Origin of the sequence: Nocardia sp. NBC_01730, from assembly GCF_035920445.1 — a bacterium.
GTDB lineage: Bacteria > Actinomycetota > Actinomycetes > Mycobacteriales > Mycobacteriaceae > Nocardia.
Genome location: NZ_CP109162.1, coordinates 3,850,103 through 3,907,773, shown reverse-complemented (window position 1 = coordinate 3,907,773; position 57,671 = coordinate 3,850,103). Strand labels below are relative to the sequence as shown.

General features: G+C 65.9%; 20 protein-coding genes (1 of these 20 cut by a window edge). 12 read left to right on the top strand and 8 right to left on the bottom strand.

The window, feature by feature from the left end:
* Both OHB12_RS15580 and OHB12_RS15570 read left to right on the top strand, forming a co-directional pair.
* A protein-coding gene (locus tag OHB12_RS15580) for a non-ribosomal peptide synthase/polyketide synthase (protein ID WP_327120174.1) crosses the window boundary here: on the top strand, positions 1-35,569 show its 3' portion. The gene continues 7,853 nt to the left of window position 1, outside the view; 35,569 of the gene's 43,422 nt are visible here — the last part of the coding sequence; the start codon falls outside the window, past its left edge; the stop codon is at positions 35,567-35,569.
* Between the two features lie 368 nt (positions 35,570-35,937).
* A complete protein-coding gene (locus tag OHB12_RS15570; RefSeq protein WP_327120172.1) occupies positions 35,938-36,390 on the top strand; it encodes a hypothetical protein in 453 nt (150 codons plus the stop codon).
* Between the two features lie 7 nt (positions 36,391-36,397).
* Here OHB12_RS15570 and ilvD read toward each other — a convergent pair whose 3' ends face one another.
* Together ilvD and OHB12_RS15560 are read right to left on the bottom strand one after the other, a co-directional pair.
* A complete protein-coding gene (gene ilvD, locus OHB12_RS15565) occupies positions 36,398-38,239 on the bottom strand; it encodes a dihydroxy-acid dehydratase (protein WP_327120170.1) in 1,842 nt (613 codons plus the stop codon).
* A 434-nt stretch (positions 38,240-38,673) separates the two neighbouring features.
* The gene (locus tag OHB12_RS15560; protein ID WP_327120168.1) at positions 38,674-39,297 is read right to left on the bottom strand and encodes a PH domain-containing protein; all 624 of its coding nucleotides are present in this window, start codon (positions 39,295-39,297) and stop codon (positions 38,674-38,676) included.
* Positions 39,298-39,702: 405 nt separating this feature from the next.
* On the opposite strand from OHB12_RS15560, the gene OHB12_RS15555 reads away from it, so the two are divergent.
* The 5 genes from OHB12_RS15555 to OHB12_RS15535 all read left to right on the top strand — a co-directional run bounded on the left by OHB12_RS15555 (position 39,703) and on the right by OHB12_RS15535 (position 44,188).
* Positions 39,703-41,622 (top strand): acetolactate synthase large subunit, encoded by a 1,920-nt coding sequence (locus OHB12_RS15555; protein WP_327120166.1) that lies wholly within the window; start codon positions 39,703-39,705, stop codon positions 41,620-41,622.
* A gap of 8 nt (positions 41,623-41,630) precedes the next feature.
* Positions 41,631-42,134, top strand: a complete 504-nt coding sequence (ilvN, locus tag OHB12_RS15550) for an acetolactate synthase small subunit (protein WP_327120164.1) — start codon at positions 41,631-41,633, stop codon at positions 42,132-42,134.
* Positions 42,135-42,297: 163 nt separating this feature from the next.
* On the top strand, positions 42,298-43,299 hold the full coding sequence (gene ilvC, locus OHB12_RS15545; protein WP_327121147.1) for a ketol-acid reductoisomerase: 1,002 nt from the start codon (positions 42,298-42,300) through the stop codon (positions 43,297-43,299).
* 98 nt (positions 43,300-43,397) lie between these two features.
* On the top strand, positions 43,398-43,604 hold the full coding sequence (locus OHB12_RS15540) for a hypothetical protein (protein ID WP_327120163.1): 207 nt from the start codon (positions 43,398-43,400) through the stop codon (positions 43,602-43,604).
* On the top strand, positions 43,601-44,188 hold the full coding sequence (locus OHB12_RS15535; protein WP_327120162.1) for a nucleotidyl transferase AbiEii/AbiGii toxin family protein: 588 nt from the start codon (positions 43,601-43,603) through the stop codon (positions 44,186-44,188). Before OHB12_RS15540 ends, OHB12_RS15535 begins: the two co-directional genes overlap by 4 nt.
* Before the next feature lie 43 nt (positions 44,189-44,231).
* On the opposite strand, the gene OHB12_RS15530 is transcribed toward OHB12_RS15535, so the two are convergent.
* Positions 44,232-44,597 (bottom strand): hypothetical protein, encoded by a 366-nt coding sequence (locus OHB12_RS15530; RefSeq protein WP_327120160.1) that lies wholly within the window; start codon positions 44,595-44,597, stop codon positions 44,232-44,234.
* A 332-nt stretch (positions 44,598-44,929) separates the two neighbouring features.
* Between OHB12_RS15530 and OHB12_RS15525 the strand changes: the two genes are divergently transcribed.
* The 5 genes from OHB12_RS15525 to OHB12_RS15505 all read left to right on the top strand — a co-directional run bounded on the left by OHB12_RS15525 (position 44,930) and on the right by OHB12_RS15505 (position 50,039).
* Positions 44,930-45,289: a hypothetical protein gene (locus tag OHB12_RS15525; RefSeq protein WP_327120158.1), complete on the top strand. Its 360-nt coding sequence runs from the start codon at positions 44,930-44,932 to the stop codon at positions 45,287-45,289.
* Positions 45,267-45,803: a DUF6879 family protein gene (locus OHB12_RS15520; protein WP_327120156.1), complete on the top strand. Its 537-nt coding sequence runs from the start codon at positions 45,267-45,269 to the stop codon at positions 45,801-45,803. Before OHB12_RS15525 ends, OHB12_RS15520 begins: the two co-directional genes overlap by 23 nt.
* Complete coding sequence (locus tag OHB12_RS15515) at positions 45,800-46,648, top strand: helix-turn-helix domain-containing protein (protein WP_327120154.1); 849 nt, start codon at positions 45,800-45,802, stop codon at positions 46,646-46,648. The genes OHB12_RS15520 and OHB12_RS15515 overlap by 4 nt, the downstream gene beginning before the upstream one ends.
* Before the next feature lie 649 nt (positions 46,649-47,297).
* Positions 47,298-48,347 (top strand): acyl-CoA thioesterase, encoded by a 1,050-nt coding sequence (locus OHB12_RS15510; protein WP_327120152.1) that lies wholly within the window; start codon positions 47,298-47,300, stop codon positions 48,345-48,347.
* A 547-nt stretch (positions 48,348-48,894) separates the two neighbouring features.
* A protein-coding gene (locus OHB12_RS15505; RefSeq protein ID WP_327109662.1) for an IS3 family transposase occupies positions 48,895-50,039 on the top strand; the annotation gives its coding sequence in 2 pieces (ribosomal slippage) (positions 48,895-49,171 and positions 49,171-50,039; 1,146 coding nt in all).
* 311 nt (positions 50,040-50,350) lie between these two features.
* Here OHB12_RS15505 and OHB12_RS15500 read toward each other — a convergent pair.
* The 5 genes from OHB12_RS15500 to OHB12_RS15480 all read right to left on the bottom strand — a co-directional run bounded on the left by OHB12_RS15500 (position 50,351) and on the right by OHB12_RS15480 (position 57,648).
* Positions 50,351-51,181 carry a DUF6339 family protein gene (locus OHB12_RS15500; RefSeq protein ID WP_327120150.1) on the bottom strand — a complete coding sequence of 277 codons (831 nt, stop codon included), beginning with the start codon at positions 51,179-51,181 and terminating at the stop codon, positions 50,351-50,353.
* Positions 51,178-52,011 carry a hypothetical protein gene (locus OHB12_RS15495; protein WP_327120148.1) on the bottom strand — a complete coding sequence of 278 codons (834 nt, stop codon included), beginning with the start codon at positions 52,009-52,011 and terminating at the stop codon, positions 51,178-51,180. The genes OHB12_RS15500 and OHB12_RS15495 overlap by 4 nt, the downstream gene beginning before the upstream one ends.
* Positions 52,012-52,073: 62 nt before the next feature.
* Positions 52,074-53,906, bottom strand: coding sequence for a hypothetical protein (locus tag OHB12_RS15490; protein ID WP_327120146.1), 1,833 nt, complete (start codon positions 53,904-53,906; stop codon positions 52,074-52,076).
* A 161-nt stretch (positions 53,907-54,067) separates the two neighbouring features.
* Entirely contained in the window at positions 54,068-55,084 is a 1,017-nt protein-coding gene (locus OHB12_RS15485) for a PD-(D/E)XK motif protein (protein WP_327120144.1), read from the bottom strand.
* Positions 55,084-57,648, bottom strand: coding sequence for a Z1 domain-containing protein (locus tag OHB12_RS15480; protein WP_327120142.1), 2,565 nt, complete (start codon positions 57,646-57,648; stop codon positions 55,084-55,086). Before OHB12_RS15480 ends, OHB12_RS15485 begins: the two co-directional genes overlap by 1 nt.
* Between the last annotated feature and the right edge of the window lie 23 nt (positions 57,649-57,671).

The window sequence follows — 57,671 nt, the reverse complement described above, 5'->3', positions numbered from 1 at the left end:
CACCGACACCAGGGTTGGGGCCGACACCGACACCGACACCAGGGTTGGGGCCGACACCGACACCAGGGCCGACGCCAGGGCCGACGCCGACGCCGATGCCGATGCCGATGCCGATGATGCCGGGGTTGGGGCGGGGGTTGTTGGGGCGGGGGTTGTTGGTGCGGGGGTTGGGTGGGGGTTTGTGGTGGGGCCGGTGGGGTCGGTGTCGGTGGCGGGGTTGATTCGGCGGGTGCCGGTGGCGGGGGTGGTGGGTGATGGGTTTTCGGGGGTGGTGGCTGCGGAGTTGGATGCTGCGGTGGGTCGGTTGGATCCGGTGGCGGGGGTGGTGTTGCAGGTGGTGTGGTTCGACCCTGGTGTGGGTTCGGGTGTGGGTGGCCGGTTGTTGGTGGTGGCGCATCATGTGGTGATCGATGGGGTGTCGTGGCGGATTCTGGTGGCGGATCTGGCGGCGGCGTGGGCTCGGATCCAGACCGGTCGCGATCCCGAGGTGACCGTGTCGGGGACCTCGATGCGCCGGTGGGCGTATGGGTTGGTCGAGGCCGCGCACACGGTGGAGCGGGTCGGGGAACTGGATCTGTGGCAGGGCATGCTGAGCGGGCCTGATCCGGTGCTGGGAACGCGGGGGCTGGACCCGGTCCGCGATACCGCTACGAGCATCGACACGGTCGTGGTGGACGTGCCGGTAGAGGTGAGCGAGACCTTGCTGACGACAGTGCCGGAAAAGTTCCACGGCAGTGTCGATGACGGGTTGCTGACCGCGTTGGCGATCGCGGTGATCCGGTGGCGACACGATCGGGGTATCGAGACCGGGCAGGTCCTGGTCGGTGTCGAGGGCCACGGCCGGGTAGAACAGGCCGTCCCCGGAGCGGACCTGTCGGGCACGGTGGGCTGGTTCACCACCCTGTTCCCGCTACGCATAGACCTGTCCGAGATCGAGATGGATGAGATACCGGCCGCAGGCCCGGCCGCAGCCGCGGCACTCAAAACAGTCAAAGAACAACTACGCGCGGTCCCCGACCACGGGATCGGTTACGGGTTACTGCGTTACCTCAACACCGACACCCGGCCGGTACTGAACTCGCTACCGACCCCACAGATCGGTTTCAACTACCTGGGCCGGTTGACCACCACCACCACCACCGCCGCCACCACCACCGCCACCACCACCGCCACCGCCACCGCCGCCACCGCCACCGCCACCACCACCGCCGCCGCCGCTACTACTGGTTCGGGGGGGATGCCGGGGTGGGTTCCGGTCGGTGATGCGGGTGTGGGTGTTACCGGTCGTCGGGAGTTGTCGCCGGTGGTGGCGGTCGATATCAATGCCGCGGTCATCGATACCCCGGCGGGGCCGGTACTGCGGGCGGGGTTCTGCTTCCCGTCCGGGGTCCTGACCACCGGCGAGGTCAGCGAGCTGGCAGGGGGGTGGGTTACGGCGTTGACCGCGTTGAGTGTGCACGCGAGCGGACCGGGTGCTGGTGGGCACACACCGTCGGATCTGGAATTGGTGTGTGTGGACCAGTCGGGGATCGAGGCGCTCGAACAGCGGTTCCCGGGGTTGGTCGAGGTGTGGCCGTTGGCGCCGCTGCAGGCGGGGTTGCTGTTTCATGCGTTGCTGGCCGAGGAATCGGTGGATGCGTATCTGGTGCAGTTGGTGCTGGAGTTGGGTGGGGTGGTGTCGCTGCCACGGTTACGGGCCGCGGCGGAGGGTTTGTTGGCGCGGCACCCGAACCTGCGGGCGGGGTTCGTTCCCGACACCGAGGGCAGGTTCGTGCAGGTCGTGCCCGACCGGGTCGAGGTGGCGGTGCGTGTGGTCGATTTGACCGGTATCGCCGAAACCGGTCGCGAGGCCGCACTCGAGGAACTCTTGACAATCGACTCGGTCACTTCTTTCGACATGGCCGACCCGCCACTGCTACGGCTGATGCTGGTCACGGTCCGGGCGGGTGAGTATCGGCTGGTGTGGACCAATCATCATGTCCTGCTCGACGGCTGGTCCACACCGCTGCTGATCCGGGAACTGTTACTGCTCTACGCCACCGGCGGGGACGCCACGGCCCTGCCGCGGGTACACCCGTATCGGGAGTATCTGGCGTGGCTGGGTGCCCGCGACAGTGCACAGTCACAGGCGGTGTGGATGGCGGCCCTGGCCGGGGTGACCGAACCGACCCTGCTCGCCCCGGCCGGGCGGGGCCGGCTGTTGTCGCGGTTCCCCTGCGAGACACGAGTGGACCTGAGCGTGGCGCAGACCAGGACACTCACCGCCACCGCCCGCGACCTCGAGGTGACGGTGAACACGATGGTGCAGGTCGGGTGGGGCATCGTGGTGGGGGCGTTGACCTCTCGTGAGGACGTGGTGTTCGGTGGGATCGTTTCGGGGCGCCCGGCCCAGATCCCGGGTATCGAAGAGATGATCGGGTTGTTCATCAACACAATCCCGGTCCGGATCACGCTGGACTACCGCGACACCCTCGCTACCCTGCTCACACGAGTCCAGGCCGAGCAGGCCGCGTTACTCGACCACCACTACCTCGGGTTGAGCCAGATCCAGCAGGCCGCCGGCCCGGGCGCGAGGTTCGACACCGTGACCGTGTTCGAGTCCTACCCCATCGAGCGGGCCGGGCTGAGCGAGGCCACCGACCTGGCCGGGGTCCGGGTGAACGCGATACACGGACACGACGCCACCCACTACCCCCTCGCCCTGGCCGCATCGAGTGATACCCGACTACACCTGACCATCAAATACCTCCCCGAACTCTTCGAACCCGCCACGATCGAGTCGATCCTGACCCACCTCACCCGGGTCCTCGACGCGATCACCGCCGACCTCGACCTGCCGCTGGCGCGGCTGGGGCTGCTTTCCGCGGCCGAGTACCGCCGACTGGTCCCGGTCCGGGGGAACGCGGGTGGGTCGGTGCGGACCCTGCCGGAGATCTTCACCGATACCGCGGCGGTGGACCCGGACGCGGCAGCGGTGTCCTACCAGGGTGTGGAGGTGTCGTATCGGGAGCTGGATCAGCGTTCGAACCGGTTGGCGCGGTGGTTGATCGATCATGGTGCGGGCCCGGAATCGTTCGTCGCGATCGGGATGGCACGGTCGCTGGAATCGGTGTTGTCGGTGTGGGCGGTAGCCAAGACCGGTGCCGGGTTCCTCCCGGTCGATCCCGGCTATCCCACCGACCGGATCACCCGGATGCTCACCGATTCCGGTGCCGTGACCGGGGTCACCACCGCACGCGAGCACGACAGGCTCCCCGACACCATCGACTGGCTGATCCTCGACGACCCCGCCATACAGGACACCTACACACGATGCCCGGCCACCACGGTGACCGACACCGACCGGACCGCGCCGCTGTCGCCGGACAATGTCGCCTACCTGATCTACACCTCCGGGTCCACCGGTGTGCCCAAGGGTGTGCCCATCACCCACCGCGGAGTGGACAACTTCGCGGCCGAGCTACACGATCGCTGCACGGTCATGCCGGTCTCGCGGGTGTTGCATTTCTCCTCTCCGAGTTTCGATGCGTCGATTCTCGAGTATCTGATGGCCTTCGGTGCCGGGGCACGGTTGGTGATCGCGGCGCCGGCAATACGCGGCGGGGCGGAACTGGCCGAGGTACTGGCCACCGAACACATCACGCACGGGTTCCTCACCCCGACCGTGTTGAGCACGGTCGATCCGGCCGGTCTCGACGGGTTCGCCGATATCGTGACCGGTGGTGAAGCGTGTCCACCGGACCTGGTGACCCGCTGGGCGCCGCGACGGCGGTTGTTCGACGGATACGGGCCGACCGAGACCACCATCATGTCCAACATCAGCGGCCCGATGACCCCCGGCGGACCGGTGACGGTCGGCGGGCCGGTCCGCGGGGTCCGCGAGGTCGTCCTGGATGGGTGGCTGCGGCCGATACCGGTCGGGGTGGTCGGTGAGCTCTATGTTTCCGGGCCGGGTGTGGCTCGTGGCTACCACGGTCGTGCGGGATCGAGCGCGGCACGGTTCGTGGCCGATCCCTACGCGGGCTCGGGTGGGCGAATGTATCGGACAGGGGACGTGGTCCGGTGGACCCGGGACGGGGAACTGGAGTTCGTGGGACGCAACGACTTCCAAGTGAAAATACGTGGATTCCGGATCGAGCTCGGCGAGATCGATGCCGTCCTGACCACCGATCCCGCGGTCGGTTTCGCTGCCACGCTGGCGCGTACCGGCCCGTCGGGAGAAACCACACTGGTGTCGTATGTGCACCCGGACAACGGACAGATCGACGTGCCCGGCCTGAAAACCCTTCTCGGGCGCACCCTGCCCGGCTACATGATGCCAACAGCGGTGATCGTCCTCGACGAGATCCCGCTGGCCCCCACCGGGAAACTCGACCGGCAGGCGCTACCAACACCGGAGTTCACCAGCCAGACATACCAGGCACCCACCACACCAACAGAAGAAGCCATCACCAACATATACGCCGAAATCCTCGGCATCACACCCGTCGGAATCGACGACAACTTCTTCGACCTGGGTGGGCATTCGTTGACCGCGACCAGAGTAGTCAGCCGGATCCGGTCTGTGCTGGGGGTGGAGGTACCGATCCGGGTGATCTTCGAATCCCCGACGGTGGCGGGGTTGGTGGGTTGGATTGCTGGGGTTGGGGTTGGGGTTGGTGGTCGGCGGCGGCCGGTGTTGGTGGCGGGGCAGCGTCCGCAGCGGGTGCCGGTGTCGTGGGCCCAGCAGCGGATGTGGTTTATCAATCAGTTCGATACGACGTCCCCGGCTTACAACGTTCCGGTGGCGATCCGGTTGACCGGTGAGTTGGATGTGGCCGCGTTGGCGGCGGCTCTGGGTGATGTGCTGGCGCGGCATGAAGCACTACGCACGGTGTTCCCGGATTCCGGAGACGGCCCGGTCCAGGTGATCGTGCCGGCGGGGGAAGTGCTACCGGATCTGACACCGTGCGATGTGGTCGAGCAGACGCGGCTGGATGAGTTCCTGGTAGGGGTGGCCTCGGCCGGGTTCGATGTCACTACCGAGGTTCCGGTGCGGGCGCGGTTGTTCCGGTTGGCGCCGGATGTGCATGTGCTGGCGTTGGTGGTGCATCACATAGCGGCGGATGGGATATCGATGACACCGCTGGCGCGGGATGTGGGGGCTGCTTACGCGGCCCGCTCGGCAGGACAAGCCCCGGGGTGGACACCGTTGGCGGTGCAATACGCCGATTACACGTTGTGGCAGCGGGAATGGCTGGGTTCGGAACAAGACCCCGACAGTCCGGCAGCGCGGGAACTCGGGTACTGGCGCCGCGTTCTGGCGGGAGCACCGCAGGTGCTGGCGTTACCGACCGATCGGCCGCGCCCGGCGCAACGGTCGCTGCGTGGTGCGGTGGAGGAATTCGGTATCACCGCGCGGTGTCACCGCGGGCTGGTTTCGCTGGCCCGCGAACATCACGCGTCGTTGTTCATGACGATGCATGCAGCGTTGGCGGTGTTACTGGCGCGGTTGTCGGGCAGTGACGACATCACGATAGGGACAGCGATCGCCGGCCGGGGCGAGGCAGTACTCGATGACGTGGTGGGGATGTTCGTCAACACCCTGGTGTTACGCACCCGGGTCGAGGGCGGATCGAGTTTCTCGGATCTGCTCGAACATACACGGGAAACGGATCTGGGCGCGTTCGGTCATGCCGAAGTGCCGTTCGAGCGGGTGGTCGACGAGCTGGCTCCGGTCCGGTCCGCAGCACACGCACCGTTGTTCCAGGTGGTGTTGGAGTTCCAGAACACCGGGTCGGTGGAGTTGGAGTGGCCGGGATTGTCGGTGCAGGTAGTGGGGATCGAGGTAGGAGTCTCGAAATTCGATGTGCAGTTGAGCCTCGCCGAGGAATTCGGGAACGACGGTATCCCCACCGGCATGCACGGGGCCTTCACCTACGCCACGGATCTGTTCGACGCGGCGACGGTACACACGTTCATCGACCGGTTCCTGCGCATCCTGGACGCGGTGACCGCGGACCCGGCGGTAGCGGTGGGCGATATCGACATCCTCGAAACCACAGAGCGTCAAGCACTGACACCGGTCCGGGGGAACGCGGGTGGGTCGGTGCGGACCCTGCCGGAGATCTTCACCGATACCGCGGCGGTGGACCCGGACGCGGCAGCGGTGTCCTACCAGGGTGTGGAGGTGTCGTATCGGGAGCTGGATCAGCGTTCGAACCGGTTGGCGCGGTGGTTGATCGATCATGGTGCGGGCCCGGAATCGTTCGTCGCGATCGGGATGGCACGGTCGCTGGAATCGGTGTTGTCGGTGTGGGCGGTAGCCAAGACCGGTGCCGGGTTCCTCCCGGTCGATCCCGGCTATCCCACCGACCGGATCACCCGGATGCTCACCGATTCCGGTGCCGTGACCGGGGTCACCACCGCACGCGAGCACGACAGGCTCCCCGACACCATCGACTGGCTGATCCTCGACGACCCCGCCATACAGGACACCTACACACGATGCCCGGCCACCACGGTGACCGACACCGACCGGACCGCGCCGCTGTCGCCGGACAATGTCGCCTACCTGATCTACACCTCCGGGTCCACCGGCACCCCGAAGGGTGTCGTGGTCACCCATCAGGGCCTGGCCGATCTGGCCGCCACGGAAAAACAACACCTCGCCGTCACCGCCGATGCCCGCGTCTCGCATCTGGCCTCACCGAGTTTCGACGCCTCGATCTACGAGATGATCATGGCTTTCGGTGTCGGCGCGAGACTGGTCATCGTCCCACCGACCGTCTACGGCGGCACCGAACTGGCCCGCTTCCTCCGCGATGAGCACATCACCCACACCTTCCTCACTCCTACCGCGCTTGCCACCATCGACCCGACCGGCCTCGACACCCTGCATACCCTCGCCGTCGCTGGCGAAGCCCTCTCTCCCGAACTCGCGGCCCGGTGGGTCCGCGGCCATGACGTGTTCAACGCCTACGGCCCCACAGAGACCACCATCCAAGCCACCATCACCACTGCCCTGCAACCCGGCGAAACCGTCACCATCGGCACCCCCACCACCGGATTCGGTGTCACCGTTCTGGATGGGTGGCTGCGGCCGGTACCGGTCGGGGTGGTCGGTGAGCTCTATGTTTCCGGGCCGGGTGTGGCTCGTGGCTACCACGGTCGTGCGGGATCGAGCGCGGCACGGTTCGTGGCCGATCCCTACGCGGGCTCGGGTGGGCGAATGTATCGGACAGGGGACGTGGTCCGGTGGACCCGGGACGGGGAACTGGAGTTCGTGGGACGCAACGACTTCCAAGTGAAAATACGTGGATTCCGGATCGAGTTGGGGGAGATCGAGTCGGTGTTGTTGCGGCATGAGTCGGTCGCGCAGGTGGTGGTGATGGTTCGCGAGGACGGCGGGGTGGAGCGGTTGGTCGGGTATGTGGTTCCGGTGGCGGGGGTGGAGTTCAACGCGGCGGCGGTGTCGGGGTTCGTGGCGGCGCGGTTGCCGTCGTACATGGTGCCGTCGGCGGTGGTGGTGCTCGACGAGATCCCGGTGGCCCCGTCCGGGAAGTTGGATCGGCGGGCGTTGCCGGCACCGGAGTTCACCGGTGAGGCCTACCGGGCACCCTCGACGTCGGTGGAGGTGGTGTTGGCGGGGTTGTTCGCTGAGGTGTTGGGGGTCGAGTCGGTAGGGGCGGAGGACTCGTTCTTCGCGCTGGGTGGTGACAGCATCATGTCGATCCAGTTGGTGGCGCGGGCGAAAGCCGCGGGAGTGGTTTTCTCCCCGCAAGAAGTCTTCGAACGTAAGACCGTCGCCGGGCTGGCCCAGACCGCGACACAAACCAGGACCGGACCGGTCCTGGCCGAGTTGCCCGGCGGCGGGATCGGTGAGATCCCGGTGACACCGATCGTGGCATGGCTACTCGACCAGGGCAGCGGCGACGGTTTCGACCGGTTCTCACAAACAGTGCTGCTGTCACTACCGACCGGGATCGACCAAGACAGTCTGACCCGGACGATACAAGCAGTGGTCGACCGCCACGACATGCTCCGAGCCCGGCTCCACCACAGCACCGACACCGACACCGACACCAGGGTTGGGGCCGACACCGACACCGACACCAGGGTTGGGGCCGACACCGACACCAGGGCCGACGCCAGGGCCGACGCCGATGCCGATGCCGATGCCGATGATGCCGGGGTTGGGGCGGGGGTTGATGGGGCGGGGGTTGTTGGTGCGGGGGTTGGGTGGGGGTTTGTGGTGGGGCCGGTGGGGTCGGTGTCGGTGGCGGGGTTGATTCGGCGGGTGCCGGTGGCGGGGGTGGTGGGTGATGGGTTTTCGGGGGTGGTGGCTGCGGAGTTGGATGCTGCGGTGGGTCGGTTGGATCCGGTGGCGGGGGTGGTGTTGCAGGTGGTGTGGTTCGACCCTGGTGTGGGTTCGGGTGTGGGTGGCCGGTTGTTGGTGGTGGCGCATCATGTGGTGATCGATGGGGTGTCGTGGCGGATTCTGGTGGCGGATCTGGCGGCGGCGTGGGCTCGGATCCAGACCGGTCGCGATCCCGAGGTGACCGTGTCGGGGACCTCGATGCGCCGGTGGGCGTATGGGTTGGTCGAGGCCGCGCACACGGTGGAGCGGGTCGGGGAACTGGATCTGTGGCAGGGCATGCTGAGCGGGCCTGATCCGGTGCTGGGAACGCGGGGGCTGGACCCGGTCCGCGATACCGCTACGAGCATCGACACGGTCGTGGTGGACGTGCCGGTAGAGGTGAGCGAGACCTTGCTGACGACAGTGCCGGAAAAGTTCCACGGCAGTGTCGATGACGGGTTGCTGACCGCGTTGGCGATCGCGGTGATCCGGTGGCGACACGATCGGGGTATCGAGACCGGGCAGGTCCTGGTCGGTGTCGAGGGCCACGGCCGGGTAGAACAGGCCGTCCCCGGAGCGGACCTGTCGGGCACGGTGGGCTGGTTCACCACCCTGTTCCCGCTACGCATAGACCTGTCCGAGATCGAGATGGATGAGATACCGGCCGCAGGCCCGGCCGCAGCCGCGGCACTCAAAACAGTCAAAGAACAACTACGCGCGGTCCCCGACCACGGGATCGGTTACGGGTTACTGCGTTACCTCAACACCGACACCCGGCCGGTACTGAACTCGCTACCGACCCCACAGATCGGTTTCAACTACCTGGGCCGGTTGACCACCACCACCACCGCCGCCACCACCACCGCCACCACCACCGCCACCGCCACCGCCACCGCCGCCACCACCACCGCCACCACCACCGCCGCCGCCGCTACTACTGGTTCGGGGGGGATGCCGGGGTGGGTTCCGGTCGGTGATGCGGGTGTGGGTGTTACCGGTCGTCGGGAGTTGTCGCCGGTGGTGGCGGTCGATATCAATGCCGCGGTCATCGATACCCCGGCGGGGCCGGTACTGCGGGCGGGGTTCTGCTTCCCGTCCGGGGTCCTGACCACCGGCGAGGTCAGCGAGCTGGCAGGGGGGTGGGTTACGGCGTTGACCGCGTTGAGTGTGCACGCGAGCGGACCGGGTGCTGGTGGGCACACACCGTCGGATCTGGAATTGGTGTGTGTGGACCAGTCGGGGATCGAGGCGCTCGAACAGCGGTTCCCGGGGTTGGTCGAGGTGTGGCCGTTGGCGCCGCTGCAGGCGGGGTTGCTGTTTCATGCGTTGCTGGCCGAGGAATCGGTGGATGCGTATCTGGTGCAGTTGGTGCTGGAGTTGGGTGGGGTGGTGTCGCTGCCACGGTTACGGGCCGCGGCGGAGGGTTTGTTGGCGCGGCACCCGAACCTGCGGGCGGGGTTCGTTCCCGACACCGAGGGCAGGTTCGTGCAGGTCGTGCCCGACCGGGTCGAGGTGGCGGTGCGTGTGGTCGATTTGACCGGTATCGCCGAAACCGGTCGCGAGGCCGCACTCGAGGAACTCTTGACAATCGACTCGGTCACTTCTTTCGACATGGCCGACCCGCCACTGCTACGGCTGATGCTGGTCACGGTCCGGGCGGGTGAGTATCGGCTGGTGTGGACCAATCATCATGTCCTGCTCGACGGCTGGTCCACACCGCTGCTGATCCGGGAACTGTTACTGCTCTACGCCACCGGCGGGGACGCCACGGCCCTGCCGCGGGTACACCCGTATCGGGAGTATCTGGCGTGGCTGGGTGCCCGCGACAGTGCACAGTCACAGGCGGTGTGGATGGCGGCCCTGGCCGGGGTGACCGAACCGACCCTGCTCGCCCCGGCCGGGCGGGGCCGGCTGTTGTCGCGGTTCCCCTGCGAGACACGAGTGGACCTGAGCGTGGCGCAGACCAGGACACTCACCGCCACCGCCCGCGACCTCGAGGTGACGGTGAACACGATGGTGCAGGTCGGGTGGGGCATCGTGGTGGGGGCGTTGACCTCTCGTGAGGACGTGGTGTTCGGTGGGATCGTTTCGGGGCGCCCGGCCCAGATCCCGGGTATCGAAGAGATGATCGGGTTGTTCATCAACACAATCCCGGTCCGGATCACGCTGGACTACCGCGACACCCTCGCTACCCTGCTCACACGAGTCCAGGCCGAGCAGGCCGCGTTACTCGACCACCACTACCTCGGGTTGAGCCAGATCCAGCAGGCCGCCGGCCCGGGCGCGAGGTTCGACACCGTGACCGTGTTCGAGTCCTACCCCATCGAGCGGGCCGGGCTGAGCGAGGCCACCGACCTGGCCGGGGTCCGGGTGAACGCGATACACGGACACGACGCCACCCACTACCCCCTCGCCCTGGCCGCATCGAGTGATACCCGACTACACCTGACCATCAAATACCTCCCCGAACTCTTCGAACCCGCCACGATCGAGTCGATCCTGACCCACCTCACCCGGGTCCTCGACGCGATCACCGCCGACCTCGACCTGCCGCTGGCGCGGCTGGGGCTGCTTTCCGCGGCCGAGTACCGCCGACTGGTCCCGGTCCGGGGGAACGCGGGTGGGTCGGTGCGGACCCTGCCGGAGATCTTCACCGATACCGCGGCGGTGGACCCGGACGCGGCAGCGGTGTCCTACCAGGGTGTGGAGGTGTCGTATCGGGAGCTGGATCAGCGTTCGAACCGGTTGGCGCGGTGGTTGATCGATCATGGTGCGGGCCCGGAATCGTTCGTCGCGATCGGGATGGCACGGTCGCTGGAATCGGTGTTGTCGGTGTGGGCGGTAGCCAAGACCGGTGCCGGGTTCCTCCCGGTCGATCCCGGCTATCCCACCGACCGGATCACCCGGATGCTCACCGATTCCGGTGCCGTGACCGGGGTCACCACCGCACGCGAGCACGACAGGCTCCCCGACACCATCGACTGGCTGATCCTCGACGACCCCGCCATACAGGACACCTACACACGATGCCCGGCCACCACGGTGACCGACACCGACCGGACCGCGCCGCTGTCGCCGGACAATGTCGCCTACCTGATCTACACCTCCGGGTCCACCGGTGTGCCCAAGGGTGTGCCCATCACCCACCGCGGAGTGGACAACTTCGCGGCCGAGCTACACGATCGCTGCACGGTCATGCCGGTCTCGCGGGTGTTGCATTTCTCCTCTCCGAGTTTCGATGCGTCGATTCTCGAGTATCTGATGGCCTTCGGTGCCGGGGCACGGTTGGTGATCGCGGCGCCGGCAATACGCGGCGGGGCGGAACTGGCCGAGGTACTGGCCACCGAACACATCACGCACGGGTTCCTCACCCCGACCGTGTTGAGCACGGTCGATCCGGCCGGTCTCGACGGGTTCGCCGATATCGTGACCGGTGGTGAAGCGTGTCCACCGGACCTGGTGACCCGCTGGGCGCCGCGACGGCGGTTGTTCGACGCGTACGGGCCGACCGAGACCACCATCATGTCCAACATCAGCGGCCCGATGACCCCCGGCGGACCGGTGACGGTCGGCGGGCCGGTCCGCGGGGTCCGCGAGGTCGTCCTGGATGGGTGGCTGCGGCCGATACCGGTCGGGGTGGTCGGTGAGCTCTATGTTTCCGGGCCGGGTGTGGCTCGTGGCTACCACGGTCGTGCGGGATCGAGCGCGGCACGGTTCGTGGCCGATCCCTACGCGGGCTCGGGTGGGCGAATGTATCGGACAGGGGACGTGGTCCGGTGGACCCGGGACGGGGAACTGGAGTTCGTGGGACGCAACGACTTCCAAGTGAAAATACGTGGATTCCGGATCGAGTTGGGGGAGATCGAGTCGGTGTTGTTGCGGCATGAGTCGGTCGCGCAGGTGGTGGTGATGGTTCGCGAGGACGGCGGGGTGGAGCGGTTGGTCGGGTATGTGGTTCCGGTGGCGGGGGTGGAGTTCAACGCGGCGGCGGTGTCGGGGTTCGTGGCGGCGCGGTTGCCGTCGTACATGGTGCCGTCGGCGGTGGTGGTGCTCGACGAGATCCCGGTGGCCCCGTCCGGGAAGTTGGATCGGCGGGCGTTGCCGGCACCGGAGTTCACCGGTGAGGCCTACCGGGCACCCTCGACACCGGTGGAAGAAGCCGTCGCGGCCGTGTTCGCCGAAGTGCTCGGTGTGGCGCGGGTCGGTGTCGATGACAACTTCTTCGATCTGGGTGGTGATTCGTTGACCGCGACCCGGCTGGTGGCCCGGGTCAATACGGCTCTTGATACCGAGATCGGGGTGTGGACGGTATTCGAATCCCCGACGGTGGCGGGGTTGGTGGGTTGGATTGCTGGGGTTGGGGTTGGGGTTGGTGGTCGGCGGCGGCCGGTGTTGGTGGCGGGGCAGCGTCCGCAGCGGGTGCCGGTGTCGTGGGCCCAGCAGCGGATGTGGTTTATCAATCAGTTCGATACGACGTCCCCGGCTTACAACGTTCCGGTGGCGATCCGGTTGACCGGTGAGTTGGATGTGGCCGCGTTGGCGGCGGCTCTGGGTGATGTGCTGGCGCGGCATGAAGCACTACGCACGGTGTTCCCGGATTCCGGAGACGGCCCGGTCCAGGTGATCGTGCCGGCGGGGGAAGTGCTACCGGATCTGACACCGTGCGATGTGGTCGAGCAGACGCGGCTGGATGAGTTCCTGGTAGGGGTGGCCTCGGCCGGGTTCGATGTCACTACCGAGGTTCCGGTGCGGGCGCGGTTGTTCCGGTTGGCGCCGGATGTGCATGTGCTGGCGTTGGTGGTGCATCACATAGCGGCGGATGGGATATCGATGACACCGCTGGCGCGGGATGTGGGGGCTGCTTACGCGGCCCGCTCGGCAGGACAAGCCCCGGGGTGGACACCGTTGGCGGTGCAATACGCCGATTACACGTTGTGGCAGCGGGAATGGCTGGGTTCGGAACAAGACCCCGACAGTCCGGCAGCGCGGGAACTCGGGTACTGGCGCCGCGTTCTGGCGGGAGCACCGCAGGTGCTGGCGTTACCGACCGATCGGCCGCGCCCGGCGCAACGGTCGCTGCGTGGTGCGGTGGAGGAATTCGGTATCACCGCGCGGTGTCACCGCGGGCTGGTTTCGCTGGCCCGCGAACATCACGCGTCGTTGTTCATGACGATGCATGCAGCGTTGGCGGTGTTACTGGCGCGGTTGTCGGGCAGTGACGACATCACGATAGGGACAGCGATCGCCGGCCGGGGCGAGGCAGTACTCGATGACGTGGTGGGGATGTTCGTCAACACCCTGGTGTTACGCACCCGGGTCGAGGGCGGATCGAGTTTCTCGGATCTGCTCGAACATACACGGGAAACGGATCTGGGCGCGTTCGGTCATGCCGAAGTGCCGTTCGAGCGGGTGGTCGACGAGCTGGCTCCGGTCCGGTCCGCAGCACACGCACCGTTGTTCCAGGTGGTGTTGGAGTTCCAGAACACCGGGTCGGTGGAGTTGGAGTGGCCGGGATTGTCGGTGCAGGTAGTGGGGATCGAGGTAGGAGTCTCGAAATTCGATGTGCAGTTGAGCCTCGCCGAGGAATTCGGGAACGACGGTATCCCCACCGGCATGCACGGGGCCTTCACCTACGCCACGGATCTGTTCGACGCGGCGACGGTACACACGTTCATCGACCGGTTCCTGCGCATCCTGGACGCGGTGACCGCGGACCCGGCGGTAGCGGTGGGCGATATCGACATCCTCGAAACCACAGAGCGTCAAGCACTGACACCGGTCCGGGGGAACGCGGGTGGGTCGGTGCGGACCCTGCCGGAGATCTTCACCGATACCGCGGCGGTGGACCCGGACGCGGCAGCGGTGTCCTACCAGGGTGTGGAGGTGTCGTATCGGGAGCTGGATCAGCGTTCGAACCGGTTGGCGCGGTGGTTGATCGATCATGGTGCGGGCCCGGAATCGTTCGTCGCGATCGGGATGGCACGGTCGCTGGAATCGGTGTTGTCGGTGTGGGCGGTAGCCAAGACCGGTGCCGGGTTCCTCCCGGTCGATCCCGGCTATCCCACCGACCGGATCACCCGGATGCTCACCGATTCCGGTGCCGTGACCGGGGTCACCACCGCACGCGAGCACGACAGGCTCCCCGACACCATCGACTGGCTGATCCTCGACGACCCCGCCATACAGGACACCTACACACGATGCCCGGCCACCACGGTGACCGACACCGACCGGACCGCGCCGCTGTCGCCGGACAATGTCGCCTACCTGATCTACACCTCCGGGTCCACCGGCACCCCGAAGGGTGTCGTGGTCACCCATCAGGGCCTGGCCGATCTGGCCGCCACGGAAAAACAACACCTCGCCGTCACCGCCGATGCCCGCGTCTCGCATCTGGCCTCACCGAGTTTCGACGCCTCGATCTACGAGATGATCATGGCTTTCGGTGTCGGCGCGAGACTGGTCATCGTCCCACCGACCGTCTACGGCGGCACCGAACTGGCCCGCTTCCTCCGCGATGAGCACATCACCCACACCTTCCTCACTCCTACCGCGCTTGCCACCATCGACCCGACCGGCCTCGACACCCTGCATACCCTCGCCGTCGCTGGCGAAGCCCTCTCTCCCGAACTCGCGGCCCGGTGGGTCCGCGGCCATGACGTGTTCAACGCCTACGGCCCCACAGAGACCACCATCCAAGCCACCATCACCACTGCCCTGCAACCCGGCGAAACCGTCACCATCGGCACCCCCACCACCGGATTCGGTGTCACCGTTCTGGATGGGTGGCTGCGGCCGGTACCGGTCGGGGTGGTCGGTGAGCTCTATGTTTCCGGGCCGGGTGTGGCTCGTGGCTACCACGGTCGTGCGGGATCGAGCGCGGCACGGTTCGTGGCCGATCCCTACGCGGGCTCGGGTGGGCGAATGTATCGGACAGGGGACGTGGTCCGGTGGACCCGGGACGGGGAACTGGAGTTCGTGGGACGCAACGACTTCCAAGTGAAAATACGTGGATTCCGGATCGAGTTGGGGGAGATCGAGTCGGTGTTGTTGCGGCATGAGTCGGTCGCGCAGGTGGTGGTGATGGTTCGCGAGGACGGCGGGGTGGAGCGGTTGGTCGGGTATGTGGTTCCGGTGGCGGGGGTGGAGTTCAACGCGGCGGCGGTGTCGGGGTTCGTGGCGGCGCGGTTGCCGTCGTACATGGTGCCGTCGGCGGTGGTGGTGCTCGACGAGATCCCGGTGGCCCCGTCCGGGAAGTTGGATCGGCGGGCGTTGCCGGCACCGGAGTTCACCGGTGAGGCCTACCGGGCACCCTCGACGTCGGTGGAGGTGGTGTTGGCGGGGTTGTTCGCTGAGGTGTTGGGGGTCGAGTCGGTAGGGGCGGAGGACTCGTTCTTCGCGCTGGGTGGTGACAGCATCATGTCGATCCAGTTGGTGGCGCGGGCGAAAGCCGCGGGAGTGGTTTTCTCCCCGCAAGAAGTCTTCGAACGTAAGACCGTCGCCGGGCTGGCCCAGACCGCGACACAAACCAGGACCGGACCGGTCCTGGCCGAGTTGCCCGGCGGCGGGATCGGTGAGATCCCGGTGACACCGATCGTGGCATGGCTACTCGACCAGGGCAGCGGCGACGGTTTCGACCGGTTCTCACAAACAGTGCTGCTGTCACTACCGACCGGGATCGACCAAGACAGTCTGACCCGGACGATACAAGCAGTGGTCGACCGCCACGACATGCTCCGAGCCCGGCTCCACCACAGCACCGACACCGACACCGACACCAGGGTTGGGGCCGACACCGACACCGACACCAGGGTTGGGGCCGACACCGACACCAGGGCCGACGCCAGGGCCGACACCAGGGCCGACGCCAGGGCCGACGCCAGGGCCGATGCCGATGCCGATGATGCCGGGGTTGGGGCGGGGGTTGTTGGGGCGGGGGTTGTTGGGGCGGGGGTTGTTGGTGCGGGGGTTGGGTGGGGGTTTGTGGTGGGGCCGGTGGGGTCGGTGTCGGTGGCGGGGTTGATTCGGCGGGTGCCGGTGGCGGGGGTGGTGGGTGATGGGTTTTCGGGGGTGGTGGCTGCGGAGTTGGATGCTGCGGTGGGTCGGTTGGATCCGGTGGCGGGGGTGGTGTTGCAGGTGGTGTGGTTCGACCCTGGTGTGGGTTCGGGTGTGGGTGGCCGGTTGTTGGTGGTGGCGCATCATGTGGTGATCGATGGGGTGTCGTGGCGGATTCTGGTGGCGGATCTGGCGGCGGCGTGGGCTCGGATCCAGACCGGTCGCGATCCCGAGGTGACCGTGTCGGGGACCTCGATGCGCCGGTGGGCGTATGGGTTGGTCGAGGCCGCGCACACGGTGGAGCGGGTCGGGGAACTGGATCTGTGGCAGGGCATGCTGAGCGGGCCTGATCCGGTGCTGGGAACGCGGGGGCTGGACCCGGTCCGCGATACCGCTACGAGCATCGACACGGTCGTGGTGGACGTGCCGGTAGAGGTGAGCGAGACCTTGCTGACGACAGTGCCGGAAAAGTTCCACGGCAGTGTCGATGACGGGTTGCTGACCGCGTTGGCGATCGCGGTGATCCGGTGGCGACACGATCGGGGTATCGAGACCGGGCAGGTCCTGGTCGGTGTCGAGGGCCACGGCCGGGTAGAACAGGCCGTCCCCGGAGCGGACCTGTCGGGCACGGTGGGCTGGTTCACCACCCTGTTCCCGCTACGCATAGACCTGTCCGAGATCGAGATGGATGAGATACCGGCCGCAGGCCCGGCCGCAGCCGCGGCACTCAAAACAGTCAAAGAACAACTACGCGCGGTCCCCGACCACGGGATCGGTTACGGGTTACTGCGTTACCTCAACACCGACACCCGGCCGGTACTGAACTCGCTACCGACCCCACAGATCGGTTTCAACTACCTGGGCCGGTTGACCACCACCACCGCCACCGCCACCACCACCACCACCACCGCCACCGCCGCCACCGCCACCGCCGCCACCGCCGCCGCCGCCGCAGCTACTACTGGTTCGGGGGGGATGCCGGGGTGGGTTCCGGTCGGTGATGCGGGTGTGGGTGTTACCGGTCGTCGGGAGTTGTCGCCGGTGGTGGCGGTCGATATCAATGCCGCGGTCATCGATACCCCGGCGGGGCCGGTACTGCGGGCGGGGTTCTGCTTCCCGTCCGGGGTCCTGACCACCGGCGAGGTCAGCGAGCTGGCAGACGGGTGGGTTACGGCGTTGACCGCGTTGAGTGTGCACGCGAGCGGACCGGGTGCTGGTGGGCACACACCGTCGGATCTGGAATTGGTGTGTGTGGACCAGTCGGGGATCGAGGCGCTCGAACAGCGGTTCCCGGGGTTGGTCGAGGTGTGGCCGTTGGCGCCGCTGCAGGCGGGGTTGCTGTTTCATGCGTTGCTGGCCGAGGAATCGGTGGATGCGTATCTGGTGCAGTTGGTGCTGGAGTTGGGTGGGGTGGTGTCGCTGCCACGGTTACGGGCCGCGGCGGAGGGTTTGTTGGCGCGGCACCCGAACCTGCGGGCGGGGTTCGTTCCCGACACCGAGGGCAGGTTCGTGCAGGTCGTGCCCGACCGGGTCGAGGTGGCGGTGCGTGTGGTCGATTTGACCGGTATCGCCGAAACCGGTCGCGAGGCCGCACTCGAGGAACTCTTGACAATCGACTCGGTCACTTCTTTCGACATGGCCGACCCGCCACTGCTACGGCTGATGCTGGTCACGGTCCGGGCGGGTGAGTATCGGCTGGTGTGGACCAATCATCATGTCCTGCTCGACGGCTGGTCCACACCGCTGCTGATCCGGGAACTGTTACTGCTCTACGCCACCGGCGGGGACGCCACGGCCCTGCCGCGGGTACACCCGTATCGGGAGTATCTGGCGTGGCTGGGTGCCCGCGACAGTGCACAGTCACAGGCGGTGTGGATGGCGGCCCTGGCCGGGGTGACCGAACCGACCCTGCTCGCCCCGGCCGGGCGGGGCCGGCTGTTGTCGCGGTTCCCCTGCGAGACACGAGTGGACCTGAGCGTGGCGCAGACCAGGACACTCACCGCCACCGCCCGCGACCTCGAGGTGACGGTGAACACGATGGTGCAGGTCGGGTGGGGCATCGTGGTGGGGGCGTTGACCTCTCGTGAGGACGTGGTGTTCGGTGGGATCGTTTCGGGGCGCCCGGCCCAGATCCCGGGTATCGAAGAGATGATCGGGTTGTTCATCAACACAATCCCGGTCCGGATCACGCTGGACTACCGCGACACCCTCGCTACCCTGCTCACACGAGTCCAGGCCGAGCAGGCCGCGTTACTCGACCACCACTACCTCGGGTTGAGCCAGATCCAGCAGGCCGCCGGCCCGGGCGCGAGGTTCGACACCGTGACCGTGTTCGAGTCCTACCCCATCGAGCGGGCCGGGCTGAGCGAGGCCACCGACCTGGCCGGGGTCCGGGTGAACGCGATACACGGACACGACGCCACCCACTACCCCCTCGCCCTGGCCGCATCGAGTGATACCCGACTACACCTGACCATCAAATACCTCCCCGAACTCTTCGAACCCGCCACGATCGAGTCGATCCTGACCCACCTCACCCGGGTCCTCGACGCGATCACCGCCGATCCGTCGATTCGGCTGGTCGATATCGATCTTCTCGACGCCGCCGAGCGGGCGTTGGTGCTCGAGGGCTGGAATCAGGCCGGGATCGAGGCCGAGCCGGTGACGTTGTCGCAGATGTTCACGTGCACGGTCGAGCGCTACCGGGATGCGACCGCGGTGGTGTTCGGGGACTCGGCGCTTTCATACGGCGAATTGGATGCGCGGGTGAACCGGCTGGCGCGGCATCTGATTGCCCTGGGGGTTGGCCCGGAATCGTTGGTGGCGGTGGCCCTGCCCCGCTCGACGGAGCTGATCGTTGCTTTGCTGGCGGTGCTCGAGGCCGGTGGAGGGTACCTGCCGGTCGATGTGTCTTATCCGGCGGAGCGGCTGGAGTTCCTGTTCACCGACGCGAACCCGGTGTGCGTGCTGACCACCGTCGCGGAAGTGGGGGCGCTGCCGGTCGGTGAGCGACCGGTGGTGCTCCTCGACGATCCTGTTACGCCCACCGCGCTTGCGGGTCTCTCGCCACTGCCGGTGACCGACGCGGACCGGTGGGCACCTGTCGATCCCGACGCGGTGGCGTACCTGATCTACACCTCGGGTTCGACCGGCACCCCGAAGGGTGTGCTTGTCTCTCACCGCAACGTACTGACCCTGTTCGCGAACACCCGGGACGCGTTCGGGTTCGACGAGTCGGACGTGTGGACGATGTTCCACTCGTACGCGTTCGATTTCTCGGTGTGGGAGTTATGGGGTGCGCTGCTGTACGGCGGCACGCTCGTGATAGTCGACTACTACACGGTGCGGTCGCCCGACAAATTCCTCGAGTTGCTGCGGCGAGAGCGGGTGACCGTGCTCAACCAGACACCGACCGCGTTTTATCAGTTGGCCGAATCGGTCGCGGCAGACGATGGGAGTGGGCAGGAGTTGTCGCTGCGGTACGTGATTTTCGGTGGGGAGGCCCTCGACCTCGGCCGACTGGAGCGCTGGTACGCGCGACACGACGACACCGGTCCGATGCTGGTCAACATGTACGGCATCACCGAGTCCACCGTGCACGTCACCTGTTTGCAGCTGGATCGGGAATTGGCTGGTTCGGCCTCGGCGAGTGTGGTCGGTCGGAGCATTGCCGGTCTGCGTGTAGTGGTGCTCGATACCCTTCTGCGTCCGGTGCCGAGGGGTGTCGTGGGCGAGATGTACGTCTCGGGTGCGCAACTGGCTCGTGGCTATCTGGGCCGGGCGGGGTTGACGGCCACCCGGTTCGTCGCGGACCGGCACGGTGCGCCGGGTGAGCGGATGTACCGCACCGGAGACAGGGCCCGGTGGCGGCTGGACGGACAGTTGGAGTATGTGGGGCGCAGCGATTTCCAGGTGAAGGTGCGCGGCTTCCGGATCGAGCTCGGCGAGATCGAGGCGGTGCTTGTGTCGCATCCGGCGGTGGTGCAGGCGGTTGTGACTACCCGGGATACCGCGGTGGCCGAGGCCGGTGATATGGCTTCGAGTAGGCAGTTGGTGGGATATGTGGTGCTCGACACGGACACCGGTACCGGTGTGGTGGCGGAGATGCGTGGGTTTGTGGCCGAGCGGTTGCCGGAGTACATGGTGCCTGCCGCGATCGTGGCCTTGGATCGGTTGCCGTTGACCGCGAACGGGAAGTTGGATCGGCGGGCGTTGCCGGCACCGGAGTTCACCGGTGAGGCCTACCGGGCACCCTCGACACCGGTGGAAGAAGCCGTCGCGGCCGTGTTCGCCGAAGTCCTCGGTGTGGCACGGGTCGGTGTCGATGACAACTTCTTCGATCTGGGTGGGCATTCGTTGACCGCGACCCGGCTGGTCAGCCGGTTCCGGTCGGTGTTGGGGGTGGAGGTACCGATCCGGGTGATCTTCGAATCCCCGACCGTGGCCGGGTTGGCGCCGCGGCTGTCGGAGCAGGGTGTGGTGCGGGCGCCGTTGGTGGCGCGGCATCGGCCGGAGCGGATGCCGCTGTCATATGCGCAGCGCCGGTTGTGGTTCATCCACCGGTACGAGGGTGCCTCGGCGACCTACAACATTCCGCTGGCGGTGCGGCTGCGTGGTGCGTTGGATGTGACCGCGTTGCGGGCCGCGATCGCAGATGTGGTGGCCAGGCACGAGAGCCTGCGCACCATCTTCGTCGAGGATGAGGGGGTGCCGTTCCAGCAGATCTTGCCGGTCGAGGCGGTGCCGGTGGACCAGGTGATCGGCGAGGTGGTGACAGCGGCCGAGCCGGAGCGGGTGGCGGCTGTGGCCGCGGTGGCGGGCTACCGGTTCGATCTTTCGGCCGAAGTCCCGGTGCGGGCCCGGATTTTCCGGTGCGCGGCCGAGGAACATGTCCTGGTGCTGGTGATCCACCATATCGCCGGGGATGGGGCGTCGTTGGCGCCGCTGGCGCGGGATATAGCGTCGGCATATGCGGCGCGGTCGGCCGGTGCGGCGCCGGGGTGGGCGCCGTTGCCGGTGCAGTACGCCGATTACACCCTGTGGCAGCGGGATTGGCTCGGATCGGAAGAGGATCCGAACAGTGTGCTGGCCGCCCAGTTCGGGTATTGGCGTCGGGAGTTGGACGGGGCGCCGGAACAACTACGGTTGCCGACCGACCGTCCGCGGCCGGCGGTGGCCAGTTACCGCGGTGCGGAGGTGACGTTCGCGCTCGAGCCGCGTTTGTCGGTGGGGGTGGAGCGGCTCGCACGCAGGCGCGGAGCGACGGTGTCGATGGTGTTGCAGTCGGCGTTGGCGGTGTTGTTGCACAAGCTCGGGGCCGGGGACGATATCCCGATCGGGGGCCCGATCGCGGGTCGCACCGATGAGGCGTTGACGGATCTGGTCGGGTTCTTCGTCAACACGTGGGTGTTGCGGGTTGATACGTCCGGGAATCCGTGTTTCGGCGAGGTCCTCCAACAGGTGCGGAAGAAGGCGTTGGCGGCGTATGAGAATCAGGATGCGCCGTTCGAACGGTTGGTGGAGTTGCTGAACCCAGCCCGCTCGACCGCCTACCACCCGCTGTTCCAGGTGTCGTTCGCGTTGCAGAACAATCCTTTCCCGGACGTGGATTTTCCGGGGCTGGAGCTGAGAGGGGAGCCCGCCGCGACGGGGACAGCGAAGTTCGATCTGTTCTTCAGCCTGACCGAGCTGCCCCCCATCCAGGGTGAACAGCAGGGAGTACAGGGATCGATCGAGTACGCAAGCGATCTGTTCGACCGGAGCACCGTCGAACAGATCGCGGCCCGGTATGTGCGGGTCCTCGAGGCAGTGGTGGCGGATCCAGGGCGGCGGCTCGATCGGCTCGCTTTGCTGGACGGGGCCGAGGGTCGGCGAGTGTTGGAGGGGTGGAACGAGACGGTGGCGCCGGTTCCGGCGGTGACGGTGCCGGAGTTGTTCGGGGAGCAGGTGGGCGCTCGGCCGGAGGCGGTGGCGTTGAGCAGTGGGGGGCAGCGGTGGACCTACCGGCAGGTCGATGCCTGGGCGAACCGGTTGGCGCGGGTGTTGATCGGGCGTGGTGTGGGTCCGGAGTCGGTGGTCGCGGTCGCGTTGCCGCGCTCGCCGGAACTGGTGATCGCGTTGCTGGCGGTCCTCAAATCCGGTGGCGCGTACCTGCCGATCGACCCGAATTATCCGAGTGAGCGGACCGGGTTCATCCTCACCGACGCCGCCCCGGTGCTGGTGTTGACCGACGCGGCGACCGCGGCCGTGCTGGCGCCCACCGACCTGGAATTGCTGTATCTGGACACGCTCGGTATCGACGGTGCTGGTGCTGGTGCTGGTGATATGGATGCTGGTGAGTTCACCGATGCGGAGCGGGTGGCCCGGCTGTGTCCGGAGCATCTGGCGTATGTGATGTATACCTCCGGGTCGACCGGGGTCCCGAAAGGGGTGGCGATCTGCCACTACAACGTGATCAACCTGGTGTTCCACGGGTGGCCGACCAGCGGGCGTGAGCGGATGCTGATGTCCTCGTCGCTGGGGTTCGACGCGTCGGCGTATGAGATGTGGACGGCGTTGCTTTCCGGTAGCGAGCTGGTGATCGCCCCGCCAGGGCCGGCGGACCCGGCGATGCTCGAGCGGCTGGTGACCGAGCATCGGGTGACGTCGCTGTTCGTGGCGACCCCCATGTTTCACCTGCTGGCGGATCCGTCCGCGGAGCACACGCAGATGTGGGACGGGGTGCAACAGGTAGTCACCGGCGGGGACGCGCTCTCCCCGGTCGCGGTGGACCGGTTCCGTCATGCTTATCCCGAGGTCGGGGTGGTCAACGCGTACGGGCCGACCGAGACCACGGTGTGCGCCACCCGATACTCGGTGCCCGAATCCGACGAGTCGGGTGGGGTGTCGGTGTCGATCGGGTCGCCGATCGGGAACGCGCGGGTGTTCGTGGTGGATGCGGGGTTGCAGCCGGTGCCGGTGGGGGTAGCGGGGGAGTTGTATATCGCTGGTTCCGGGGTGGGCCGGGGGTATCGAGGCCGTTCGGGATTGACCGCGCAGCGGTTCGTGGCCTGCCCGTTCGACGGTCGCGGCGATCGGATGTATCGGACCGGGGACCTGGTGCGGTGGGATACCGGTGGCCGGTTGGAGTTCGTGGGGCGTGTGGACGAACAGGTCAAGATCCGTGGGTTCCGAATCGAGCCGGGAGAGATCGAAGCGGTGCTGACGGCACATCCACAGGTATCGCAGGCGGTGGTGGTCGCCCGCGACAGCGGGGCCGATGGCGCGGTGCTGGACAAGCAGTTGGTGGGGTATGTGGTGCTCGACCGGGAAGCGAGCCTGGCGCGGGAAGACGCGCGGGAAACAGAGCTGGTAGGGCAATGGCGGCGAGTGTATGACGACTTGTACTCGGGGGAACAGGCTTATGTCCGAGCACAGACCGATACCGACAACGCGACCGGTTCCCACCAGAATGTGGTGGGATTCGGGGAAGACTTTTCGGGCTGGAACTCCAGCTACACCGGTCAGCCGATCCCGCTCGAGCAGATGCGGGCATGGCGGGCAGCGGCGGTAGAACGGATTCGCGGGTTGCGGCCACGGCGGGTCCTCGAGATCGGGGTCGGGTCGGGATTGTTGCTGTCTGGGCTGGCACCGGACTGCGAAGAGTATTGGGCGACGGATTTCTCGACACCGACGATCGAGGCACTGCAGGCCGGGGTGGAATATCAGCCGTGGGCGGGACGGGTGCGGTTACGGGTGCAGTCGGCGGATGTGGTCGAGGGGCTGCCACACGACTATTTCGACACGGTGGTGCTGAACTCGGTGGTGCAGTACTTCCCGAACGCGGCGTACCTGCTTGACGTGCTCGGTAAGGCACTACCGTTGCTGACCCCGGGCGGTGCCCTGTTCATCGGGGACGTGCGGAACTTGGCGTTGCTGCCAGAGTTCACCACCGGCGTGCAGTGCGCTCGCGCTGACGAGGTAGCCACCGCGGCGATGGTGCGTGAACGGGTGCGCCGAGAGGTACTCGCGCAGCGGGAGTTGATGCTGGCACCGGAGTTCTTCACCGCCCTGCCACAGCATCTTCCCGATATCGGGGCAGTGGACATCCAGCTCAAGGACATAGACGCGGTCAACGAACTCGGCCGGTACCGGTATGAGGTGGTGCTACGTAAGGCGCCGGTAATGGTGCGGTCGCTGGCCGCGGCACCGGTAAGGCCGTGGGAACAGTTCAAGGGCTTGGCAGAAGTCAGGGAGTATCTGCGTACCGAACATCCCGAACGGATCCGGATCAGCGGGATCCCGCACGCCGGGCTGGCACCCGACATCGCCGCCGCACGCGCTCTCGACCACGCCGTCGATCGCACCCCGATAAGTGACCTGCTCGACAAGACCGCCCCGACCGTGGATGCCATAGCACCACAAGACTGCCGTCTACTCGGACACGATCTGGGGTACGCGGTACTCCTGACCTGGTCCCCGGCCACAGGATCGATCGACGCGATCTACACCGACACCGACACGGCAGTGCCCGAGGTGTTCTCCGAGGTGTATCTGCCCGCCGGCCCGCTGGGTTCCCTGGCCGGATACGTCAACGATCCCGGCGCGACCAGCCGAGTGGCCCAGATGCGTGGGTTTGTGGCCGAGCGGTTGCCGGAGTACATGGTGCCTGCCGCGATCGTGGCCTTGGATCGGTTGCCGTTGACCGCGAACGGGAAGTTGGATCGGCGGGCGTTGCCGGCACCGGAGTTCACCGGTGAGGCCTACCGGGCACCCTCGACACCGGTGGAAGAAGCCGTCGCGGCCGTGTTCGCCGAAGTCCTCGGTGTGGCACGGGTCGGTGTCGATGACAACTTCTTCGATCTGGGTGGGCATTCGTTGACCGCGACCCGGCTGGTCAGCCGGTTCCGGTCGGTGTTGGGGGTGGAGGTACCGATCCGGGTGATCTTCGAATCCCCGACCGTGGCCGGGTTGGCGCCGCGGCTGTCGGAGCAGGGTGTGGTGCGGGCGCCGTTGGTGGCGCGGCATCGGCCGGAGCGGATGCCGCTGTCATATGCGCAGCGCCGGTTGTGGTTCATCCACCGGTACGAGGGTGCCTCGGCGACCTACAACATTCCGCTGGCGGTGCGGCTGCGTGGTGCGTTGGATGTGACCGCGTTGCGGGCCGCGATCGCAGATGTGGTGGCCAGGCACGAGAGCCTGCGCACCATCTTCGTCGAGGATGAGGGGGTGCCGTTCCAGCAGATCTTGCCGGTCGAGGCGGTGCCGGTGGACCAGGTGATCGGCGAGGTGGTGACAGCGGCCGAGCCGGAGCGGGTGGCGGCTGTGGCCGCGGTGGCGGGCTACCGGTTCGATCTTTCGGCCGAAGTCCCGGTGCGGGCCCGGATTTTCCGGTGCGCGGCCGAGGAACATGTCCTGGTGCTGGTGATCCACCATATCGCCGGGGATGGGGCGTCGTTGGCGCCGCTGGCGCGGGATATAGCGTCGGCATATGCGGCGCGGTCGGCCGGTGCGGCGCCGGGGTGGGCGCCGTTGCCGGTGCAGTACGCCGATTACACCCTGTGGCAGCGGGATTGGCTCGGATCGGAAGAGGATCCGAACAGTGTGCTGGCCGCCCAGTTCGGGTATTGGCGTCGGGAGTTGGACGGGGCGCCGGAACAACTACGGTTGCCGACCGACCGTCCGCGGCCGGCGGTGGCCAGTTACCGCGGTGCGGAGGTGACGTTCGCGCTCGAGCCGCGTTTGTCGGTGGGGGTGGAGCGGCTCGCACGCAGGCGCGGAGCGACGGTGTCGATGGTGTTGCAGTCGGCGTTGGCGGTGTTGTTGCACAAGCTCGGGGCCGGGGACGATATCCCGATCGGGGGCCCGATCGCGGGTCGCACCGATGAGGCGTTGACGGATCTGGTCGGGTTCTTCGTCAACACGTGGGTGTTGCGGGTTGATACGTCCGGGAATCCGTGTTTCGGCGAGGTCCTCCAACAGGTGCGGAAGAAGGCGTTGGCGGCGTATGAGAATCAGGATGCGCCGTTCGAACGGTTGGTGGAGTTGCTGAACCCAGCCCGCTCGACCGCCTACCACCCGCTGTTCCAGGTGATGTTCGCGTTGCAGAACAATCCTTTCCCGGACGTGGATTTTCCGGGGCTGGAGCTGAGAGGGGAGCCCGCCGCGACGGGGACAGCGAAGTTCGATCTGTTCTTCAGCCTGACCGAGCTGCCCCCCATCCAGGGTGAACAGCAGGGAGTACAGGGATCGATCGAGTACGCAAGCGATCTGTTCGACCGGAGCACCGTCGAACAGATCGCGGCCCGGTATGTGCGGGTCCTCGAGGCAGTGGTGGCGGATCCAGGGCGGCGGCTCGATCGGCTCGACGTCCTAGTCCCCGGCGAGCGGGAACAGATCCTGCGGACGTGGAACGACACCGCGGTGCCGGTGCCGGCAGCGACGATCCCGGCACTGTTCGAGGATCAGGTGGCCGCCTCGCCGGACGCGGTGGCTCTCGTCTTCGCCGACCGGCAGGTGTCGTATAGGCAGGTCAACGCGCGGGCGAACCGGTTGGCGCGGGTGTTGATCGGGCGTGGTGTGGGTCCGGAGTCGGTGGTCGCGGTCGCGTTGCCGCGCTCGCCGGAACTGGTGATCGCGTTGCTGGCGGTCCTCAAATCCGGTGGCGCGTACCTGCCGATCGACCCGAATTACCCCAGCGAACGCACCCGATTCATCCTCACCGACGCCCGCCCCCTGCTGGTGTTGACCACCACTGCCACCACCGCCGTGCTGCCGCCCACCGGTTTCGAGTTCGTGCACCTCGACACACTCGACACCGAGGTCGGCCCCGACCTCGGTGTCGCCGCCGGCTGCGGGTGGGTCAGGAGCGACGGCGGGGACCGGGGCGAGACCAACCCCACCGACACCGACCGGATCGGCCCGCTGCGCCCGGAACACCTGGCGTATGTGATCTACACCTCCGGATCCACCGGCACCCCCAAAGGTGTCGCCGTCAGCCACCGCAACGTGGTCAACTGCGTGTCGCAAATGAGTTCCACTCTCGGTGCGGGGTTTTCCCGGGTGCTGGCCAGTACGTCGGCGACGTTCGATGTGTCGGTGTTCGAGATGTTCGCGCCGCTGTGTGCGGGCGGGCGCATCGAGGTGGTCCGTGATCTCCTGGTGCTCGGCGAGCGGGACGGTTGGACCGGGGATGTGATCAGCACGGTGCCGTCGGTATTCGCGGCGATGCTCGATCAGATCGCGGCGGGAACGATCGCGGCAGGCACCGTCGTACTTGCGGGTGAAGCGTTGCCGGTGTGGATGGTCGAGCGGGTGCAGTCCGCGATGCCAGGGGTTCGGGTGGTCAACGCGTACGGGCCGACCGAGACCACGATCTATGCCACCAGCGAGGTTGTGGAACCGTCGGGTGGGGTGGTGGGTGGGTCGGTGCCGATCGGTGTTCCGATCGGGAACGCGCGGGTGTTCGTGGTGGATGCGGGGTTGCAGCCGGTGCCGGTGGGGGTAGCGGGGGAGTTGTATATCGCTGGTTCCGGGGTGGGACGGGGGTATCGAGGCCGTTCGGGATTGACCGCGCAGCGTTTCGTGGCCTGCCCGTTCGACGGTCGCGGCGATCGGATGTATCGGACCGGGGACCTGGTGCGGTGGGATACCGGTGGCCGGTTGGAGTTCGTGGGGCGTGTGGACGAACAGGTCAAGATCCGTGGGTTCCGAATCGAGCCGGGAGAGATCGAAGCGGTGCTGACGGCACATCCACAGGTATCGCAGGCGGTGGTGGTCGCCCGCGACAGCGGGGCCGATGGCGCGGTGCTGGACAAGCAGTTGGTGGGGTATGTGGTGCTCGACCGGGAAGCGAGCCTGGCGCGGGAAGACGCGCGGGAAACAGAGCTGGTAGGGCAATGGCGGCGAGTGTATGACGACTTGTACTCGGGGGAACAGGCTTATGTCCGAGCACAGACCGATACCGACAACGCGACCGGTTCCCACCAGAATGTGGTGGGATTCGGGGAAGACTTTTCGGGCTGGAACTCCAGCTACACCGGTCAGCCGATCCCGCTCGAGCAGATGCGGGCATGGCGGGCAGCGGCGGTAGAACGGATTCGCGGGTTGCGGCCACGGCGGGTCCTCGAGATCGGGGTCGGGTCGGGATTGTTGCTGTCTGGGCTGGCACCGGACTGCGAAGAGTATTGGGCGACGGATTTCTCGACACCGACGATCGAGGCACTGCAGGCCGGGGTGGAATATCAGCCGTGGGCGGGACGGGTGCGGTTACGGGTGCAGTCGGCGGATGTGGTCGAGGGGCTGCCACACGACTATTTCGACACGGTGGTGCTGAACTCGGTGGTGCAGTACTTCCCGAACGCGGCGTACCTGCTTGACGTGCTCGGTAAGGCACTACCGTTGCTGACCCCGGGCGGTGCCCTGTTCATCGGGGACGTGCGGAACTTGGCGTTGCTGCCAGAGTTCACCACCGGCGTGCAGTGCGCTCGCGCTGACGAGGTAGCCACCGCGGCGATGGTGCGTGAACGGGTGCGCCGAGAGGTACTCGCGCAGCGGGAGTTGATGCTGGCACCGGAGTTCTTCACCGCCCTGCCACAGCATCTTCCCGATATCGGGGCAGTGGACATCCAGCTCAAGGACATAGACGCGGTCAACGAACTCGGCCGGTACCGGTATGAGGTGGTGCTACGTAAGGCGCCGGTAATGGTGCGGTCGCTGGCCGCGGCACCGGTAAGGCCGTGGGAACAGTTCAAGGGCTTGGCAGAAGTCAGGGAGTATCTGCGTACCGAACATCCCGAACGGATCCGGATCAGCGGGATCCCGCACGCCGGGCTGGCACCCGACATCGCCGCCGCACGCGCTCTCGACCACGCCGTCGATCGCACCCCGATAAGTGACCTGCTCGACAAGACCGCCCCGACCGTGGATGCCATAGCACCACAAGACTGCCGTCTACTCGGACACGATCTGGGGTACGCGGTACTCCTGACCTGGTCCCCAGTTGCGGGGCTGATGGATGTGATCTACACCGACACCGACACGGCAGTGCCCGAGGTGTTTTCGGAGGTGTATCTGCCCGCCGGCCCGCTGGGTTCCCTGGCCGGATACGTCAACGATCCCGGCGCGACCAGCCGAGTGGCCCAGATGCGTGGGTTTGTGGCCGAGCGGTTGCCGGAGTACATGGTGCCTGCCGCGATCGTGGCCTTGGATCGGTTGCCGTTGACCGCGAACGGGAAGTTGGATCGGCGGGCGTTGCCGGCACCGGAGTTCACCGGTGAGGCCTACCGGGCACCCTCGACGTCGGTGGAGGTGGTGTTGGCGGGGTTGTTCGCTGAGGTGTTGGGGGTCGAGTCGGTAGGGGCGGAGGACTCGTTCTTCGCGCTGGGTGGTGACAGCATCATGTCGATCCAGTTGGTGGCGCGGGCGAAAGCCGCGGGAGTGGTTTTCTCCCCGCAAGAAGTCTTCGAACGTAAGACCGTCGCCGGGCTGGCCCAGACCGCGACACAAACCAGGACCGGACCGGTCCTGGCCGAGTTGCCCGGCGGCGGGATCGGTGAGATCCCGGTGACACCGATCGTGGCATGGCTACTCGACCAGGGCAGCGGCGACGGTTTCGACCGGTTCTCACAAACAGTGCTGCTGTCACTACCGACCGGGATCGACCAAGACAGCCTGACCCGGACGATACAAGCAGTGGTCGACCGCCACGACATGCTCCGAGCCCGGCTCCACCACAGCACCGACACCGACACCGACACCGACACCGGGGTTGGGGCCGGGGTTGTTGGGGCGGGGGTTGTTGGGGCGGGGGTTGATGGTGCGGGGGTTGGGTGGGGGTTTGTGGTGGGGCCGGTGGGGTCGGTGTCGGTGGCGGGGTTGATTCGGCGGGTGCCGGTGGCGGGGGTGGTGGGTGATGGGTTTTCGGGGGTGGTGGCTGCGGAGTTGGATGCTGCGGTGGGTCGGTTGGATCCGGTGGCGGGGGTGGTGTTGCAGGTGGTGTGGTTCGACCCTGGTGTGGGTTCGGGTGTGGGTGGCCGGTTGTTGGTGGTGGCGCATCATGTGGTGATCGATGGGGTGTCGTGGCGGATTCTGGTGGCGGATCTGGCGGCGGCGTGGGCTCGGATCCAGACCGGTCGCGATCCCGAGGTGACCGTGTCGGGGACCTCGATGCGCCGGTGGGCGTATGGGTTGGTCGAGGCCGCGCACACGGTGGAGCGGGTCGGGGAACTGGATCTGTGGCAGGGCATGCTGAGCGGGCCTGATCCGGTGCTGGGAACGCGGGGGCTGGACCCGGTCCGCGATACCGCTACGAGCATCGACACGGTCGTGGTGGACGTGCCGGTAGAGGTGAGCGAGACCTTGCTGACGACAGTGCCGGAAAAGTTCCACGGCAGTGTCGATGACGGGTTGCTGACCGCGTTGGCGATCGCGGTGATCCGGTGGCGACACGATCGGGGTATCGAGACCGGGCAGGTCCTGGTCGGTGTCGAGGGCCACGGCCGGGTAGAACAGGCCGTCCCCGGAGCGGACCTGTCGGGCACGGTGGGCTGGTTCACCACCCTGTTCCCGCTACGCATAGACCTGTCCGAGATCGAGATGGATGAGATACCGGCCGCAGGCCCGGCCGCAGCCGCGGCACTCAAAACAGTCAAAGAACAACTACGCGCGGTCCCCGACCACGGGATCGGTTACGGGTTACTGCGTTACCTCAACACCGACACCCGGCCGGTACTGAACTCGCTACCGACCCCACAGATCGGTTTCAACTACCTGGGCCGGTTGACCACCACCACCGCCACCACCACCACCACCACCGCCACCGCCGCCACCGCCACCGCCGCCACCGCCGCCGCCGCCGCAGCTACTACTGGTTCGGGGGGGATGCCGGGGTGGGTTCCGGTCGGTGATGCGGGTGTGGGTGTTACCGGTCGTCGGGAGTTGTCGCCGGTGGTGGCGGTCGATATCAATGCCGCGGTCATCGATACCCCGGCGGGGCCGGTACTGCGGGCGGGGTTCTGCTTCCCGTCCGGGGTCCTGACCACCGGCGAGGTCAGCGAGCTGGCAGACGGGTGGGTTACGGCGTTGACCGCGTTGAGTGTGCACGCGAGCGGACCGGGTGCTGGTGGGCACACACCGTCGGATCTGGAATTGGTGTGTGTGGACCAGTCGGGGATCGAGGCGCTCGAACAGCGGTTCCCGGGGTTGGTCGAGGTGTGGCCGTTGGCGCCGCTGCAGGCGGGGTTGCTGTTTCATGCGTTGCTGGCCGAGGAATCGGTGGATGCGTATCTGGTGCAGTTGGTGCTGGAGTTGGGTGGGGTGGTGTCGCTGCCACGGTTACGGGCCGCGGCGGAGGGTTTGTTGGCGCGGCACCCGAACCTGCGGGCGGGGTTCGTTCCCGACACCGAGGGCAGGTTCGTGCAGGTCGTGCCCGACCGGGTCGAGGTGGCGGTGCGTGTGGTCGATTTGACCGGTATCGCCGAAACCGGTCGCGAGGCCGCACTCGAGGAACTCTTGACAATCGACTCGGTCACTTCTTTCGACATGGCCGACCCGCCACTGCTACGGCTGATGCTGGTCACGGTCCGGGCGGGTGAGTATCGGCTGGTGTGGACCAATCATCATGTCCTGCTCGACGGCTGGTCCACACCGCTGCTGATCCGGGAACTGTTACTGCTCTACGCCACCGGCGGGGACGCCACGGCCCTGCCGCGGGTACACCCGTATCGGGAGTATCTGGCGTGGCTGGGTGCCCGCGACAGTGCACAGTCACAGGCGGTGTGGATGGCGGCCCTGGCCGGGGTGACCGAACCGACCCTGCTCGCCCCGGCCGGGCGGGGCCGGCTGTTGTCGCGGTTCCCCTGCGAGACACGAGTGGACCTGAGCGTGGCGCAGACCAGGACACTCACCGCCACCGCCCGCGACCTCGAGGTGACGGTGAACACGATGGTGCAGGTCGGGTGGGGCATCGTGGTGGGGGCGTTGACCTCTCGTGAGGACGTGGTGTTCGGTGGGATCGTTTCGGGGCGCCCGGCCCAGATCCCGGGTATCGAAGAGATGATCGGGTTGTTCATCAACACAATCCCGGTCCGGATCACGCTGGACTACCGCGACACCCTCGCTACCCTGCTCACACGAGTCCAGGCCGAGCAGGCCGCGTTACTCGACCACCACTACCTCGGGTTGAGCCAGATCCAGCAGGCCGCCGGCCCGGGCGCGAGGTTCGACACCGTGACCGTGTTCGAGTCCTACCCCATCGAGCGGGCCGGGCTGAGCGAGGCCACCGACCTGGCCGGGGTCCGGGTGAACGCGATACACGGACACGACGCCACCCACTACCCCCTCGCCCTGGCCGCATCGAGTGATACCCGACTACACCTGACCATCAAATACCTCCCCGAACTCTTCGAACCCGCCACGATCGAGTCGATCCTGACCCACCTCACCCGGGTCCTCGACGCGATCACCGCCGACCTCGACCTGCCGCTGGCGCGGCTGGGGCTGCTTTCCGCGGCCGAGTACCGCCGACTGGTCCCGGTCCGGGGGAACGCGGGTGGGTCGGTGCGGACCCTGCCGGAGATCTTCACCGATACCGCGGCGGTGGACCCGGACGCGGCAGCGGTGTCCTACCAGGGTGTGGAGGTGTCGTATCGGGAGCTGGATCAGCGTTCGAACCGGTTGGCGCGGTGGTTGATCGATCATGGTGCGGGCCCGGAATCGTTCGTCGCGATCGGGATGGCACGGTCGCTGGAATCGGTGTTGTCGGTGTGGGCGGTAGCCAAGACCGGTGCCGGGTTCCTCCCGGTCGATCCCGGCTATCCCACCGACCGGATCACCCGGATGCTCACCGATTCCGGTGCCGTGACCGGGGTCACCACCGCACGCGAGCACGACAGGCTCCCCGACACCATCGACTGGCTGATCCTCGACGACCCCGCCATACAGGACACCTACACACGATGCCCGGCCACCACGGTGACCGACACCGACCGCTTGGCCCCGTTGCGGTTGGAGCATCCGGCGTATCTGATCTACACCTCCGGGTCCACCGGCACCCCGAAGGGTGTCGTGGTCACCCATCAGGGCCTGGAGAATTTCGCGATCGAGCAGTGTGCCCGGTACGCGACGTCACCGGTCTCGCGGGTGTTGCATTTCTCCTCTCCGAGTTTCGATGCGTCGATTCTCGAGTATCTGATGGCCTTCGGTGCCGGGGCACGGTTGGTGATCGCGGCGCCGGCAATACGCGGCGGGGCGGAACTGGCCGAGGTACTGGCCACCGAACACATCACGCACGGGTTCCTCACCCCGACCGTGTTGAGCACGGTCGATCCGGCCGGTCTCGACGGGTTCGCCGATATCGTGACCGGTGGTGAAGCGTGTCCACCGGACCTGGTGACCCGCTGGGCGCCGCGACGGCGGTTGTTCGACGCGTACGGGCCGACCGAGACCACCATCATGTCCAACATCAGCGGCCCGATGACCCCCGGCGGACCGGTGACGGTCGGCGGGCCGGTCCGCGGGGTCCGCGAGGTCGTCCTGGATGGGTGGCTGCGGCCGATACCGGTCGGGGTGGTCGGTGAGCTCTATGTTTCCGGGCCGGGTGTGGCTCGTGGCTACCACGGTCGTGCGGGATCGAGCGCGGCACGGTTCGTGGCCGATCCCTACGCGGGCTCGGGTGGGCGAATGTATCGGACAGGGGACGTGGTCCGGTGGACCCGGGACGGGGAACTGGAGTTCGTGGGACGCAACGACTTCCAAGTGAAAATACGTGGATTCCGGATCGAGCTCGGCGAGATCGATGCCGTCCTGACCACCGATCCCGCGGTCGGTTTCGCTGCCACGCTGGCGCGTACCGGCCCGTCGGGAGAAACCACACTGGTGTCGTATGTGCACCCGGACAACGGACAGATCGACGTGCCCGGCCTGAAAACCCTTCTCGGGCGCACCCTGCCCGGCTACATGATGCCAACAGCGGTGATCGTCCTCGACGAGATCCCGCTGGCCCCCACCGGGAAACTCGACCGGCAGGCGCTACCAACACCGGAGTTCACCAGCCAGACATACCAGGCACCCACCACACCAACAGAAGAAGCCATCACCAACATATACGCCGAAATCCTCGGCATCACACCCGTCGGAATCGACGACAACTTCTTCGACCTGGGTGGCAACTCACTGGTCGCGACCAGAGTTGTGACCATACTGCGGGCCAGACTCGGCGTCGATATCCCCGTGAGTCTTGTGTTCCTCGATCCAACGCCGGCAGGACTTGCCCGGCGCATCGGCAGTCCACTGAGCTTTCGCGGAGCGTCAGCCGACAATGCTCTCGGAGTGGTGCTGCCGCTGCGTTCCACCGGTAGTCGACCTGCTCTCTTCTGCGTGCATCCGGGAAGTGGACTCTCGTGGGCATATTCAGGGCTGGTTCAGTATCTCTCGATCGACCGTCCCGTGTACGGGCTGCAATCGCCGGTGATCGGCGGCGAGTCGGGCTTCGGATCGGTCGAGCAGTTGGCTCATCGGTATGTCGAGGAGATCCGCACCATCCAGCCGCACGGTCCGTACCATCTGTTGGGATGGTCCCTGGGTGGCGTGATTGCGCACGCCATGGCCGTTGAATTGCGCGGCGCTGGTGACGATGTTGCGACACTCGCACTCATGGACACCGCGGTCATCAACGGGGAAGATCACGCCGTCGACGGGGACGATCTGTTCGAGGGGAACGTCAGCGCCGAGAAGTTGGTCCGTGCCATTGGTGTGGAGCTAGCAGACCTCCACACCAATGGCTTGCTGCACACCACTGGCTCGGAACTCGCTGCCTCGCAGGCCGATAGCGAGATGTCATTCGAGGATGCCGTTCTGCTCCTGAACCAGTCGTTCGGTCTGGATACCGGTCTCACGGCCACGCACCTGGAATGCCTCGGTGCATGGATCGAGAACCGGAAACGAATCCTGCGCAATTTCCAGGCTGGAGTCTTCGATGGGGACATGCTGTTCTTCAGCGCGGCGAGGTCGGTGGACGATGCAGGCAAGCGGCTCTCAGCCGAGGTCTGGCGGTCGGCGGTCACCGGGGCCATACACGAGTGCGTGGTGGACTGCGCGCATATAGAGATGACGACACCGGAGGCATTGGCTGTCATCGGTCCTATCCTGAACAACTACCTCGCCGATGCCGCGCGGCGGTATGACACGCCATCACGATAGCGAGCGCGCTGAGGAAGGGCCTCGCCCAGCCATCCACGTCATGGGCGAGGATCTGGTGGGCAGTATGCGCATGGGGCGTCGCCCGGTCTCGCGGCCCTGATTCAGTGCGACTTCCGCAGCGTCCTCGACCCCGTCGAGGTCGAGTGGATCGCGGAGGAGGTCATCGTGGAGTTCGGCTGCGGCGCAGGTGAATTCGCTGAGCATCAAGGTGCCGCTGAGGTCGCTGTGGCACGCACTACTCGGCGACAGTCGTCCGTTTGATATGGCTGGCCAACGGGCACGCCTGCACGGTGCGATGCACGACAGTCGGTCCGGTGCGCCGACAGGATTCTGTAACAGCTCGGTCCCCAACAGCCCCCGTTCACAACATGGGCAAGACCCTCACCCTCGAGTCACGATGGTGCAACTCCGTGGTGCGCTGGTCCGCATCGACGCTGCACTGGGCAATCAATGGGCCCGACGACATCTTGGCGGCGGTGCCCGGCGCGCGGCTGCTGAACCGGGTGTCGCTGTTCGACTCCGACACCTTCAAGCAGGTGCCCGGCGCCTACCGGGTGATGGGCAAGGTGATGTTGCTGGTGCCGGTGCTGCGCTACATCGGGCAGTACTACCGTTACGCGTTTCGACGGCAGCGCTCGGCGATCAGTCCGAAGCGGTCACCCGCCGAGCACCGGCCGTCTTCCTGGGCCGCGTCCGAACCTGGCAGCCCACGGCCAGCGGCCACGCCCATCGGCTCACACCCAGCCGCAGTGCCCACAACTCACTGCCGTAGGACGCCGTCGCCGCGTCCCTATGCGCATCGGGGTGCTCGACCTCGATGAGAGGCGGCTACGGCACGTGGCGCACGGCGCCCTTGTCGGCGGAGGTCGCCAACGCGGCGTAGGCGCGGAGGGCGGTGGTGACCAGACGGTCGCGGTTGACCGGCTGCCAGGGACGTTCGGAGGCGTCCATCTTTGCGCGGCGCTCGGCGAGGACGGCGTCGTCGACAAGGACCTCGAGCGTGCGCGCGGTGACGTCGATGCGGATCTGGTCGCCGTTCTCGACCAGGCCGATGGCACCGCCGCTCGCCGCCTCGGGGGAGATGTGGCCGATCGACAGGCCCGAGGTGCCGCCGGAGAAACGGCCGTCGGTGATCAGCGCGCACTGCTTGCCGAGCCCCGCGCCCTTGAGGAAAGCGGTGGGGTGCAACATCTCCTGCATGCCAGGGCCACCCGAGGGGCCCTCGTAGCGGACGACGATCACGTCGCCCGGCTCGATCTTCTTGCCGAGGATGACCGACACGGCCTCTTCCTGCGACTCCACGACGACGGCGGGGCCCTGGAAGGAGAACAGTTCCTCGTCGATGCCCGCGGTCTTCAGCACCGCGCCGTCGGGAGCGATGTTGCCGCGCAATACGACAAGGCCGCCCTCCTTCGTGTAGGCGTGCTCCAGGTCGCGGATGCAGCCGCCCTCGGCATCGGTGTCCAGTGACGACCAGCGGTTCTCGGTGGAGAAAGGCTCGGTGGTGCGCACACCGCCCGGCGCGGCGTGGAACAGCTCGAGGGCTTCCTCGGAGGCCTTGCCGGAGCGGATGTCCCAGGTGTCGAGCCACTCGTCGAAGCTCTTGGTGTGCACCGTGGTGACGTCGGTTTCCAGCAGACCGGCACGCCGCAGCTCGCCGAGGAGGGCGGGGATGCCGCCGGCCCGGTGCACGTCCTCCATGTGGTAGTCGGAGTTGGGCGAGACCTTCGACAGGGTGGGCACCCGGCGGCTGGTCTCCTCGATGGTGTGCAGATCGAAGTCGATCTCACCTTCCTGCGCGGCGGCCAGCGTGTGCAGCACGGTGTTGGTCGAGCCGCCCATCGCGACGTCCAGCGCCATCGCGTTTCGGAAAGCCTTGGCGTCAGCCACGTTTCGCGGCAGCACCGAGGCATCGTCGGTGCGGTACCAGCGATTGGCGATGTCCACCACCACGGTGCCCGCCTTCTCGAACAGTGCCCGGCGGGCAGCGTGTGTCGCCAGCGTGGAGCCGTTGCCAGGTAGTGCGAGACCCAGCGCCTCGGTGAGGCAGTTCATGGAGTTCGCGGTGAACATGCCCGAACACGAGCCGCAGGTCGGGCACGCGGAACGCTCGACCTCGCTCAAACCCTCTTCGGACACCGCCTGATTCGCGCTCGCGGAGATCGCGGTGATCAGGTCGGTCGGCGCCTGCGCGACGCCGCCCACGACCACGGCTTTGCCTGCCTCCATCGGCCCGCCGGAGACGAACACCGTCGGAATGTTCAGACGCATGGCGGCATTCAACATGCCCGGCGTGATCTTGTCGCAGTTCGAGATGCAGACCAGCGCGTCGGCGGTGTGCGCGTTCACCATGTATTCCACTGAGTCGGCGATGATCTCGCGCGACGGCAGCGAGTAGAGCATGCCGCCGTGGCCCATGGCGATGCCGTCGTCGACGGCGATGGTGTGGAACTCGCGCGGTACCCCACCGGCGGCGCGCACCGCGTCGGCCACGATCTCGCCGACGTTCTTCAGGTGCACGTGGCCGGGCACGAACTGGGTGTAGGAGTTCGCGATCGCGACGATCGGCTTGCCGAAGTCGGATTCGGTCATACCGGTGGCTCGCCAAAGTGCGCGGGCACCCGCGGCATTGCGGCCGATGGTCGTGGTTCGGGAACGAAGAGGTGGCATTTCGATGGTCCTCGGGTCGCGGGGGCTGGGGTGCGGTGGCCGGACGTCCGTCCGTCCAAGCGCTCTTTGCGGTGGCCGGACGTTCGTCCGTCCAAGCGCTCTTTGCGACTGCGCAGAGTTTGCTCGGCGACGCTCCCACGTTACTCCCGCGAGTGGGTGCGTCTACATGCCGGTCGCGTCGCCCATGAGGCAGCTCTGCAGTGGGTCTCTCGGTGTCAGCCCGTGTTTCGATGAGTCGCCGCCGGGGGTGTGGTCGGCGCTGACGGTGTTGCCGGAGGTGCCGGACCGTCGAGGGCGATGGGTGAGAACGGGGATCGGTGCTCTCGACAAGATCATCCCATCATCCGACGCAACATCTTACCGTCGGAAGATGTTCCACGGTGTGACGCTGCTGACGGTCGCGGTGCTCCGCGCCCCCTGTGGCCCGTGCGGGCCTACGGGTGCTGACCGTCGCCCGTGGTATCGGCGTTCTCAGTTTCGGAGGTCTTCGCAACCTCGTTGATCATCGGATTGTCCGCGTCGGGCACGGCCGTGTCCGCGTCGTGCCCGGCTGCCTCATCAGCTGCGGGTTCGGCGGCGGTGGATCCGCTCCCCGTGGCTTCCTCCGGCCCCGCGAACGGGTTCGGAATCCGCCCGTCGGACGCCGCCGCCAGGTCGCGCAACCGGTCGTAGCTCACCGCTGGCAACTTCACTTCGGTGCCGTCGTTCAGATCGGCGAGCACGTATCCACGCTTTGGGATTCGCACACCCTTCACCTGTGCCCAATCCAGATGGCGGGATCCCAACAGCGTCCGCAGGTCCAGTCCCGCGTCCGAGACGGAGGTCTGGGTCCGCAGCACCCATACCAGCACGACGACGGGGATCAGCAACAGCCACCAGAGCCCGGCCGGCCAGCCGACGAACGGGAAGAATACGCACATCAGCAGGATGAATACGCCGAGGAAGGCCAGTCGTGGGATGCGGATCACCCGGGTGGTCGAGGCGCTACCCGTCTCCGCTCCCGCGGCGGGCGTATGGGACGATTCAGTAGGTGGCACGGACTGATGCGGTGATGACACACCACCATCCTCGCATCCTGGTGAACGGACACAAGCAACCACACTGTCCCACATAATGGGACGCCATAGGTCATCTGTTTGACTCTTCGGTTCACGCCCGCTTAACGTCGTGCGCGTGAACCGAAACGAATTGCTCGTAATCGGCCGGCGCGTCCAGCGTTGAGCCTGACACTCTGAGTCGAATACGTCAGCTCGCGTCGCGACGCGCCACCCTCGTTCAGCCCTGTGCTGACGGGGGCTTTTTTATGTTCGGATAATTGTTCGACATGCGAGGCGCAAGACGCCGCGTTTGCGGTGGACGGACGGCCTTCCAGGCGCTCTTTGCGAGGGCCTGATGTCGTCCGTCCCAGCGCCGCGAGGCACAAAATCCGGGGTCAGAACGACTACCAGTAAGGAACGAAGACGGTGAGCGCACCTACCGCACGGCCCGGGCCTTCGGCCCGCAGGCCAGCGCCTTCGGCGAATCAGCAGACATCGTCCGCTGCCAACGCGACGTCCGCGGCCAACCGCCGCCAGGCCCCGCCCGAGCGGGTCACCGGTGCGCAGTCGGTCGTCCGGTCGCTCGAGGAGCTCGGCGTCGATACCGTATTCGGCATTCCCGGTGGCGCGATTCTCCCGGTATACGACCCGCTGTTCGACTCCAAGGTGCGGCACGTCCTCGTCCGGCACGAGCAGGGCGCCGGCCACGCGGCCACCGGTTACGCGCAGGCCACCGGCAAGGTTGGTGTGTGTATGGCCACATCCGGTCCCGGCGCGACCAACCTGGTCACCCCGATCGCCGACGCGCAGATGGACTCGGTCCCGATCGTGGCCATCACCGGCCAGGTCGGGCGCAGCCTGATCGGCACGGACGCGTTCCAGGAAGCCGACATCTCCGGCATCACCATGCCGATCACCAAGCACAACTTCCTGATCACCGAGGGCATCGACATCCCGAGGATTATCGCCGAGGCCTTCTATCTCGCCGCGTCCGGCCGCCCCGGCGCCGTGCTCGTCGACATCCCCAAAGACGTGCTGCAGGCCCAGACCACCTTCAGCTGGCCACCGGAGATGCGGCTACCCGGCTACCGTCCGGTCACCAAGCCGCACGGCAAGCAGGTGCGCGAGGCAGCGCGGATGATCATGGAGGCCAAAGCGCCGGTGCTCTACGTCGGCGGCGGCGTGATCAAGGCCGACGCATCGCCGGAGCTGCTGCGGCTGGCCGAGCTGACCGGTATCCCGGTGGTCACCACGCTGATGGCGCGCGGTGCCTTCCCGGACAGCCACCGGCTGAACATGGGCATGCCGGGAATGCACGGCACGGTGGGCGCGGTTGGGGCACTGCAGAAGTCGGACCTGCTGATCACCCTCGGCGCTCGCTTCGACGACCGCGTCACCGGCCAGCTGGATTCCTTCGCGCCCGGCGCCAAGGTCATCCACGCCGATATCGACCCGGCCGAGATCGGCAAGAACCGGCACGCCGACGTCCCGATCGTCGGCGACTGCCGCGAGGTGATCGTCGAGCTGATCGAGACATTGAAGGCCGATCCGGCGGCGGGTGACGCGCCGCTGCTGTCGCTGGACGAGTGGTGGACCTACCTCGACGGCATCCGCGACGCGTACCCGCTGGGCTGGACCCCGCCCGCTGACGGGTCGCTGTCGCCGGAGTTCGTCATCGAGGCGCTGGGCCGCCTGGCCGGTCCCGACGCGATCTACTGCGCGGGCGTCGGCCAGCACCAGATGTGGGCCGCCCAGTTCATCAAGTACGAGAAGCCGCGCACCTGGCTCAACTCCGGCGGTCTCGGCACGATGGGCTATGCCGTCCCGGCCGCCATGGGCGCCAAGATGGGCATGCCGGACACAGAGGTGTGGGCGGTCGACGGTGACGGCTGTTTCCAGATGACCAACCAGGAGTTGGCCACCTGCGCGGTCGAGGGCGTCCCGATCAAGGTCGCGCTGATCAACAACGGCAACCTCGGCATGGTCCGGCAGTGGCAGACGCTGTTCTATCAGGAGCGCTACTCCAACACCGACCTGGGCACGCACACCCTGCGCATCCCCGACTTCGTGAAGCTCGCGGAAGCCCTCGGCTGCTACGGCATCCGGGTCGAGCGCGAAGAGGATGTGGAGCCCGCGATCCGGGAGGCCCAGTCCATCACCGACCGCCCCGTGGTGATCGACTTCATCGTCGGCAAAGACGCGCAGGTGTGGCCGATGGTCGCCGCGGGCACCAGCAACGACGAGATCATGGCCGCTCGCGGCATCCGCCCGCTGTTCGACGAGGACGAGCAGGCTGTCGAGCCCGCCGTCATCGACGAGGCGATGTCGCACGAGAAGAACAGGTGAACGTAAGGATGAGTACCACCCACACCCTCAGCGTTCTCGTCGAGGACAAACCGGGCGTCCTGGCGCGGGTCGCTGCCCTGTTCTCCCGCCGCGGCTTCAACATCGAGTCGCTGGCGGTCGGCGGCACCGAGCTGCCCGAGGTATCGCGCATGACCATCGTCGTCACCGTCGAGGACTTGCCGCTGGAACAGGTCACCAAGCAGCTCAACAAGCTGGTGAACGTCATCAAGATCGTGGAGCAGGACGCGGACAGCTCCGTGGCCCGCGAACTGATCCTGGTGAAGGTGCGCGCCGACGCCAGCGTGCGGACACAGGTGATCGAGGCAGTCGCGCTGTTCCGCGCCAAAGTGATCGACGTGTCCCCGGACGCGCTCACCGTCGAGGCGACCGGAACCCGGTCCAAGCTCGACGCGCTGCTGCGCATGCTCGAACCGTATGGCGTGCGGGAGATCGTGCAGTCCGGCGTGGTGGCCGTCGGCCGCGGTCCGAAGTCGATCACGGCGACGCGCTAGTCTGGCTTCGATCTACGGTCGGCGTACGGCGCTCCCCGCGCACGCGCGGGGGATCCGATTGATCCGAAACAGTACAAACCCATCACCTGCGTCAAGCACGGTGTGCCCCCGCTCCCGCGGGGACGATCCTCCAGAAGGGAAACCAACCACAGTGGCAGTCGAGATGTTCTATGACGACGACGCCGACCTGTCGGTCATCCAGGGCCGCAAGGTCGCTGTCATCGGCTACGGCAGCCAAGGCCACGCGCACTCGCTGAGCCTGCGCGACTCCGGCGTCGAGGTCAGGGTCGGCCTCGCGGAGGGTTCGAAGTCGCGTCCGAAGGCCGAGGAGGCGGGCCTGACCGTCGGCACTCCGGCCGAGGTCTCCGAGTGGGCCGACGTCATCATGGTGCTCGCGCCCGACACCGCGCAGGCGTCGATCTTCACGAACGACATCGAGCCGAACCTGAAGGATGGCGACGCGCTGTTCTTCGGCCACGGCCTCAACATCCACTTCGGCCTGATCAAGCCGCCGGCCGACGTCACCATCGGCATGGTCGCGCCGAAGGGCCCCGGCCACCTGGTGCGCCGCCAGTTCGTCGACGGCAAGGGCGTTCCCGCCCTGATCGCCATCGACCAGGACCCGAAGGGCGAGGGCCAGGCGCTGGCGCTGTCCTACGCCAAGGGCATCGGCGGCACCCGCGCGGGCGTCATCAAGACCACCTTCAAGGAAGAAACCGAGACCGACCTGTTCGGTGAGCAGGCCGTGCTCTGCGGTGGTACCGAGGAACTGGTCAAGACCGGTTTCGAGGTCATGGTCGAGGCCGGTTACGCGCCGGAGATGGCCTACTTCGAGGTGCTGCACGAGCTGAAGCTGATCGTCGACCTGATGTACGAGGGCGGCATCGCGCGCATGAACTACTCGGTGTCCGACACCGCCGAGTTCGGTGGCTACCTGTCGGGCCCGCGGGTCATCGACGCCGACACCAAGAAGCGCATGCAGGACATCCTGAAGGACATCCAGGACGGCAGCTTCGTCAAGCGCCTCGTCGCCAATGTCGAGGGCGGCAACAAGGAGCTCGAGGCGCTGCGCAAGCAGAACGCCGAGCACCCGATCGAGGTCACCGGCGCCAAGCTGCGCGGCCTGATGAGCTGGGTGGATCGCCCGATCACCGAAACCGCCTGAATTTTCGGCTGATCCAGGCTTGAAAGGCCCGCTCCTCGAGAAGGAACGGGCCTTCCTGGCATTCCCGCGGCCACGGTCTGAGGCGGTAGGCTGGTGTCGTGCCGGAAGAAACGCCAGGTCAGCGGTTGCGCCTCGCCTTCGAGATGTATGAGTTCGGCGTGCGCATGCAGCGTATGCGAATCCGCAGAGAGCATGCCGACGCGACCGAGGCCGAAATTGAGGAAGCCGTTCATGACTGGCTTCTCTCGCGCCCAGGTGCACCGCTTGGCGACGCAGTGGGACAGCCCTCGTCACGGTTCGCATGAACGAACTCGAAGCCGCGCTCCGGCGCGCGACGGCGGATCTCGGCCGCCTCGGCTATGGTTGGGCGCTCGTAGGGGGATTCGCGGTTTCGGCGCGGTCCGCACCGCGGTTCACCCACGATATCGATCTGGCAGTGGCCGTCGAAGATGACCGCGCTGCCGAGGATTTGGTTCGCCGGCTTATCTCCGAGGGCTATGGCTTCTATGCATCGGTAGAGCATGACAACGGCCGGCTGGCCACCATCCGACTCAAACGGAACATGGATGGCATACCGGTCTTGGTCGATCTTTTGTTCGCCAGTTCAGGAATTGAGCCGGAAATCGTGCGCGCAGCCGAGAACCTGGAGATTGTGCCCGGCCTTACGTTGCGGGTTGCGACGACCGGTCACCTGATCGCGCTCAAATTGCTCGCTCGAGACGATGTTTCGCGCCCGCAGGACCTTGCCGATTTGCGCGGATTGCTGGAGGCAGCCTCGGATGGCGATCTCGAGCAAACTGAAGCCGCGGTTCTCCTCATCACCGAACGCGGTTTCAATCGCAATCGTGACCTCCTCGGGTCACTGCGTGAGATGACATCTGCTCGTTGAGCGGCACGGCGCCACCACCGTCTTGACCCGGTGCCATGCGGAGCTATAGATCGACTGGGATGGCCTGCCCGCTGGAGCGCTCGCGGGTCCAAAGCCGTTCGGGGTGCACGGTAAGCAGGTCGGCGACCTGGCAGATCGTGGCAGGTCGTTTGTCGACGTGCTCGAGGTCGGGGGTGATGACCAGGACGCTCGGCTTCGGCCGGCCTCTCGCGGCCGCGGCGGCGTGCAGGCAATCGATGGCATCCAGCAGGCGCCCGATCGGTCGGTCCATGCGAGGCCCGATCACGACGGTGCGCACCAATCGGAAGCCGTGCTTGCAGGCCACGGATCGGATGCGTTGCTCGGCGTGGCGTTGCCGGGCGGGGGCGGCGTGGGCCAGCATGTAGCCGACCGCGATCCGGCGGGTCACCGCTCACCCCCACCGGGTACCGCCACGTCGGCGCCTGCCCGGGTGGTACACCAGCCGAAGACGCCTCCGAGCAGCACGCCCAGGGTGAACACGAGCAGCAGATCCAGCACGGCTACGCTCCCTCAGTCGACGGGTGGCGACCTATGGCCGGGCTTTTCGCCGGACCTGCCGCGTCCGCCCTCGTGGACGCGACACCGTGCCCGTAGACGCAACCGGTCCGGGGTGCCTTTCGGACCGTACGAGGCAACCCGGACCCGAGGCCAGCCGAGTGCGTGAAAGTGCGCGGACCGGTGACATCGGCCTATGCTCCCGCCACGATGTGAGCAGTATCCATGCACACAACGCGCTACAAGGGAGCCCTCATCATGCAGGTTCGATTCCTCGGCGGCCCGTCCGGCGGGCAAGGCTCACCGCGGCTATATGCCACCGACCGCGACACTTTCGCCGTCCAAGGGTGGAAGACCGACCGCAGCGATCAGGTCGAGATCCCGCACCGGCTGCTGGTCCACACCGAGCCGGGCACGGCTGTGGCCGGGCTTGTCGACACCGGGCACGGCACGTTCCTGCTCACCGGCGCGCCGGTCATCGACCCGGAAGCGCTCGCGATGATGAAGATCCCCGGGCATGAGGCGGCGGTGGAAGTGCCGATCGCGCCAGAGGTGACCCCCGATGATCCGCATCAAGCCGGGTGAGCGTTTCGACCAGCTGCTCGGCCGCGCCGAGCAGCTGGCGTTCCATCTCGAAACCGCCGACGACTACGACGCGGAGACCGAGGCCGAGTCATTCGCCACCTGGCGAGACAACGAAGCCCGCGACCCCGGCGGCGACTGGTTCGCGCCCTGGACGCAGCAGGTGCGGGCCATGACCGGGCGTGGCGTCGCGGTGCGGCGAGCCCGTATCGTCACAGTCCCGCACACCACCTACACCCGCTACTTGCTTGCCTTGGGCCGCTACAACGTCGATGCTGGTGAAGACGTGCGCTACCTCACGCGCGCCAGTGCCGACCCGGATGACGCTGTTGCCGAAGACTTCTGGCTGCTGGATACCCACACTGTCGCCTACAGCCTGTTCGATGAGCGCGGCCGCTGGATCGGCGCGGCTACCACCAGCGAGCCGCGCCAGCTGCGCGCCGCGATCGCCATCCGTGACCGCGTGTGGGCGGCGGCAATCCCAATCGAGGACTACCTCGTCGGCAGGTCCCGATGACCGCGACCGGGGTTGATCGTGCCCGCCAGGCCCTCGGCGCCCGACTGCGCGAACTGCGCCGGTCCAAGGGCCTGGACGGACGTGAATTCTCCACCGCCGCGGGATGGCACTGGTCGAAGACGTCCCGCGTCGAGCTCGGCAAGCAGCGTCCCAGCGTCGACGATCTCGCGGTGTGGTGCCGGCTGTGCGACGCCGAACTCGCGCTGCCGGATCTTGTCGCGGCCCTGCAGAACGTCGATGCCCAATGGCAGGAGTGGCGGCGGGTCACCGCGGGCGGGCACGCACGCCGTCAGCGTCGCGGCGCCGACCTCGAGGGCCGCGCTCGCTCGCTACGCACCTACAGCATGGTTCTCATCCCCGGCCTGCTGCAGACCGAACCATACGCGAGAGCCGTTCTCACCCAGTGTATTCGGTTCCTGGGTACCCACGACGACCTCGACGACGCCGTAGCCGCACGCCTGGCCCGCCAGCGTGTGCTGCGCAGAGGCGACCACCGACTGGTGCAGCTCATCGACCAGTCCGCCCTCCACACGCACGTCGGCGACACCACCGTCATGACCGACCAACTCCAGCATCTGCTCGACACCGGCTTCGGCAACCCCCGCCTCCTCCTCGGCGTCGTCCCGGCCGGCACCGGATTCATCTACACCACCACCTCATTCGATCTGCTCGACCGCCGCACCGCCCTCGTCGAAACAGTCAGCGCCGAACTCACCATCACCACCCCCTCCGAACTCACGCTCTACGAAAAAGCCTGGACCGGACTCTACGACCGCGCCGTCTTCGGCGACCAGGCCCGCGCCCTCATCGCCACCGCACGGCAGCAGATCAGGCAGGGGCGTTGATTCCGGGCCGCACTTATGGCTTGAACTGTGAGTTGTTCCAACAGATGTGATCCGATCACCCGAAGCTCATAACGGCGCCGGATCCGGACGAGGCCGCGAATTCGAAGAACCGCACCAGATCCTCGTAATACGGCCGCAGATACGCCAAACACCTCCTCGTCACCGTCACGCACCCAGACCGGCGGACAGACTTCGGAATCGTCCATATCTTCGGCGTCGAAGAATTGGGCAAGCTTTGTGAACGGTGTCGCGCGCAGTCGTTCGTCCGTGGACCCGACCAAATCGGGGGACCAAGCGTGCCGCGTCATCTCTGTGTCGATTACCCCACATGCAGCCCGCGAGGACGAGGTCGACGACCCGCGAACTGCACGGGGAGGAATGCGAGCGCTACTACCGGCGGGCATAGACATCTACCCGGGGTTCACCAACTACCGGCGCCGGACGCACCGCCGGATCCCGGTGCTGGCGCTCGATCCGGCCTAGCCCGGTGGGTCCGCCCCATCTGGGCTGGCTGCTGCGATCGTGGCTGCACAGTAGGTCACGGTGGGCGTCTGCTCGTTACTCGCTCGTAGTGGTGCGGGGGCCTAGAGTTCTCCGGGACAACGGGGTCAGGTATTCGAAGATCCTCTGCCCGAACGGATTGTGAACTTTGCCCAACTCGACGAATCTCGACCCCATTGCGACCGTCCCGAGTCCGGCCTCGGCTGGTCGGCGCCCCGAGGCGATTCACCGTTTCCTCGTCAAACCCGACGACGCCGGCATCGTGGGATCGGTCGACGGCGGCAAACTCCTCGAATGGATCGACAAGGTCGCCTACGCGGCGGCAGCCCAGTGGAGCGGCCGCTACTGCGTCACGGCCTATGTCGGCAACATCCATCTCGACCGGCCGATCGCGGTCGGTGAGCTGGTGGAATTGCATGCGAATCTCGTTCACACCGGACGCACCAGCATGCATATCCTCGTCACCGTCTATTCCACCGATCCCACGCGGGTGAAGCCGGTGCAGTCGGCCCAATGTCTGACGATCTTCGTCGCGGTCGACGACGACCGGCGCACCGTCGAAGTGCCGCAATGGAATCCGACAACAATTCTCGAACTGCAGCGGCATCGGCAGGCGCGGGAGAGGATTTCGGTGCGCAAACACATCGAGGAGGCGATGGCCGCGCAGCGGTACACGGCCGCTGGCACCGCGCCGAGTGCGACGCTGCGGTTCCTGGCAGCGCCCTCGGACATCAACTGGGGCGGCAAGGTTCATGGCGGCCGGACTATGCGATGGATCGACGAGGCCGCCTACGTGTGCGGCGCCGACTGGGCCGGACAGCGCGTCATCACGTCCTACTTCGGCGGGATCCGCTTCTACCGGCCGATCGTCATCGGCCACGTCGTCGAGGTCACCGCCCGGCTGATCCACACCGGCCCACGCAGCATGCACATGAGCGTGCACGTAACGTCCACCGACACTTATTCCGACGAACCCGCACTGGCCGCACATGGACTCGCCGTGGTTGTCGCGGTGGACGACGACGGAAAAGCGCGGGCCGCGCGGCAATGGTCGCCGGTTTCCGAGGAAGACCAAGCGCTCGACGCACACGCCCGGGATCTTGTCGAACTGCGTGCACTGGTCGAGCCGTTCACCCCGGCGAGCGCCGTACCTGCCGACGCCGAACCCAGTCATTTCCGGGTACCGGCGGCGAGGTGAGGTCCGCGTGACAGGGCGCCTGGGCGAGGTCGGGTACCTCCCGTTCCTCGACATCACCACCGCCATGATCCGCGCGGGAGACCGCCCCTGCTGATCGAGTGGCTCGGCGGTTATCGGGTGAGCATTTTCGAACTCGGTATTGTCACGCCGTTCGTCACCGTCACGTCGTCGCGGACCGGCCGGGGCCCTTCCTCAGCGTGACCTTGATGCACTGCCGTCCTCGATGGAGCGAGATCCGCCCTCGGGATTGTCCGGATCGATGTGCCAACTCTTCACCCAACGCGGGTGGATGCGAATGATCTCGTGGGAGAGCCACTCCGGCGCGGCCGGTGGCAGGTCCACGGTCAGGGGTTCCGCCACGGCCCGGATCTCGACGCCGCGTCCCTAGCCCGTTTGACCTTGCCCGGCTCGTCCGGTGTCATGCCATCGATTAGCAGGCTGCCCCTCTGGTTGACGTCAATGTTCTTGGCCCGTTCCCAATGAATGAGACCACTCGGTATTAGAGTCCCGTTGGCCCTGGTGAGGGCTGGAAGGGACACTGAGGGACATGGCAGGACGTAAGCGGCATTCCGCGGAGGACATCGTGCGGAAGCTGCGCCGTGCCGACGAGCTCGCTGCCGCTGGGCAGACGGGTGAGCAGATCGCTGCTGATCTGGGAGTGTCGGCGGCGACGTTGTATAACTGGCGCCGCCAGTACGGCGGGGTGGACACCGATGCCGCGAAGGAGCTCAAGGAACTGCGTGAGCAGAACGCGAGGTTGAAGCGGCTGCTGGCGGACGCGGAGCTGGAGAAGGACGCGCTGCGGGAGATCGCGAGGGGAAAATTTTAGGCCCGGCCAGCAAGCGGCGGGCTGTTGACATGCTCAAACAGGTGATGGGCATGTCGGAACGGTTCGCGTGCAAGGTGGTTGGGCTGCATCGGTCCACGTATCGGCAGCTGCCAGCTGCGCAGACCCCCGCCGATCCGGATGTCGGGTTGCGGGTCTGGCTGCGTTCCTATGCCACGAAACATCAAGGGCACGGGTTCCGGCGTGCGTGGGCGGCGCTGCGGTTCGATGAGGGCTCGCAGGTGAACAAGAAGAGGGTGCACCGGCTCTGGCGGGAGGAAGGCTTGCAGGTGCGGGCGCACTCGCCACGCAAGCGGGCGGGGTGCTCGACTACGCCGCTGGTTGATGCGGATGCACCGAAGGTGGTGTGGGCGTTGGACTTTCAGTTCGACTCCACCACGGATGGGCGCGCGGTGAAGATCGCTTCGATGATCGACGAGCACACCCGTGAATCGCTGCTTCACCTGGTGGAGCGCTCGATCACCGCCGAGCGGCTGGTGGCCGAGTTGCAGGAGGTGTTCACCGCGCGCGCTGGGCCACCGAAGGTGCTGCGTATGGACAACGGTCCTGAAATGATTTCCCATGCGCTGCAACAGTTCTGCGCCGACCGGGTAGGGATCGTCTATATCCCGCCCGGCACGCCGTGGAACAACGGCCATATCGAATCGTTCAACCGGCGGTTACGCAGCGAGTGCCTCAACCGCAACCACTGGACGAGCCTGCTCGAGGCCCGCGTCGTGATCGGCGACTTCAAGGACGAACACAACCGACGGCATCGGCATTCGGCGCTGGGCTATCTGACCCCTGCCGAGTACGCTGCCCGCTGCAGCCACACCCACCACCCCGTGGCCTGCAGCATCAACTGAATCCGGACGAAACAACCCGGACTCCAATGCCGGGTGGTCGCCTTATCGGGGACTGGTCATTCTGATAGCCTTGCGTCGCAGTGTGATTCGGTCCGCCGATGTTGATGGAGTCGTCATCATTGAGGCCGAGGCCGGGCGGGCTGACCTTGGATGCACCGGATGGCGTTATGGTGGCGAGGCGGGCGAGCCGCTGGCCCGCGAGGCAATCATGCCGCGACGATAGAACCTTGAGCCGACTCGAGGTCAAGGCGCACCAGGCGTGGCGCTTCGATTAGTTACCGATGAGTAAGTTCTTATGAAAGGCCATCGGACTACGGGAAAATCGATCTCGACCCACCGAACACGCGTGCTGCGCGGGTACCCGCTTCTTCGGCGGACATCCGGCCGTCTGCCAACAGTATTCCGACGACGGATTCTTTCGCGATCGCTACGAGTTCCTCGTCCAGCGCTGATTCGTCCAATGCTTCGAAGACGACGAACGGGGCCAGGCGGAGCAGTCGCTTTACGAAGTCCCGCAGGATGTCCCGCTCGGTCAGCCCTTGCAGGTCCATAAGCCGCCACACCCGCAGAATCGACTTGATCAAGTGCGGGCTGCCACCCAAGGCGGCGCGGCGTGCGTAGATTTGGTCGAATGCGGCTTCGCCGAGGACATGCAGCGCCGAATACGGGTCGGAATCGGACGGGGAATACACCAGGTGGGCCCGCCACCACATCCGGCCGAACACATGACGAGTGAGATCGGAACCGAGGACTCGGTCGACTGGTGGTTTCGGGTAGCGCCAATGAGCCACATCGGGAAGGACGATCAAGGCCAGAAACGCCCAGATGTCGCCAGCAGCAGCTTCTGCAGGCGCGATTCGCATTTCCTTGTGCAATGCGACGGCGAGACCGAGATCGAAGGAAACCTTCTGGCGTGTGTCAAGCGGTTCGGGAAAGCTGGACTCCTTGGCCAGATTGATGACGACGTCGCGAATGAACTGCAATTTGTCACGGTCGACCCGGGTACCGCCAGTCGCAACGAACACCGCCGATTCGTCGGTGACGGCCCAACGGTTGTGGAGGTCGAGGGGGGTACGCTCCTTGTACTCGGCCGCGAGCAGTTTGGCGCGGTGGCGGAGCAGCCGAGGGTATAGCAGGGTCATGAGACCCCCTCGAAGATCTTCACAGCCGCCTGGAGTTCGGAGGCGAACAGGTTCGGGGATTCTTGTGCTGCCAGCCGGATGTCCGTGATGGACCGGCCAGGGAAGAGTCGGCCGACCAGTTCCTGCAGCGTGGCACCCAAGGTTTCATCAATGTAGTGGGAATCGTCGTCGAATTCGCCGAGGCGCAGGGCATGGTCCACCATGGTGCGAGCAACATCGGCGTAGAGAATGGACAAAGCGATCTTGTCTTCCACGCGCGGACTGCCTGCGCGTCGGAGGGCTTCTGTGACGACGGTCTTCTTCTCGTTGACGAGCAGTAGGAGCGAGCCCATTGTTGCTGCGTCGAGGTTTGTGCCGATCTCGAGATGCCAGGCCGCGTCACCGGGATAGTTTGTTTGGTCGAAATCTACGATGGCAATGGGGAATTGGGGCGCGTCACCTTGAAGACGAATCTGGCTCCTATCACTCCACAGAACCGAACCACCGCGACGGGGCGCTACCGGGCGGCCAACGCCTTGTCGTCGCTGCGCAAGTACCAGGGCGGTGTCCAACAGCACGACACCACCCAGGTCGGCGCCCGGAAGATCGGCTCGCAATTCGACTTCGCCGTTCTCGGGGACGATTGTGCGCATCACCGTTCCCCTGAGTTTCGATCCGGTCGAGGTCCAGATTGCGGCCAGTGCGAGTTCGGTCCTCAGGTCGAGCATCGATTCGGCAAGGGCGCGGTGCAGATCGATCTTGATAGTACGGCGCAGACTCAGTGTCGTCTGATAGTCCCAATGCGGATAGGATTCCGGCAGTGGCAGTTCCTCGCCGTTGACCGACAGCAACCACTCACCCGCCTGTACCGAGGTCGGCGACGGCCTTTTGTAGGGGAGAACCCGGTGTGCCATCAGCCGACCGCCTCGGTGTAGAGCACAATGTCGGTCATGGTGTCGGCGGCAGGTTTCACCACAGCCTTCCAGATCTGGCCGTCGCCACCTTCGATGATGTACGACGGTGTCTGGTGGACCTCGCCGTGCGGGTCCTGCCAACCGACGAGGCCTGGCATATCTGCGCCGGCGGGAGGGTCCATCTCAACACCGCCGTCGCTGTTCAGGGCCACGGCCAAGTCGATGGTGACTCGTTGGGGAATGCTGACCGGCACCCGGAAGCGTTGCACAACCACGGCATTTCCCCACAGTTCTTCGGGCTCCGGATTACCGATGTACTCGATCTTCGGCCGTCGCCGCCGGGGATTGACCGGCTTGGTGTGCTCGGCGAACGCGTCGATGTCGATCGGCCCGTTCATGTCGCTCGCATGTCCGGCCGAGCCGCCAGGTCTGCGGCCTCCGGCGCTCGTGGTGTCCGGGATCTCCAATTCTTCGATTTCATCTACCTCCTGCCGCCTGCCACTCGGGCGACGGGCAGATGTCGGCCGAGGAGGCGGGGCGATGTCGCCGGGTTTGCCGTAGGCGGTGGCCGCGCCGATACCCCATGCGCCGCCCACCAGAGGTGAGAGCCGTTCGCTGGCTGCACCAAGGGACACTCGGGCAACCTCGACACCACTGCTGCCACGCGGGCCGAACACCGCCTCAATGGCTTCCTTCATTCGTACGAAGGTAACCTTGACGAACGAGTAGTCCGGATGGTCGAGCGACTGATAGTTCCAATTGTCGTGGGTCGGTGGCTCAGCCGCCGCATAGGCTACGTCCATCGCGTGATCGGCTCGGAAGACACCCGCGTAGGCGGAGTACTCGCTCGCGGGTTTGGGTCCGGGCCAATACGTCACTACCAGTTCGGCAGGACGCATCAAGCAGATGTGATGCACCATTCCGTTATCGAAGCCCGCCATTTGCTCGGCTTTGGTCGGCTCGAACCGCTGCGCCATCGACTGGTGCAAAGCGAACCGGCCGAGTAGTTTCTTTGGCCTGCGGCAGTGTAGTTCTTGCGCCTCGCTGCTGACCATCTTTCGATAGGCAGAGACGAACAAGCGTAAAGACTTCATCTCGGCGGGTTTCGGCACCGGGTATTCGATACCGTCGCAGATTACCGAGAACCGCATCGGAACAGTGCCGTTACGGTCAGGCATCATCTTCGGCCATAACTGGCATGTAATCGTCTGCGTGAGGTACTTGGCGACCTCCGCAGGCTTTGCACCTTCCAAATCGGGATCGAGGATGACGATCGTCGTTCCAGTCTCTGTGGTTCCGAACGGCCGTAGTCCGAGTTTCCGCGCCATCGAGTCGGCTTCGGCGCCGACGAGCGGCTCGATCACGGTGCCGGAGGTGTCTCCCCACCAGTGCCTACCGGTGTAGCGGCGATGGCGGTCGGAATCCTTGGCGTCATAACTCTTCCACAGCGCCGCACCCATCAGTCGGGTCTCGTAGCGACCCTCGTACTGGCACCGGGTGTGCACCAAGATCGTGCCCGATTTCGAGACGAGATACAGAATGCCCTTGCCGAAGCCATAGGTGCCGCCGCCCAGTGCCTGGTCACGTGGCTCGCCGATGTTGCGGAGGAACGCAACGAAATCACTCCGATTTTCGGTGACTGCGTCCGCTCGCGTCGGTCCACCTAATCCTCGGGTTCCCCGATCCGAGATCGACAATACGCGGATAGTGGGCTGTTGCAATGAGTCACGTAGTGGAAGAATCTGCTTGGCAGGAGCCCGCCGCATCAGATTGTCTTTCCAGGCCGGTGCATCGGCGGCGCTAACCGTCTGCAGATCTATGCGATAGTCCACTGAAACGCCATCACTACGACGAGCATCCCAGCTGTTCTGCGCCGATTCGCGGACCAAGATGGTTAGATGATCCAGCTCAGGCTTGCCGAGCTGATTTCTGATTCCCTCTGCGGCGCTGGCACCTTCCGGCGGAAATGGTTGGGATACCCAAGCAGGCGGGGTCACAGATGCTCCTCGATCATCACCCGGATATGTCGTTCCACTTGGCTGTCCTCCATCGGCTCGGGCGTATCGCCCGAAAGGTCGATCGTGTAATCGACGTGGCGCACGTTCGAGGAGATCGTGGCCGCGGCCAGGTCGATAGTGGTCAGCCTGGGAAACGCGACATCGACGTTGTACCAGCGTTGTTCGCCGATCTCGTAGCGGGCGTGGCGGTAGTGGTCGTCGTCGGCTGTGCGATAACCGACCAACGCCAGCTGGTTGAGAACGGCTGCCTCGTCGTCGGCGAGTTCCAGCACTCGGTTGATCAAGTCAAGGAGGCCTAATCCCTCGCGCACTGTAGGTTCCAGCCGAAGCCAGACCAGCCCCAATGCACCGTTGGTGGGCGGCTCCAACTGATCGAGGCCATGGATTCGGATCTGGCGGCCATCCGGGCTTGTCGAGGTTTTTACTTCGAGAGCGCCCGCGTCGGTCGCGAAATCGTGACGATAGCCTGATGGTCCCCGCCACAACAGGTGAGCGCTGCTGTCATGCTTGAGAAGGCGCGCCAACACGATCAGTTCACCGAACAGTCCGGCGAGTTGCTGAGGCCCCAGCGGCGGGCCGGGGTTCTGGAACAGCGCCTTCCACCGATCGAGTACCCGGTTGAAAACCTTCATCGGGTTGTCGGGGGCTGCCTCGGTGGCGACGAGAATATCGGCGCACAGCGTCGTGAAAATGTCGCTCAGATCCGAACGTAAACAAACGAGATCGGCGTAGTCGTGTCTTGTCCGCTCATCATCAAGAGTCCGCTTGTGCAACATCAGGACTGGTCCGTTGAGCCCCTTGCGCACGTTCTGGTGCGCTCCGACCGGCACAAGGAGGTGCCGATTGCCTGCGCTGTCGAGCGCGGCCGCCAGCGAACCGTTTGGCGTCGGCACAGGGAGTTCGGAGACGGCAACGACTGGTGACATCGGCGGTGGGCGATGTTCGAGGCGTCGCCAATGATCGTTCAGAACTTCCCTGATCTCTGTCGGCATCAGATGTCCTCGGCTTCGAGGGCACTGAAGTCCTCCTCCTCGATTTCGACGCCGGACAGGTCTGCCGAGATGTAGTTGGCCTCCCATGCAACGGTGCTGTCGTCGTCCCTGGGTGTCGGGAAAACTAGACCGACACCGATGACGTGCTCCGGCGCATTCAGCGGTTGACGCTTCTTTTTCGACGGCTCGGGCTCCGAAACCTTGTCGATCGGGTACAGCACCAACAGTCCGGCATCGGGTTGCTGTGTCCTACGAGCCTTCTCGATGTCTTTTTCGATTGTGCTGCTAGTAATTCCCTCGAGATCGAGGCCTGCGTCGCGACGGCTCATCAGCGTCTTGATGTCGGAATGATCTGGTGCGGAGGCGAACTGGGATCGAACGATCCTTCCCACGCCGATCCCTGGTGCGAAGTCGAACCGGTCCATTGCGTCGCCAATTGGTTTCCCGACCACTGCGACGTTCCAATGCCGCAATGTTCCCGCATTCCGGATGCGCTTCTCGATGTATCCGGACATCAGCTTCGCGTCGCATTCCTGCGACCGCTCATGGAACTGATAGTCCCGCAAGAACTCCAGCACGGCATCGCTGGTCACATCGCGAATGAGGTAGTGGCCATCCGTTTCGCTTCCCTCGACACGACCGACCCGCACAGCCTCCCGCACGAGCTTGCGTGCTGCTGCTTGATTTTGCAGCAGCCATTTGGACTCCAGATGGAAGTACCGGGTTTGGACACGCTGCCCACCGTAGGACGACGACGCGGACACCGCGTCCTTCATCTTCGCGGCTGCCGTCACGCGCAGTGCGGGGTGTGTCCGCAGGCGCACCGCGAAGTTCATCGGCGTCTTGCCCTCGGTCATATAGACGTCGATGTCGCGGCGCATCTCGGTCTCGACTGTCGCGAGGTGGCGGAACCAGTCCTCGAGTTCCGTGGTCATCCAGATACGTGGAAGGTCTGCGTAGCCCTTACGGTAGCCGAACCAGCGGCCCATCTGCAGCAACGTGTCATAAGTGGAGACCGAGCGCACGAAGAAACTGACGGACAGGCCCTCGAGCGTCAGACCTCGCGACAGTGTGTTGCCGCCCACCGCAATCGCTACCACAGGGCCGTGCTCGTAATCGAGGCGGTCGGTGCTCTCCGAGTTGTCCATCACCACGCGGCAATCACGAAGTACGCCCGGCAGCTCCGCGGCGAGTTCACCGAACGAGATGGACTGCTCTCCGAACTCGCCAGCAGGCACACGAGACGTCTCTTCGTTCCAGAGTTCACGCAGCTCGCTCCGAAGCGTCGGATCCTCCAGGTTGTATCCGGTCTTGGCTCGCAAAGACAGCAGCGGGTCTCGAAAGCTGTTGTGGACCGCAGTGCGAACGCTTGTGTGAATCAGCATGGTGGAGTGTTGATTTCCACCGCCGCGTACGCGACGGGCCGCAGTAGTCAACCAGAAGTACAGCACAGCACGGCGCAGGGTGTCGGTAATGGTTGGGTAGAAGTCCTCGGCCTCCGCCCTGGTTTTGGGTCGGACGCGCTCGACATCGTCGTCGGGGACAGAGCGGATCATGTCGTAACCGTCGTCGACGTCATTAGGGTCTTCCCCGTCCAGCGCGTAGCGGCCGAACAACACTTCGGTACCGAAATGTCCCTTCGGTTGAGGTAGATTCACGATGAAGTGCTCGGGATACAAGTCCTCGGCGGAAGGGTTGATCAACAGGTTGGCAAACGGCGAGGCCGTGTAGCCGACATAGGCCGACTTCGGCAGTGTGTTGAGGATCTGGCGAATCAACGGGTTGATCGACTTAGTCGCCGGAGTCGCCTGATCTGCCTCGTCATCAATGATCAGCGCCGAGCAATCTGCCAGGTATTCCGAAGCATCCCCGAGCCACTTCACCAGTTTGCGCAGCACCGTGGCGTTCTTCTTGACGACACAGAGCACGTGGGTCTTGTTCGACTTGCCGAAGAAACTGGCGGGGTTCGCGGTAGGTCGGAAATCGCGATCCAGGTCGGTGATCTGCGACCACAGCGTGGGGTGCGGCTCCACAAGCTGCTGGATCAGACGGGCTTGCGTCTGTCTGCGGAGGCCGTTGTGAATCCCGGCGAGCACGATGAACAGCTTGTAGCCGCGATCGGCGGCCTTGGCCATCACAGCGGTGAAGTTGGTGGTCTTGCCGGACTGCACGTAACCGACGACCAGGCCGCGCGTCGAGAAGGTGCTCTGCCTAGGGTGCTGTAGGAGTGAGACAATCCGCGTGGAGGATACGTCCAGACCGTCGATGGATGTCTTCGACCAGCCGTCCTTTGTCAACGCAGTGCTGATCGAGGGCCACAACTTGTCATCGGGATGCGGTCCGGTATACCAGGTTTCGTAATTGTCGATTACGACAGCGTGCGGCTCTCGCATCTCCTTGATACGCACGACTTCCCGCTCGTGACGGTCCACGATCCGCTTGATGACGTCATCGGGCATGTAACCCAAACGGAGCTTCTTGATTGCTTCAGCTGGCGTGTAGGTATCGAGCAACAACCTGAACAGATCGAACAGCTCGTCGTGCTCATCAATCAGATTGCTCACCAGCATCTCCCACTGCGTGCTAC

What these genes read in the sequence shown, in the direction of transcription:
- OHB12_RS15570 (WP_327120172.1), top strand. Translation starts at nt 35,938, where the DNA reads ATGGGCAAGACCCTCACCCTCGAGTCACGATGGTGCAACTCCGTGGTG.
- ilvD (WP_327120170.1), bottom strand. Translation starts at nt 38,239, where the DNA reads ATGCCACCTCTTCGTTCCCGAACCACGACCATCGGCCGCAATGCCGCG.
- ilvN (WP_327120164.1), top strand. Translation starts at nt 41,631, where the DNA reads ATGAGTACCACCCACACCCTCAGCGTTCTCGTCGAGGACAAACCGGGC.
- ilvC (WP_327121147.1), top strand. Translation starts at nt 42,298, where the DNA reads ATGTTCTATGACGACGACGCCGACCTGTCGGTCATCCAGGGCCGCAAG.
- OHB12_RS15535 (WP_327120162.1), top strand. Translation starts at nt 43,601, where the DNA reads ATGAACGAACTCGAAGCCGCGCTCCGGCGCGCGACGGCGGATCTCGGC.
- OHB12_RS15525 (WP_327120158.1), top strand. Translation starts at nt 44,930, where the DNA reads ATGCACACAACGCGCTACAAGGGAGCCCTCATCATGCAGGTTCGATTC.
- OHB12_RS15520 (WP_327120156.1), top strand. Translation starts at nt 45,267, where the DNA reads ATGATCCGCATCAAGCCGGGTGAGCGTTTCGACCAGCTGCTCGGCCGC.
- OHB12_RS15515 (WP_327120154.1), top strand. Translation starts at nt 45,800, where the DNA reads ATGACCGCGACCGGGGTTGATCGTGCCCGCCAGGCCCTCGGCGCCCGA.
- OHB12_RS15500 (WP_327120150.1), bottom strand. Translation starts at nt 51,181, where the DNA reads ATGACCCTGCTATACCCTCGGCTGCTCCGCCACCGCGCCAAACTGCTC.
- OHB12_RS15485 (WP_327120144.1), bottom strand. Translation starts at nt 55,084, where the DNA reads ATGCCGACAGAGATCAGGGAAGTTCTGAACGATCATTGGCGACGCCTC.